This window comes from Paenibacillus sp. FA6 (assembly GCF_051550225.1).
Lineage (GTDB): Bacteria > Bacillota > Bacilli > Paenibacillales > Paenibacillaceae > Paenibacillus_AQ.
The window spans coordinates 2,537,541-2,595,211 of record NZ_CP188820.1 but is presented as its reverse complement, the minus strand read 5'-3'; the positions used below and the strand labels follow the sequence as shown (position 1 = coordinate 2,595,211).

General features: G+C 41.1%; 63 protein-coding genes, 1 pseudogene, 1 riboswitch and 1 other annotated feature (2 of these 66 cut by a window edge). Of the genes and pseudogenes, 58 read left to right on the top strand and 6 right to left on the bottom strand.

Annotation, left to right across the window (positions count from 1 at the left end; genetic code table 11):
* The 17 genes and pseudogenes from ACP8HI_RS12215 to ACP8HI_RS12135 form a co-directional block, all read left to right on the top strand.
* Positions 1-331: the 3' end of an endonuclease Q family protein gene (locus ACP8HI_RS12215; protein ID WP_438351337.1), read on the top strand. It extends 881 nt beyond the left edge of the window; only the last 331 of its 1,212 coding nucleotides appear in the window; its start codon lies beyond the left edge, outside the window; the stop codon is at positions 329-331.
* Positions 332-405: 74 nt separating this feature from the next.
* Positions 406-1,056: a stage II sporulation protein M gene (spoIIM, locus tag ACP8HI_RS12210; protein WP_438351336.1), complete on the top strand. Its 651-nt coding sequence runs from the start codon at positions 406-408 to the stop codon at positions 1,054-1,056.
* 82 nt (positions 1,057-1,138) lie between these two features.
* Positions 1,139-1,603, top strand: a complete 465-nt coding sequence (fur, locus tag ACP8HI_RS12205; RefSeq protein ID WP_438351335.1) for a ferric iron uptake transcriptional regulator — start codon at positions 1,139-1,141, stop codon at positions 1,601-1,603.
* A gap of 153 nt (positions 1,604-1,756) precedes the next feature.
* Positions 1,757-1,993, top strand: a complete 237-nt coding sequence (locus tag ACP8HI_RS12200; RefSeq protein WP_438351334.1) for a DUF4227 family protein — start codon at positions 1,757-1,759, stop codon at positions 1,991-1,993.
* A gap of 119 nt (positions 1,994-2,112) precedes the next feature.
* A complete protein-coding gene (xerD, locus tag ACP8HI_RS12195) occupies positions 2,113-3,009 on the top strand; it encodes a site-specific tyrosine recombinase XerD (protein WP_438351333.1) in 897 nt (298 codons plus the stop codon).
* 56 nt (positions 3,010-3,065) lie between these two features.
* Positions 3,066-4,250: pseudogene (gene deoB, locus ACP8HI_RS12190) on the top strand (phosphopentomutase); the annotation flags it as partial.
* Positions 4,251-4,274: 24 nt separating this feature from the next.
* Positions 4,275-5,099 carry a purine-nucleoside phosphorylase gene (locus ACP8HI_RS12185; RefSeq protein ID WP_438351798.1) on the top strand — a complete coding sequence of 275 codons (825 nt, stop codon included), beginning with the start codon at positions 4,275-4,277 and terminating at the stop codon, positions 5,097-5,099.
* A gap of 2 nt (positions 5,100-5,101) precedes the next feature.
* The gene (locus tag ACP8HI_RS12180; protein WP_438351797.1) at positions 5,102-5,440 is read left to right on the top strand and encodes a hypothetical protein; all 339 of its coding nucleotides are present in this window, start codon (positions 5,102-5,104) and stop codon (positions 5,438-5,440) included.
* A gap of 294 nt (positions 5,441-5,734) precedes the next feature.
* Positions 5,735-6,916 carry a D-alanyl-D-alanine carboxypeptidase family protein gene (locus tag ACP8HI_RS12175; protein ID WP_438351332.1) on the top strand — a complete coding sequence of 394 codons (1,182 nt, stop codon included), beginning with the start codon at positions 5,735-5,737 and terminating at the stop codon, positions 6,914-6,916.
* Positions 6,917-7,008: 92 nt separating this feature from the next.
* Positions 7,009-7,362 carry an anti-sigma F factor antagonist gene (spoIIAA, locus tag ACP8HI_RS12170; protein ID WP_438351331.1) on the top strand — a complete coding sequence of 118 codons (354 nt, stop codon included), beginning with the start codon at positions 7,009-7,011 and terminating at the stop codon, positions 7,360-7,362.
* Positions 7,359-7,820, top strand: coding sequence for an anti-sigma F factor (gene spoIIAB / locus ACP8HI_RS12165; protein WP_438351330.1), 462 nt, complete (start codon positions 7,359-7,361; stop codon positions 7,818-7,820). Before spoIIAA ends, spoIIAB begins: the two co-directional genes overlap by 4 nt.
* An 11-nt stretch (positions 7,821-7,831) precedes the next feature.
* A complete protein-coding gene (gene sigF, locus ACP8HI_RS12160; RefSeq protein WP_438351329.1) occupies positions 7,832-8,587 on the top strand; it encodes an RNA polymerase sporulation sigma factor SigF in 756 nt (251 codons plus the stop codon).
* A 113-nt stretch (positions 8,588-8,700) separates the two neighbouring features.
* A complete protein-coding gene (locus tag ACP8HI_RS12155) occupies positions 8,701-9,348 on the top strand; it encodes a stage V sporulation protein AA (protein ID WP_438351328.1) in 648 nt (215 codons plus the stop codon).
* Positions 9,345-9,767: a stage V sporulation protein AB gene (locus ACP8HI_RS12150; RefSeq protein WP_438351327.1), complete on the top strand. Its 423-nt coding sequence runs from the start codon at positions 9,345-9,347 to the stop codon at positions 9,765-9,767. The genes ACP8HI_RS12155 and ACP8HI_RS12150 overlap by 4 nt, the downstream gene beginning before the upstream one ends.
* A 24-nt stretch (positions 9,768-9,791) precedes the next feature.
* Positions 9,792-11,378, top strand: coding sequence for a spore germination protein (locus tag ACP8HI_RS12145; protein ID WP_438351326.1), 1,587 nt, complete (start codon positions 9,792-9,794; stop codon positions 11,376-11,378).
* 133 nt (positions 11,379-11,511) lie between these two features.
* Positions 11,512-12,828, top strand: coding sequence for a diaminopimelate decarboxylase (lysA, locus tag ACP8HI_RS12140; RefSeq protein ID WP_438351325.1), 1,317 nt, complete (start codon positions 11,512-11,514; stop codon positions 12,826-12,828).
* Positions 12,829-13,071: 243 nt separating this feature from the next.
* Complete coding sequence (locus tag ACP8HI_RS12135; RefSeq protein WP_438351324.1) at positions 13,072-13,509, top strand: peptidylprolyl isomerase; 438 nt, start codon at positions 13,072-13,074, stop codon at positions 13,507-13,509.
* A 592-nt stretch (positions 13,510-14,101) separates the two neighbouring features.
* Here ACP8HI_RS12135 and ACP8HI_RS12130 read toward each other — a convergent pair.
* The 3 genes from ACP8HI_RS12130 to ACP8HI_RS12120 form a co-directional block, all read right to left on the bottom strand.
* Positions 14,102-15,400, bottom strand: a complete 1,299-nt coding sequence (locus ACP8HI_RS12130) for an ABC transporter substrate-binding protein (protein WP_438351323.1) — start codon at positions 15,398-15,400, stop codon at positions 14,102-14,104.
* Positions 15,401-15,511: 111 nt separating this feature from the next.
* Positions 15,512-16,348, bottom strand: a complete 837-nt coding sequence (locus tag ACP8HI_RS12125; RefSeq protein WP_438351322.1) for a carbohydrate ABC transporter permease — start codon at positions 16,346-16,348, stop codon at positions 15,512-15,514.
* Positions 16,348-17,229, bottom strand: a complete 882-nt coding sequence (locus ACP8HI_RS12120; protein WP_438351321.1) for a carbohydrate ABC transporter permease — start codon at positions 17,227-17,229, stop codon at positions 16,348-16,350. Before ACP8HI_RS12120 ends, ACP8HI_RS12125 begins: the two co-directional genes overlap by 1 nt.
* A 126-nt stretch (positions 17,230-17,355) precedes the next feature.
* Between ACP8HI_RS12120 and ACP8HI_RS12115 the strand changes: the two genes are divergently transcribed.
* From ACP8HI_RS12115 to ACP8HI_RS12020, 20 genes are all read left to right on the top strand, one after another.
* A complete protein-coding gene (locus ACP8HI_RS12115; RefSeq protein ID WP_438351320.1) occupies positions 17,356-19,170 on the top strand; it encodes a cache domain-containing sensor histidine kinase in 1,815 nt (604 codons plus the stop codon).
* Positions 19,171-20,778: a response regulator transcription factor gene (locus ACP8HI_RS12110; protein WP_438351319.1), complete on the top strand. Its 1,608-nt coding sequence runs from the start codon at positions 19,171-19,173 to the stop codon at positions 20,776-20,778.
* 162 nt (positions 20,779-20,940) lie between these two features.
* A riboswitch (FMN riboswitch) is annotated at positions 20,941-21,113 on the top strand.
* Between the two features lie 277 nt (positions 21,114-21,390).
* Positions 21,391-22,491: a bifunctional diaminohydroxyphosphoribosylaminopyrimidine deaminase/5-amino-6-(5-phosphoribosylamino)uracil reductase RibD gene (gene ribD, locus ACP8HI_RS12105; RefSeq protein WP_438351318.1), complete on the top strand. Its 1,101-nt coding sequence runs from the start codon at positions 21,391-21,393 to the stop codon at positions 22,489-22,491.
* A gap of 23 nt (positions 22,492-22,514) precedes the next feature.
* Positions 22,515-23,180 (top strand): riboflavin synthase, encoded by a 666-nt coding sequence (locus tag ACP8HI_RS12100; protein WP_438351317.1) that lies wholly within the window; start codon positions 22,515-22,517, stop codon positions 23,178-23,180.
* Positions 23,181-23,198: 18 nt separating this feature from the next.
* A complete protein-coding gene (locus ACP8HI_RS12095) occupies positions 23,199-24,440 on the top strand; it encodes a bifunctional 3,4-dihydroxy-2-butanone-4-phosphate synthase/GTP cyclohydrolase II (protein WP_438351796.1) in 1,242 nt (413 codons plus the stop codon).
* A 68-nt stretch (positions 24,441-24,508) separates the two neighbouring features.
* Positions 24,509-24,976, top strand: coding sequence for a 6,7-dimethyl-8-ribityllumazine synthase (gene ribH, locus ACP8HI_RS12090; protein WP_438351316.1), 468 nt, complete (start codon positions 24,509-24,511; stop codon positions 24,974-24,976).
* A gap of 73 nt (positions 24,977-25,049) precedes the next feature.
* The gene (locus tag ACP8HI_RS12085) at positions 25,050-25,841 is read left to right on the top strand and encodes a segregation and condensation protein A (RefSeq protein WP_438351315.1); all 792 of its coding nucleotides are present in this window, start codon (positions 25,050-25,052) and stop codon (positions 25,839-25,841) included.
* Entirely contained in the window at positions 25,810-26,415 is a 606-nt protein-coding gene (gene scpB / locus ACP8HI_RS12080; RefSeq protein WP_438351314.1) for an SMC-Scp complex subunit ScpB, read from the top strand. Before ACP8HI_RS12085 ends, scpB begins: the two co-directional genes overlap by 32 nt.
* A gap of 385 nt (positions 26,416-26,800) precedes the next feature.
* Positions 26,801-27,481, top strand: a complete 681-nt coding sequence (locus tag ACP8HI_RS12075) for a DUF2953 domain-containing protein (RefSeq protein ID WP_438351313.1) — start codon at positions 26,801-26,803, stop codon at positions 27,479-27,481.
* A complete protein-coding gene (gene ytfJ / locus ACP8HI_RS12070) occupies positions 27,454-27,942 on the top strand; it encodes a GerW family sporulation protein (RefSeq protein WP_438351312.1) in 489 nt (162 codons plus the stop codon). The genes ACP8HI_RS12075 and ytfJ overlap by 28 nt, the downstream gene beginning before the upstream one ends.
* A gap of 195 nt (positions 27,943-28,137) precedes the next feature.
* The gene (locus tag ACP8HI_RS12065; RefSeq protein WP_438351795.1) at positions 28,138-29,271 is read left to right on the top strand and encodes a D-alanyl-D-alanine carboxypeptidase family protein; all 1,134 of its coding nucleotides are present in this window, start codon (positions 28,138-28,140) and stop codon (positions 29,269-29,271) included.
* 27 nt (positions 29,272-29,298) lie between these two features.
* A complete protein-coding gene (locus ACP8HI_RS12060; protein WP_438351311.1) occupies positions 29,299-29,934 on the top strand; it encodes a nucleoside recognition domain-containing protein in 636 nt (211 codons plus the stop codon).
* Positions 29,935-29,940: 6 nt separating this feature from the next.
* Positions 29,941-30,474, top strand: a complete 534-nt coding sequence (locus ACP8HI_RS12055) for a spore maturation protein (protein ID WP_438351310.1) — start codon at positions 29,941-29,943, stop codon at positions 30,472-30,474.
* 185 nt (positions 30,475-30,659) lie between these two features.
* Positions 30,660-30,893 (top strand): hypothetical protein, encoded by a 234-nt coding sequence (locus ACP8HI_RS12050; protein WP_438351309.1) that lies wholly within the window; start codon positions 30,660-30,662, stop codon positions 30,891-30,893.
* 20 nt (positions 30,894-30,913) lie between these two features.
* On the top strand, positions 30,914-31,654 hold the full coding sequence (locus ACP8HI_RS12045; protein ID WP_438351308.1) for a pseudouridine synthase: 741 nt from the start codon (positions 30,914-30,916) through the stop codon (positions 31,652-31,654).
* Positions 31,655-31,779: 125 nt separating this feature from the next.
* The gene (locus ACP8HI_RS12040) at positions 31,780-32,307 is read left to right on the top strand and encodes a redoxin domain-containing protein (RefSeq protein ID WP_438351307.1); all 528 of its coding nucleotides are present in this window, start codon (positions 31,780-31,782) and stop codon (positions 32,305-32,307) included.
* Positions 32,304-33,998 carry a cytochrome c biogenesis protein ResB gene (gene resB, locus ACP8HI_RS12035; protein WP_438351306.1) on the top strand — a complete coding sequence of 565 codons (1,695 nt, stop codon included), beginning with the start codon at positions 32,304-32,306 and terminating at the stop codon, positions 33,996-33,998. The genes ACP8HI_RS12040 and resB overlap by 4 nt, the downstream gene beginning before the upstream one ends.
* Complete coding sequence (gene ccsA, locus ACP8HI_RS12030; protein WP_438351305.1) at positions 33,995-35,251, top strand: cytochrome c biogenesis protein CcsA; 1,257 nt, start codon at positions 33,995-33,997, stop codon at positions 35,249-35,251. The genes resB and ccsA overlap by 4 nt, the downstream gene beginning before the upstream one ends.
* Positions 35,252-35,432: 181 nt before the next feature.
* Entirely contained in the window at positions 35,433-36,149 is a 717-nt protein-coding gene (locus tag ACP8HI_RS12025; RefSeq protein WP_438351794.1) for a response regulator transcription factor, read from the top strand.
* Between the two features lies 1 nt (position 36,150).
* Positions 36,151-37,584, top strand: a complete 1,434-nt coding sequence (locus tag ACP8HI_RS12020; RefSeq protein ID WP_438351304.1) for an ATP-binding protein — start codon at positions 36,151-36,153, stop codon at positions 37,582-37,584.
* A gap of 445 nt (positions 37,585-38,029) precedes the next feature.
* Here the strand turns inward: ACP8HI_RS12020 and serA are convergent, their stop codons facing one another.
* Positions 38,030-39,622: a phosphoglycerate dehydrogenase gene (gene serA, locus ACP8HI_RS12015; protein WP_438351303.1), complete on the bottom strand. Its 1,593-nt coding sequence runs from the start codon at positions 39,620-39,622 to the stop codon at positions 38,030-38,032.
* Between the two features lie 160 nt (positions 39,623-39,782).
* Positions 39,783-40,012, bottom strand: a binding site (T-box leader).
* Between the two features lie 185 nt (positions 40,013-40,197).
* Positions 40,198-41,112, bottom strand: coding sequence for a hypothetical protein (locus tag ACP8HI_RS12010; RefSeq protein ID WP_438351302.1), 915 nt, complete (start codon positions 41,110-41,112; stop codon positions 40,198-40,200).
* 56 nt (positions 41,113-41,168) lie between these two features.
* On the opposite strand from ACP8HI_RS12010, the gene ACP8HI_RS12005 reads away from it, so the two are divergent.
* Genes ACP8HI_RS12005 through ACP8HI_RS11995 form a run of 3 tightly spaced genes read left to right on the top strand, consistent with a single transcriptional unit; the run spans position 41,169 to position 42,912 of the window.
* Positions 41,169-41,768 (top strand): CPBP family intramembrane glutamic endopeptidase, encoded by a 600-nt coding sequence (locus ACP8HI_RS12005; RefSeq protein WP_438351301.1) that lies wholly within the window; start codon positions 41,169-41,171, stop codon positions 41,766-41,768.
* Complete coding sequence (locus ACP8HI_RS12000; protein ID WP_438351300.1) at positions 41,765-42,094, top strand: hypothetical protein; 330 nt, start codon at positions 41,765-41,767, stop codon at positions 42,092-42,094. Before ACP8HI_RS12005 ends, ACP8HI_RS12000 begins: the two co-directional genes overlap by 4 nt.
* On the top strand, positions 42,073-42,912 hold the full coding sequence (locus ACP8HI_RS11995; RefSeq protein ID WP_438351299.1) for a metallophosphoesterase: 840 nt from the start codon (positions 42,073-42,075) through the stop codon (positions 42,910-42,912). Before ACP8HI_RS12000 ends, ACP8HI_RS11995 begins: the two co-directional genes overlap by 22 nt.
* Positions 42,913-43,124: 212 nt before the next feature.
* Here the strand turns inward: ACP8HI_RS11995 and ACP8HI_RS11990 are convergent, their stop codons facing one another.
* Entirely contained in the window at positions 43,125-43,997 is an 873-nt protein-coding gene (locus tag ACP8HI_RS11990) for a polysaccharide deacetylase family protein (RefSeq protein ID WP_438351298.1), read from the bottom strand.
* A gap of 92 nt (positions 43,998-44,089) precedes the next feature.
* On the opposite strand from ACP8HI_RS11990, the gene ACP8HI_RS11985 reads away from it, so the two are divergent.
* The 18 genes from ACP8HI_RS11985 to ACP8HI_RS11900 form a co-directional block, all read left to right on the top strand.
* Positions 44,090-44,449 (top strand): hypothetical protein, encoded by a 360-nt coding sequence (locus ACP8HI_RS11985; RefSeq protein ID WP_438351297.1) that lies wholly within the window; start codon positions 44,090-44,092, stop codon positions 44,447-44,449.
* Between the two features lie 196 nt (positions 44,450-44,645).
* Complete coding sequence (locus ACP8HI_RS11980) at positions 44,646-45,260, top strand: genetic competence negative regulator (protein ID WP_438351296.1); 615 nt, start codon at positions 44,646-44,648, stop codon at positions 45,258-45,260.
* Positions 45,261-45,297: 37 nt separating this feature from the next.
* The gene (gene prsW, locus ACP8HI_RS11975) at positions 45,298-45,993 is read left to right on the top strand and encodes a glutamic-type intramembrane protease PrsW (protein WP_438351295.1); all 696 of its coding nucleotides are present in this window, start codon (positions 45,298-45,300) and stop codon (positions 45,991-45,993) included.
* Between the two features lie 350 nt (positions 45,994-46,343).
* Positions 46,344-47,693 carry a germination protein YpeB gene (ypeB, locus tag ACP8HI_RS11970; RefSeq protein ID WP_438351294.1) on the top strand — a complete coding sequence of 450 codons (1,350 nt, stop codon included), beginning with the start codon at positions 46,344-46,346 and terminating at the stop codon, positions 47,691-47,693.
* Positions 47,694-47,813: 120 nt separating this feature from the next.
* Positions 47,814-48,467: a flagellar brake protein gene (locus tag ACP8HI_RS11965; RefSeq protein ID WP_438351293.1), complete on the top strand. Its 654-nt coding sequence runs from the start codon at positions 47,814-47,816 to the stop codon at positions 48,465-48,467.
* 62 nt (positions 48,468-48,529) lie between these two features.
* Positions 48,530-48,748 carry a hypothetical protein gene (locus tag ACP8HI_RS11960; protein WP_438351292.1) on the top strand — a complete coding sequence of 73 codons (219 nt, stop codon included), beginning with the start codon at positions 48,530-48,532 and terminating at the stop codon, positions 48,746-48,748.
* Positions 48,749-48,906: 158 nt separating this feature from the next.
* Entirely contained in the window at positions 48,907-49,614 is a 708-nt protein-coding gene (gene cmk / locus ACP8HI_RS11955) for a (d)CMP kinase (RefSeq protein WP_438351291.1), read from the top strand.
* Entirely contained in the window at positions 49,611-50,204 is a 594-nt protein-coding gene (locus tag ACP8HI_RS11950; protein ID WP_438351290.1) for a lysophospholipid acyltransferase family protein, read from the top strand. Before cmk ends, ACP8HI_RS11950 begins: the two co-directional genes overlap by 4 nt.
* A 112-nt stretch (positions 50,205-50,316) precedes the next feature.
* Positions 50,317-51,573 carry a 30S ribosomal protein S1 gene (rpsA, locus tag ACP8HI_RS11945; RefSeq protein WP_438351289.1) on the top strand — a complete coding sequence of 419 codons (1,257 nt, stop codon included), beginning with the start codon at positions 50,317-50,319 and terminating at the stop codon, positions 51,571-51,573.
* 212 nt (positions 51,574-51,785) lie between these two features.
* The gene (gene der, locus ACP8HI_RS11940; RefSeq protein ID WP_438351288.1) at positions 51,786-53,108 is read left to right on the top strand and encodes a ribosome biogenesis GTPase Der; all 1,323 of its coding nucleotides are present in this window, start codon (positions 51,786-51,788) and stop codon (positions 53,106-53,108) included.
* Positions 53,109-53,119: 11 nt separating this feature from the next.
* Positions 53,120-53,746, top strand: coding sequence for a glycerol-3-phosphate 1-O-acyltransferase PlsY (gene plsY, locus ACP8HI_RS11935; protein WP_438351287.1), 627 nt, complete (start codon positions 53,120-53,122; stop codon positions 53,744-53,746).
* A complete protein-coding gene (locus ACP8HI_RS11930; protein WP_438351286.1) occupies positions 53,739-54,779 on the top strand; it encodes an NAD(P)H-dependent glycerol-3-phosphate dehydrogenase in 1,041 nt (346 codons plus the stop codon). Before plsY ends, ACP8HI_RS11930 begins: the two co-directional genes overlap by 8 nt.
* 67 nt (positions 54,780-54,846) lie before the next feature.
* Positions 54,847-55,122, top strand: a complete 276-nt coding sequence (locus ACP8HI_RS11925; protein WP_438351285.1) for a stage VI sporulation protein F — start codon at positions 54,847-54,849, stop codon at positions 55,120-55,122.
* A gap of 155 nt (positions 55,123-55,277) precedes the next feature.
* On the top strand, positions 55,278-55,457 hold the full coding sequence (locus ACP8HI_RS11920; RefSeq protein WP_438351284.1) for a DUF2768 family protein: 180 nt from the start codon (positions 55,278-55,280) through the stop codon (positions 55,455-55,457).
* 228 nt (positions 55,458-55,685) lie between these two features.
* On the top strand, positions 55,686-55,988 hold the full coding sequence (locus ACP8HI_RS11915; protein WP_438351283.1) for a 2Fe-2S iron-sulfur cluster-binding protein: 303 nt from the start codon (positions 55,686-55,688) through the stop codon (positions 55,986-55,988).
* A gap of 55 nt (positions 55,989-56,043) precedes the next feature.
* Positions 56,044-56,658 carry a hypothetical protein gene (locus tag ACP8HI_RS11910; RefSeq protein ID WP_438351282.1) on the top strand — a complete coding sequence of 205 codons (615 nt, stop codon included), beginning with the start codon at positions 56,044-56,046 and terminating at the stop codon, positions 56,656-56,658.
* Positions 56,659-56,681: 23 nt separating this feature from the next.
* Positions 56,682-57,038, top strand: a complete 357-nt coding sequence (locus ACP8HI_RS11905) for a 2Fe-2S iron-sulfur cluster-binding protein (RefSeq protein ID WP_438351281.1) — start codon at positions 56,682-56,684, stop codon at positions 57,036-57,038.
* A 40-nt stretch (positions 57,039-57,078) separates the two neighbouring features.
* A protein-coding gene (locus ACP8HI_RS11900; protein WP_438351280.1) for a hypothetical protein crosses the window boundary here: on the top strand, positions 57,079-57,671 show its 5' portion. 151 nt of this gene lie beyond the right edge of the window; 593 of the gene's 744 nt are visible here — the first part of the coding sequence; the start codon lies at positions 57,079-57,081; its stop codon lies off the right edge, out of view.

Genomic DNA, 57,671 nt, shown 5'->3' with positions numbered 1-57,671 from the left:
CACGCATTGTGGGAGTAGCAAGGTTGTACAGGGTGTTCTAGATCGAATAAATAGCATTGCTGATCGGGGAGAACCTTTTATACCAGAACATCGCCCATCCTATCATTATCAAGTTCCGCTGGAGTTCATTCCTGGACTAGGTAAAGCGAAAATGAACTCGCTACTTACTGCTTTTGGAACGGAAATGAACATCCTTCATCAAGCGCAGGAAGAAAGTATAGCAACTGTCGTAGGATCCGAAATGGCGCAACAAATCGTCAAAGCTCGTAATGGAAGTCTTAACCTCACGTCAGGTGGTGGTGGAATTTACGGTAAAGTAATTCGTCCCTAATTCTGGACAAGTCATAGTTTGGAGGAGTCTCTCATAACTTAGATGTATGTGAGATGAAGGGAGACTCTTGTCATATGCAATCTTTTCGAAATTCTTTAAGAGAGCAAACAACGCTTTTTATATTTGTAGCGGTGTTATTTCTCGTTGGAGTTGTGTTTGGTGCATTGATGGTTAACGCACTTTCTTTAGAGCAACAGCAGGATCTGGCAACATACCTAGGTGATTATTTTGTAACGCTTGATCAAGGTAGTGGCGGATCTGAACAGGCTGCTTTTTGGAATATAGCTATATTGAATTTGAAATGGGTAGGTCTGATCTGGATTTGTGGGCTTTCCGTTATCGGTCTGCCAGGTATATTGATACTTGATTTTCTAAAAGGAGTACTGATCGGGTTTACAGTAGGTTATCTAGTGGGACAATTTTCGTGGAAAGGGCTTCTATTTGCCATGGTGTCGGTTGCTCCGCATAATCTACTAGTCATTCCGGTCTTGGTATTATGTAGTGTCGCTGCGATTACTTTCTCTTTGCATATTATTAAAAATAGGATGTTGATGCATCGTCAAGGTAATTTCACACGTCCATTCGTTAACTATGTCATGCTGACAATGGTCATGGGACTACTTATGCTTGGTATATCTTCGTTTGAAACTTGGGTTACTCCGGTGATGATGAGATGGGTAACACCAATGCTAGTTGATCCTGCAACACTCTCTTTTGTATATTAGAAATGCGTTTGACTTTATTTATAAACTCCCCCTATAATGAAGGAAGTGATTAAATTAGGCAGTATTTCCTAGGGGGGAGAGTATGCAAGCTCGTATCGATAAAATCAAACAACAATTACAATCCCAGGGCTATAAGCTGACACCCCAGCGGGAAGCCACCGTCAGAATATTGCTAGAGAATGAAGAAGACCACCTTAGTGCGGAAGATGTTTTTATGTTAGTGAAGGAAATAGCTCCTGAGATTGGCTTGGCGACTGTGTATCGCACTCTTGAACTTCTGAGTGAATTACATGTCGTTGAGAAGATTAACTTCGGTGACGGAGTTGCTCGGTATGACTTACGCACAGATACTGCGAAGCATCATCATCATCATCTTATATGTGTCCAATGTGGACGTATGGATGAGATTCGTGAAGACTGGCTTGGTCCTTTGGAGGAGCGTTTGGAAGAGGAATATAACTTCACGGTGTCTGATCATCGACTGGATTTCCATGGTATTTGTCATCGTTGCAACGAGAAGAATGGTAATCATAACAAAGATAATTAATTTACGTACTTGTAACTATATGAATAGTTAGATCGAGCTCTCGCCAACATAAGTTTGTTTGGGGGGCTTTTTGCTGTATACTTAATTCTCTATTCACTCATCATATTATTGGATATTGTATCATATGTTCATAGAAATGATGGGGGGATTCCTATGGTTATTTCATTACGCAAATGCCTTACCTTTATTCGATTTGCTATTATCTTCTTAGCGCTGACTTATTTATTATTCCGGATGTTAAGTGCTTTTGGAGATCTGATAAGTCCAGTAGATCCTTATAGAATTCCCCAAGGATATGCCGTTAAAGCATTTCAGTTGGAAACTAGGGAAAGTGATGTAGCAATGAGTATGGGTGAGCGTCTTCGCATCTTTTATTGGTATGGTGAATAATAGGAATGATGCAGGAGAATAAAGCACGCTGGCGAATAGGCTTGTTGATATACTTCGTGATCAAAATTTAACTTTTTGAACAACCTCTATAACGCATTCACAAAGGAGCGCAATGGCCCATGAAACAGCATATGGCACCCTTTATTCGATTTATGGATGAAGAGAAGGGGCTCACTCGGAATACGTTGGAAAGCTATGAGCGAGATTTGACTCAGTTTCTGGAATTTGTAGATGGAAGAGAGATTAGCTCTCTCAAACAAATTAATAGAAGTCACATCCTTTTATATTTAAGGGATCTGAAACAAAAAGGTCGTGCTGCAGCTACTGTAACACGTAAGACGGTTTCAATCCGCTCCTTTTTTCAATATTTACTGAGAGAATCTATGGTCGATCAAGACCCTTCTCTACAAATGGAAACACCCAAGCTTGTGAAGAAAGCACCTCATGTACTTACAGTTGAAGAGGTAGATCTATTGTTATCAGCGCCAGCATCTTCTGGACCTCAAGGGATCAGAGACAAGGCGATGCTTGAGCTTTTGTATGCGACAGGAATGAAGGTTTCTGAAATTGTTTCCCTGGACTTACAGAACATACACACGGATCTTCGATACTTACATTGTATTGGTGCATCTGGTAAAGAAAGAATTCTGCCCATGAATAGAGTGTCTGCGCATTATTTGGACAACTATATAAAGGAAAGCCGAGACAAGCTTCTGAAGGGTAATAAGGAAGAACAGGCCTTATTCCTTAATACTTTGGGAAGTCGTTTGACGCGTCAAGGATTCTGGAAAATACTCAAGAAATATGCTAATGAAACAAAGATAAACATGGATATTACTCCACATACATTGCGCCATTCTTTTGCTACGCATTTATTGGATAACGGGGCAGACATAAGATCTGTTCAGGAAATGCTAGGGCATGCTGACCTCTCTACAACGCAAGTATATAGTTCAATGCTCAAGAAAAATATGAAGGAACAATATGATGATCACCACCCGCGGTCGTCTATGTAGCGATCTTTGGCAAGGAGAACAAGAATGATTCACCAAATATGAAGGAGTGAAATACAGTGGCTAGTTCTAATCATGGTTTTAAAAGAATTTGTTTCATCGTATTGGATAGTGTGGGTATTGGTGAAGCACCAGATGCCGCTAAATTCGGAGACGAAGGTTCTCATACGCTCGGACATATTTTGGAGAGAGTAAAGGATCTAAAGCTTCCTCATTTACAACAGATGGGGCTTGGGAATATTACGTCGATTCCACCTCTGAGTCCCGTAGAGAAACCAACAGCATTTTATGGAAAGATGCAAGAAGTATCTATCGGGAAAGACACGATGACAGGTCATTGGGAGCTCATGGGTCTTAAGATTGAGACCCCATTCAATACCTATCCAGAAGGATTCCCAGAAGAATTGATTAAGAAATTTGAGAAAGAAACAGGACGTAAGGTGATTGGTAATAAGCCAGCCTCAGGTACAGATATCCTGGTGGAGTATGGTGAGGAGCAGATGAAAACAGGTGCTTGGATTGTTTACACATCTGGGGATAGTGTTTTTCAGATTGCAGCACATGAAGATGTTATACCGCTGGAAGAGCTATATAAAGGTTGTGAAATTGCCCGCAGGCTGACTATGGCACCTGAGTTCTCTGTAGGTAGGGTTATAGCGCGTCCTTACGTAGGTGAGACTGGAAGCTTCACACGTACATCTAATCGTCATGACTATGCTGTGAGGCCTCCTGAGGCGACGGTGTTGGACGCTGTGCAAGCGATGGGGAAGGATGTCATTTCAGTAGGGAAGATTCATGATATTTTCACAGGGGAAGGGATAACGGAATCCTATCCAACGAAGAGCAATGAACATGGTATTCAAGTGACGATGGAACAGTTATCTAAAGATTTCAATGGATTCCTGTTTGTTAACCTTGTTGATTTCGATTCACTATATGGTCATCGTCGCGATCCAGAAGGATACGGTAGAGCACTTGAGGTATTCGATCAATCACTTCCAGAACTTATTTCAAAGTTAAATGATGATGATCTATTGATTATATCTGCAGATCACGGGAATGACCCGATCCATAATGGGACAGACCATACGCGGGAATACGTCCCTTTATTAGTGTATAGTCCTTCACTGATCAGAACATCGAGCTTGGGAATTCGCGGAACATTCTCAGATGTAGGGGCAACGATTGCTGATAATTTCGGGGCACAAGCACCTAAGTATGGTACAAGCTTTTTACAAGAGTTATTAGAACCTAAGGAGGTCAAAACAATGGAACAATTAAATAGCCAAATGATTCAAGATGCGGCGGCTTACATTTCCAGCAAGAGCAGTATTCTACCTGAGGTTGGACTTATTCTAGGTTCAGGGCTTGGTGTATTAGCAGAACTAATTGAAGAGGGTGTTTCGATCCCTTACGAGGACATTCCACACTTCCCTGTATCCACTGTGGAGGGGCATGAGGGAGAACTGCTGTTGGGAACGATTAAGGGACGTCCGGTTGTGATGATGAAGGGCCGGTTTCATATGTATGAAGGATATGGACCAGAGGTCACTGCTTTTCCTGTACGCGTGATGAAAGAGTTGGGTGTGAAGAGCCTGCTTGTAACGAATGCAGCTGGGGGAGTGAATAAAGAATTTGAACCAGGAGATCTTATGCTCATTACCGATCATTTGAATCTGACGGGTACTAATCCATTAATTGGACGCAATGATGCGGCACTAGGTGTACGATTCCCTGATATGTCTGAAGCTTATAGTCAACGTCTGCGTAAAATAGCAAAGAATACAGCGAAATCAAGAGGATCTAAATTGAAGAAAGGCGTTTATGCCGGACTTCTAGGTCCTTCCTATGAGACTCCAGCTGAAATTGTGATGTTGCGTACGCTGGGAGCTGATGCGGTGGGAATGTCTACGGTATCTGAAGTCATCGTTGCACGGCATGCAGGAATAGAAGTGTTAGGAATAACTTGCATTACTAATATGGCGTCAGGTATTCTGGATCAACCTTTATCCCATAATGAAGTGATGGAGACCGCGGAACGTGTGCGTGAGAAGTTCTTAGGATTGGTAGTAGATCTTATTCCACAAATGTAGTGATGTTAGGGTCAGATGAAGTGAAAGCAGTGCAAGCTGGGTACGTCTCGGCCATTCAAGCGGAGTCGATCGGTATTGCAGCGATGCTACTTGGAGCGGGTCGTGAGACAAAGGATTCCATCATCGATTTAGCGGTAGGGATCCGATTATCCAAGAAAATTGGTGATGCTGTACAACTTGGTGAGACGCTAGCCGTTCTCCATGTCAATATGGATGATGCCACCAAATTACAGGAAATAGAGAATAAGGTGTTGGAATCTTACCAGATCTCTGAGAAGGAAGTTCCAGTTCCCCCACTAATATATGCTATTGTCACTCGTGATGGTGTACAACGTTTTTGATAATACATGAACTCCCAGACCAAGGACGCCGAAAGGCGTCTTTTTTAAATATAAGAAAGTATAAGTTTCACTTGATACTCTATACCTTATATTTCCGCTGAAACGGCTATACCGTCTTTGAAAAAAAGACGGTATAGCCGTTTCTACTTGTGTCCAGAGAAATAATTTCTATCAAAATAAATGGTTTATGGAATATATTTCATCCAACCTGACGACACTAAAAGAAAGGTACATTTTCACAATGACCCGTTTATCTTAATTACCATTCGCCAATTACAAGTAAGGAGGGGACTAATGTTGAAAAAGATGCTACGAATTGCTGTAACGTTGTTATGCCTCATTGCTCTAAGTAGTCCAGTAAAGGGATTCGCCGCTGAGGAGAAGAAACCGGCTACTCAAGACCTTGCACCCAATGCGTTGTCAGCAGTATTGATGGACGCGGATACAGGTACGATCATTTATGAAAAGAATAGTCATGCTAAACTTCCACCAGCGAGTATAACCAAGGTTATGACGTTGTTGTTAATCATGGAAGCGATTGATGAAGGGAAGCTTAAGCTTACGGATAAAGTGAGAACGAGCGAATATGCTGCTTCGATGGGAGGTTCACAGATATTTCTTGAGCCAGGAGAGGAGATGTCCGTGGATGAGATGCTGAAGGGCATATCTATGGCATCTGGTAATGATGCTTCCGTAGCTATGGCTGAGAAAATTGCTGGAACGGAAGAAGCTTTTGTAGAAATGATGAATGCACGAGTGACGGAGCTTGGGCTAAAGGATACCCATTTCGTCAATTGTAATGGGCTTCCGGCACTGAACCACTATTCATCATCCCATGATATTGCGGTCATAAGTCGTGAGTTGCTAAAGTATCCGGAGATTACAAAATATACAGGAGTTTACCAGGATCATTTACGTAAAGATTCGGATAAACCATTTTGGTTAGTCAATACGAATAAATTAGTAAGATTCTATGCTGGGGCAGATGGTTTGAAGACAGGGTATACGTCAGAAGCTAAATTTTGCTTATCTGCTACGGCCGTTCGGGATGGATTAAGGGCTATATCTGTAGTCATGGGGGAACCGAATACAAAGACTCGTAATAGTGAAGTATCTTCGATGTTCGATTATATGTTCTCGCAATATACGAAGCATTCCCTATATAAGCAGGGAGATGTGATAGGTACTGTTGAGATTAATAAGGGGAAGAGTAAAGAACTCCAACTGATCGCGGGACAACCCTATAGTGTTCTTATGAAAAAAGTGGGCAAAGAGAAAGACATAAGACATGAATTGCAAATAGAACCAGAATTAAAAGCTCCGATTGAAGAAGGCCAGGTGCTAGGAAATCTGGTGGTGTATCAAGGAAATCAGGTCATTAAGAAATTCGAATTAAAGTCGCCTTCTGCGATTGACAAGGCGGGTTGGTGGACGATGTTCAAACGTACAACAGCTAAATTATTTTTTGTAGATTGATAGCAGTTTTCTTCTAGTTTTGTCGAGATGCAGGAATTTGATTTTCATTTCTAGAACTCTTTGTTCATGATAGGGAGGAGAGTGAGTAGAATATGAATCTTCAAATGGAAATGGAACATCATCGTCAAGTACTTATCGTCCGGTTCTCTGGAGAGCTTGACCATCATACGGCAGATCATGTTCGGATGAAACTGGATGAAGCTATTCATACTAGGCAGACCGAACATATTGTTCTAAGTCTAAAGGATTTGCAGTTCATGGATAGCTCGGGAATAGGTGTTATTCTTGGAAGGTACAAGCTAATCAAGAGCAAAGGTGGAAAAATGGCTGTGTGTGATGTGAATCCGCCGGTTTTTCGTCTGCTGGAGATGTCGGGCATGTTCAAGATAATGAATATCTATGAAAGCGAGAGCGATGCGCTTTCGGGTTTGGAGGTCGTGTCATGAGTGAAGAACAAGCCCAGGCGCATAATTTCATGACTCTACAGTTTGCCGCGAAATCAGAGAATGAATCATTTGCCCGAGTTACTGTTGCTGCTTTTGTATCGCAATTGGATCCGACGATGAATGAGTTAAGTGACCTAAAGACTGTCATATCCGAAGCGGTAACCAATAGTATTATCCACGGATATAATTCTGATTCCACAGGAATGGTCACCATTACGGCTGAGATCAATGGAGATACGGTCACAATGACTGTGGAAGATCGCGGACATGGGATAGAAGATCTGGATCTTGCGAAGCAGCCTTTATATACTTCTAAGCCAGAATTAGAAAGATCAGGCATGGGATTTACCATTATGGAAAATTTCATGGACGAATTTGAAGTGTCTAGCGAATTGGGATCGGGTACGTCGATTAGGATGAAGAAGAGGATTGAATCCAAGAAAGCTTTATATAATTAGGGGTTGGACGAATGGATGCTGAAGTGAAGAAAGTCTCGCAAACCTACTTGGAAGATTCGGAAGTCAAACGTCTTATTGCACTTAGTCAAACGGGGGATACCGTTGCTCGAGATACACTAGTTAACTGTAATATTCGTCTTGTCTGGTCCGTCGTTCAAAGGTTTATGAACAGAGGATATGATCCAGAGGATTTATTTCAAATTGGTTGTATTGGACTGTTGAAATCTGTTGATAAATTTGATTTAAGTTATGATGTCAAATTTTCAACCTATGCGGTTCCTATGATCATAGGAGAAATCCAGCGTTTCTTACGAGATGACGGTACAATCAAAGTTAGTCGCTCGTTGAAAGAAATGGCCAATAAGGTACGTAAGAAGAAGGATGAGCTTTCGAAGGTATTGAACCGTCTGCCGACAATTAAGGAAGTGGCAGAGCATCTTGGAGTCACCCCGGAAGAGGTGGTATTCGCTCAGGAGGCTAATAAGCCGCCGACCTCCATACATGAGACAGTCTACGAGAATGATGGAGATCCTATTACGTTAATGGATCAGATCGCAGACGAGTCTCAAGATAAATGGTTTGAGAAGCTAGCTCTGAATGAAGCGATAGAGGGATTATCCGAACGTGAACGTCTCATTGTCTATCTCCGATATTATCGGGATCAGACCCAATCTGAAGTCGCAAGCAGGCTTGGAATTTCTCAAGTGCAAGTATCACGTTTGGAGAAAAAGATTCTTCAGCTTATTCGAGAGCAGATTGCGCAATAGAATGATGAATGAAAGAGGTAACCTGAGACATAAGTGCTCAGGTTCTTTTTTGACTAAAAAATACTATTCATTCACATACTAACGATAATTTAACTGTAGAGGAGTGATTTGTTATGGAGAATTATTCCACCCCCACGGTTTATCTCCAGCTCAAAAAACGTGTCCTAATCCCTCGGGGGAAGGTAGTGACACTTGGTGAAGTGGCTCAAATTCTGAGTGAACCGGAATGGGAAGAGAAACTGTTCAATCTTGAACTAGCTCAACCTCGACACATAGATGGAAACTTACTTGTGATGGATTTAATGAAGATTATTCCTCGAATTCAGAATGTCATACCTAATGTGTATATCGAATCCATTGGTATGCAGCAAGTTATCATTGAAATTGTTCAAAAACCAAAGAAACCATCTAGATCCTTATTCGTACTTGTTTGGTTATTGTTATTCTTTGGGTCAGCACTAACCATTATGAATTTTCATGCAGATGTCAATATGATGGAGGTACACATTAGGGTTGTAGAGATGATCACTGGGAAACGAAATGAGCATCCGTATCTTTTTCAAAGTGCTTATTCTTTAGGAATTGGATTTGGAATGGTTGTGTTCTTTAATCATCTTTTTAAGAAAAAGTGGAATGAGGAGCCGACACCGCTTGAAGTTGAAATGTATCTTTATCAAGAGAATATCGATCAATTCGTAGTGGCTGAAGAGTACAAGAGAGAAGGGGCTAATCAACGGAAGCAGGATGAGAGTTCATCATGAGTATTCTGATAGGCTTTGTGGAAATATTACTAGGAGTTGCGGGAGGAATCGCTGTTGGTAGTGGGGTTATTGCATTTATTCTAGTTCTCGATATCGTTCCTCGACTCGCGCAATTAACTTTCACTTATCATAAAGTTCACTGGTATGAAGGAGCCTTGATTGCAGGATCTCTTGTCGGGACAATAAGTGACTTTTGGCAGTGGAAAGGAGCATTTAATCCCGTAGTTGCGTTAATCATAGGAGCATTCTTTGGAATATTTGTTGGACTTTTAGCAGCGGCACTGACAGAAGTACTGAATGTACTTCCCATTCTAGCGAAACGCCTTCATATGAAAAACTACTTAGTGGGTTTATTGATGGCTATGGTTGCTGGTAAAGTGGCGGGTTCGCTTTTTGATTGGTTCGTATTTCGAAATTAGCTAACATCAGGGGAGTGAGACCGCATGTCAGAAGAAAAAACGAACCGTAACGTAGATGAACAGAAGAGCGATTCAAGAGAACAGAAACGTCAGGATAAGCGAGACGAAGAAATGTCAGATACCATTGAGGAATCTATTATTTATTGGCAGGATCATGATGAATTCTCGGGTGATCTGAACCAAGTTGAAAAGGTGTTAAATGAGGTCATGGGGCTCGGATCCTCATTTGATGTTGATTTTCGTAAAATGAACTTTGGTGGAATTGAAACAGGAATATTATTTATAAGTGGATTTACAGATAGTGATATCATGACGGAGATCCTTACGAGATTGACTTATATTGAACAAGGAGAAGTTTGCTCAGACGCCATGAAGTCTTTCTTTGATAAATACATACCTCATATCCAAGTGGAGAAAGTGAAGTTATTAAGTCAGGTCATTAATAAGGTACTTACAGGTATGAGTGCCTTCTTCATGGAAGGTGATAGTACGGTGCTCTTGGTAGACACACGTACTTATCCCTCTCGTAACCCGGATGAATCGTCCATAGAACGGGTGGTTAGAGGTTCAAGAGATGGATTCACAGAGACATTGCTCACGAATGTGTCATTGGTCCGACGTCGTATTAGAGACCCTGGATTGATATATGAAGTAGTTCAGGTTGGTCGGAGGACAAGAACGGATGTATGCATTGCTTATATTGATGATATTGTAGATAAGGTGCAAACTGATACCATTCGGGAGAAGATCAAAGCAGTCAACCTTGATGGCTTACCCCTTGGTGATAAACAACTTGAGGAAGCTATTATTAATAAAGGATGGCATCCATATCCGTTAGTAAGGTACTCAGAGCGCCCTGATGTGGTTGCGTCACATTTACTTGAAGGTAGGATTGTTGTGTTCGTAGACACCTCGCCAAGCGTTATGATTATGCCTACAACCTTCTTTGATCTATGTCAGCATGCAGAAGAGAATCGTCAGACGCCTTTTATTGGTACATATTTGCGTTGGGTTAGATTTCTAGGAATATTGTTCTCCATGTTTCTACTTCCACTCTGGATGCTACTTGTTCTGAATCCAGAATTGAAGCCGCCTGCATTGGAGTTTATTGGTCCACAGGAGACGGGGAAGTTACCTCTAATTGCTCAGTTTCTTATGGTGGAATTTGGTGTGGATTTACTTCGTCTTGCTGCTGTTCATACGCCAACTTCAATCGCATCAGCGATGGGCTTAATTGCCGCTATTCTTGTAGGGGATATTGCTGTGAAGACAGGTCTATTTGTCAATGAAGTCGTGCTTTATATGGCCATTGCTGCGATTGGGATGTTCGCTACACCAAGTTATGAGTTGGGTCTCGCCAATCGGATTGTTCGATTAGTGCTGCTTGTTGCTGTATCCATCTTTCACGTTCCGGGGTTTGTGATCGGCACGACGCTGCTTGTTCTCTTGTTGACGCTTCATAGATCGTATAACTCTTCCTATTTATGGCCATTTATACCCTTTAATGCAAAGGCAATGGCTGAGATTCTGTTCCGTATGCCAGTGTTATCGAATAAGAAACGACCTTCTTTCAATAAACCACGAGATAATACACGAATGCCACTAAAGTAAGGTGGGAAGCAGTCAGGATAGAAAAATATAAATGTCCTTCACATAAATCCATTTACTCTTATTTCAGGATTCTGATATACTTATGTAAATAGAAATGGAATATCTATTCCATCGAAAGTGGAGGACTGTAGAGATGTTTTTACATGGTACAAGTACAATAAATGCAAGTGGACACTTAGAAATCGGTGGTTGCGATGTTGTTGATCTTAAATCGCAATTCGGCACACCACTCTATATCATGGATGAACAATTGATCCGTGATCGTTGTAAAGAATACGTTGAAGCATTTAAGTCATCAGGGCTAAATTTTCAAGTGGCTTATGCTAGTAAGGCATTTTGCGTGATGGCAATGTGCGCGGTCGTAGAACAAGAAGGCATGTCTTTGGATGTCGTATCTGAGGGCGAATTATATACGGCATTGCAAGCAGGTTTTCCAGCGGAGCGCATTCATTTCCATGGGAATAACAAAACACCGGATGAGATCGACATGGCGATCGAAGCGGGAATTGGTTGTTTCGTAGTAGATAATTTAGTTGAATTACACTTGTTGCAGGCCATTTCGGCTGAGAAGGGCAAGCAAGTTCATGTTCTCTTGCGAGTTACCCCAGGGGTCGAAGCACATACACATGAATATATTTCGACTGGACAAACAGATTCCAAATTTGGATTCGATATCGGAAATGGTTCTGCCTTCGAAGGTGTCAAGGTGGCTTCCGATTTATCTAACATAGAGCTACTTGGTGTGCATTCGCATATAGGATCTCAAATCTTCGAGGTCGAAGGCTTCCAGATGGCTGTTCAGAAAGTAGCTGAATTTGCGAAAGAGGTTTATCAGCAACTTGGAGTACGTTTTAAAGTCGTAAATCTGGGTGGCGGATTTGGAATCCGTTATGTCGCTGGAGATACACCGCTACAAGTTTCCCAATATGTGAAAGCTATCACGGATGCGGTTAAAGAGCATTTTGCAGACATTTCAAGTGTACTTCCTGAGATCTGGGTAGAGCCGGGACGCAGCATTGTAGGGGATGCAGGGACGACGCTGTATACCGTAGGGACACAAAAGAATATTCCGGGTGTGCGTAAGTATGTAGCTGTTGATGGTGGAATGACGGACAACCCACGTCCTGCACTGTACCAATCTGAATATGAGGCGATTCTTGCTAACCGTGCAAATGAGGAAGAAGTAGAGACGGTCTCGATTGCTGGTAAATGTTGCGAGAGTGGGGACATGTTAATCTGGGATGTTAAGCTTCCAGAAGTACAAAGTGGGGATCTGTTAGCTGTATCGTGTACAGGTGCTTATAACTATTCCATGGCAAGTAATTATAATCGAATTCGTCGGCCAAGTGTAGTGTTTGTAAAAGATGGACAGAGCGATATCGTAGTGAAACGTGAAAGTTTCCAAGATATCATTGGGAATGACCTTATTCCGGAAAGAATTCGTAAGTAAGCGATGTTGAAATAAGCCGTTAGGTTAGGTTGCTACCCACTGTGGTGAATAGCTTTAGACGAAGGGTCAATCCATACGTATTTACGTAGGAATGATTCCTTTGTTTTCTTTTCTCTGTTTCTTTGCTTTCAGGTAACCATTCATAGTAAACTATAGGGTGTCTATAATTATTTTATAAACGATGTATTGACTAGTCTAGAGTGAAACTTGATTCACAAAATATGTTAAGGGGATGGAATAATAATGAAAAAAGGAACAATTGAATTAGAAAACGGTGGAGTGGTAGAAATTGAGTTTTTACCAGAAGAAGCACCAGCTACAGTAGAAAACTTTGAAAAATTGGCTAATAGCGGATACTATAACGGTTTAAGTTTTCACCGTGTGATCCCTAACTTTGTCGCTCAAGGCGGTTGCCCAACAGGAACTGGTACTGGTGGACCAGGCTACACGATCAAATGTGAGGCGACTAACAACACAACTAAACATGCCAAAGGCGTATTATCCATGGCTCACGCAGGTAAAGATACTGGTGGTAGCCAATTCTTTATCGTGTATGCACCTCAACCGCATTTGGATGGCGTTCATACCGTATTTGGTAAGGTAACAAGTGGTATCGAACACGTAGATAACATCAAAGCTAATGACAAAATGAAGGAAGTAAAAGTTTGGGACGAAGCATAAAATTTTAAAGTTCCAAAGTTCAAAAAGGCTAATCTCTTAGGGGATTAGCCTTTTTTTTGAACTCTGCGAAAGTATATACATAAAGAGGCGAAGTTCCACTCATGAAAGGGACTTGACCCATGATGAGAGGCAGAAGTGAGTGGAATAGCCTCCATGCAGCTATTGGATGAGGATGAGACGGAAGGTGAGCAATACTGCTGACAAGACTAATGATGGAGTTGAAGATGAGTGTTAGCGATGTAAATTGTGCTAATAGCGGGGATGATTTTGACGATGAAGTTACATCTAACGGATTGAAGACTAGATAACCACAAATCTGGAAGCAGCAGAACTCTCAGAGTAGAACAAGAGAAGCGGATGTAGTCCATAGCCAGTCCCTTCCCACGCATGCTAGTAACTTTTTCATCATCCTTAAACACTATCTTTCGGCAGTTCATTTCTTCTAATCCACTACAGGAACTCCCTCACAAAGGAAGCTGAAGAGTGTCTTTCTTACGTATTAGCACATTTATTGTACATAAAAAAGACTGCTTCTCGTCTCATCTCATCGATGATGTACAGAAGCAGTCTTCTTCAAGTTATGATTTATTTATTATTTCTTTAGCTTATCCCATGCTGCTTGCATGCTCGTTTCCCATTCTTGAACGTCAGCTTGTCCGGCAACAAACTTTTGGATGACACTACCGAATTCTTGAGCCACGCCGTCAGGGAATTTCGAAGATTGAAGACCGATAATTTTGTCGGCATCAATGTATTTGTATAGATCTGTTCCGATAGCGCCCATTTCTTCTGGAGTTGCTTTGATTGTGGACAATGCCGGGATAAATTTGAATTTGTTCACGATATATTCTTTACCCATGTCAGAAGTTACGAACCAGTTCAGGAACGTTTTAGCTTCTTCTTTGGATTCAGAATCTTTGTTGATAACAAGGTTCGCTGGAACACCGATCGTCAGTTTGTCGCTTTCCGCTGCATCATCGCTAAGTGGCATTGGTAGTACGCCGATGTTCATATCAGGATTGATACCATCGATCATCGTTTGTGCCCAGTTACCTTCTTGCATCATAGCTGCTTCGCCATTAGCGAACATTGTAACTTGTGTATTGTAGTCTGTCGTTAGTGGATTCTTGTTGCCGTAATCTACAGTCAGCTTCATTAATTTAGCGAAGTTATCGAACTTCTCATTACCTACGATGGAAGCAGAACCGTCATTTAAGCCATTAATGAATGCATCAGTATCTGGTTGTTGAGCAAAAGCAACACTGATACCTTGGTTACCCATTAGCCACCATTCTTGATATGCGTTAGCAAAAGGAGTGATTCCCGCAGCTTGAAGTGTCTTTGCAACAGCCTCTAGCTCAGTATAAGTTTTTGGAGTTTCAGTAATACCTGCTTGAGCAAACAGATCCTTGTTATAGACGTATCCGTAGCCTTCAAGGTTCATTGGCATTCCGTATACTTTGCCGTCTTTTGTCATAGGTTCAGCAGCCAAAGGAATCAGATCATTAACCCATGGTTGGTCGCTCAGATCTTCGAGCTTGTCAAGCCACATCTCCATCTCATTGTAACCACCGTTGGAGAAGATGTCAGGAGCGTCGCCTGAAGCGAATTTCGTCTTCAGCGATGCGCCATAGTCTGCGCCACCGCCGACGGTCTGGATATCAAGCTTGATATTCGGATATTCTTTTTCGAACTCCACTTTAAGTTCATTCAGACCTTCAACAATCTCGGTTTTAAACTGAAAAATTGTTACCGTTTTCACTTTATCGGGTTTTGTAGTACTGACATTACTTTCATTCTTGGAGTTATTATTACCCCCACATGCTGCGAGAACTAGTGACATTACCATCAGAACCGATATTAATAATGTTGCGGACTTTTTGATCTTCATTTCTTGTTTCCCCCTTAAATAATTGTATAATGATGTAACTTTATATTGGAACGGCCACCCGGTTCATCAGAACCGGGTAAGCCGAAGTGCCTAACATTGGAAACACTAAGGTTAACCTTTAACTGAACCAGCTGCAATTCCTTCTACAATATAACGCTGTAGCAATAGGAAGAAGATAATAACTGGTGTAATACCAAGCACGAGTGCTGGAAGTGCGATATCCCATTGCTTCGTATATTGTCCGAAGAATGCGTAAGTAGCTAATGGGATGGTACGCATATCAGGTTTTTGTAGAATCAGTGACGGTAGCAGGTAATCATTCCATACCCATAGGCAATTTAGTATGATGACTGTCATCAACATCGGTTTGAGCATTGGCAATACGATGCGGAAGAACACGGTGATTTTTGTACAGCCATCTACCGTTGCCGCTTCTTCAATCTCCAGCGGGATCGATTTAACAAAGCCGTGGAATAGAAATATCGACATTGGAGCACCAAGACCCAAATAAGTAAGAATTAGTCCTGATCTACTATTGTTGACACCAAGTACGTTGATGACTTTCAGTAGCGGAATCATGATCGATTGGAATGGAATAACCATGGCAGCTACGAACAGGAAGAACAATGCTTTATTAAAAGTTGTATCTGATCTAACCATCTGGTAGGCGCCCATTGCAGCAAATAATGCCATAAGTGTTACACTTACTACCGTAATGCCAAATGAATTGGCAAAGGCTTCTGGAAAGCGGGTTAATTCCCATGCTTTGGTGTAGTTCTCCCATTGGAATACGGCCGGCCAGCTGGCCGAGTTCGTCATAATATCTCCGAAAGGCTTCACAGAGTTGGCAAACAGAAAGTAGAATGGTACGAGAAACAACAGACCGACAAGGACCATCACTGCTTCAGTGATGAATAAGCGTCCGCTATATTTTTTTTGCGTACCCATTAGGCTTCTACCTCCTTACTCTTCGTGATGCGGACCTGAATCATGGTGATGACTGCCACTACGACAAAGAATAGTAGTGATTTCGCCGTACCGAGTCCGTATCGATTATTCTGGAACGCTTCAACATAGACATTCATCGCTACCGATTCTGTTGATTTGAAAGGTCCACCTTTGGTTAGTGATAAGTTAAGATCGAACATTTTAAACGCCCACGATATGGCAAGGAAGAGACAAATCGTTATAGCAGGCATGATCAACGGAATGATAATACTGCGCATCATTTGCCATGCGTTGGCTCCGTCAAGCTCAGCCGCCTCGATGACCTCAGAAGGGACATTAGTTAGGGACGAGATGTAAACGACCATCAGATATCCTGCAGACTGCCATACGAATACAATGGTGATCCCCCAGAATCCGGTTGACGCATCACCCAGCCACGGAAGGTTAAAGAATGACCATCCTGTCGCATCGCCTAAAGTTGAGAAACCTTTGATGAAAATAAACTGCCAGATAAAACCAAGCAATAGACCACCGATGACATTCGGCATGAAGAAGATCGTACGCAACACATTGCGTAGCTTCAAGCCCTTGGTCAGGAAGTAAGCTAGGAAGAAACCGACGACGTTAGTTAAAATCACACCCACAATGGTGAAGCGAGCGGTAAACCCGAAGGATTTCCAGAAATCAGGATCATTCGTAAAGATTTGTTTGAAGTTCTCAAAGCCTACCCATTCAACTGTATTTGCTACCCCGTTCCAATCTGTGAACGAGTAGTACATGCCAAGCAGAAATGGAATAATCATAATTAAAGTAAAAAATATGAGAACCGGACCTACAAATATCAATTGTGGTCCCCACTTGGACAGCTTGTTGTTGTTCATCCTGCACACCTCTTTCTTTCTACTGGAGAACTGTTATATTTTTATTATGCGGCTTATGGAGAGGGTTAAACACCTACGCAGGTGAACTCAAAGGTGTAATTTATTGATCGGAAGAGGTGTATCACGATGAAATGGAATAGAATACGTACGAAACTGATTGTATTTATGTTAATTGCTGTTACGATCCCTATAGTGACTACAATGCTTATTACCTATTCGTATACGACGAAATCGCTCATTTCACGGTCCATAGATGAGAATGCTAATCTACTGTATCAAGGGCAAAGGAATCTTAGTGCTCTGCTGCAGGACTTGAACCGGACTTCGACCACTGTGTACTCTAATACGGAGTTCTTCAGACTATTGCAGAGTGGTTATGAAGACGCTCAGAGTAGTTCCCGTATGTATGCGGGATTATCTTATATCTCTACGTCCATTCCGGATATTTATCAGGTCTACTTATATGAGAGCAAAAGTCGAAAAGCAACGCTTGTTACCTTGAATACTCCAAAAAGAAATATGGATGTGGATGCTTTTTCAGGAGCTGTCATCGAGGGATCCCAAAGTACTTTCGTACAAAAGACACATATGAGCCACACTTATGGTCTTGGGAAAATTCAGGCTAACTATCCGTCTGAGCCCGTATTTACGCTACATCGTAGAATCGAGGAGATCCCCTCAATTGAAGCAATCGGTTATTTATCCATAGATGTGAAGTTGTCTGCATTAACCGATATTATAGAGCAGCTATACCACAAGGAACGCGAAAATATATATATTATTGATGCTAATGGAAGTATCGTTTATAGCGATAATACAGAACAACTGGGATCGCCCATGACGGAGGAGTGGTATACGAATCATATTGCAGGTACGGAGGAGAGCACAGGGAATTTCAAAAGTGACAATGCCATATTTATTTATCAGAATTTGAAAAAAGCTGGGGCGGATTGGACTTTGGTGAAACAGATCCCTGTGCCATATCTCATCCGTGAAGCTAATAAAGCGGTAGCTATCAATCTTCTACTTTTGGGAATTTCCCTTGTCATTATTGTAGCTGCTTCCATTGTGATTTCTATCAAAATAACGGCTCCGATTAAACAGCTCAGTCGTTATATTAAAGAGGTACAGACTGGTAAAATGAATATTGATATCCAACAGGTTAGTAACGATGAAATTGGCCAGGTGATGACCCAATTTGGCAGTATGATGAACACGATCAACAACTTGATCTTAAGGGAGTACAAGTTGGAGTTATCCAACAAAACCAATCAACTAAGGGCGCTTCAAGCACAGATTAATCCCCATTTTTTAAATAATACATTACAAATTATCGGTACACTTGCTCTTGAATTGAACGTTCCACGCATTTATGCACTGCTATCTTCCCTAGGGAAAATGATGCATTACAGTATGCATAATGATGATAAAACAGTGATGTTGAAGGATGAGTTGGAGCATGTCAAAGCTTATGTTGAGCTTCAAAAGGAGCGGTTTGAAAACAAATTCAGTTTCCGTTACGATGTAGAGGACTCTTTACTACGGACACCAATGCCGAAAATGATATTACAGCCCATTGTGGAGAATTATTTCAAGCACGGTATGGACCGTACACGATCGGACGGTTTATTATTGCTTACAGCTAAAGGACTGGCAGACGGACAGGTACAAATAGACATTGAAAACAATGGGGCCTCAATATCTGCATCCCGTCTTGAAACGTTGAAGTGGCAGCTTCAAAGCTCCGGAAGTATTTATACGGTTGTTCAGGGTGATGCGGTAAGAGAAGCTTCTGATTCTTCGGGAATTGGATTAGTAAATGTACTGACACGACTGCGGATGGTATGCGGTCCTGATGCAGTTATCATTGTGGATAATATCAAGCCCGTTGGAATTCGCATTAGTTTGAGATTACAGTCTGAATCGGAGCGTGAAGTATAAGTGAGGGCATTAATTGTAGATGATGAAGCTCGGGTTAGAAAAGCAGTACGCCTGCTCGTAGATTGGGAGCGTCATGGTATTGATGAAATTGAAGAAGCTGAGAGTGGCACGGAAGCGATCGAACGTATCCGTATAATGAGGCCCGCTATCGTTATTATGGATATGATGATGGAGGCGGGAAATGGTCTAGAGCTAATGGCGTGGGTAAGCGAATTTGCCGTGAGTGTCAAGTTCATTGTTGTCAGTGGGCATGATGATTTTGATTTCGTTAGGCATACCGTTCGCCACGGCGGAATTGATTATATCCTTAAGCCGATAGATCCGGAAGCGATCAATGCGGCGGTTTCCAAAGCAGTCACGAGCTGGAATCAGGAGGAGCAGGGGCGTAATACCCAGCAGCAGCAAAATATACAGCTGAATGAGTTCAAACCAATTTACGGTGAGCGCCTGCTCTCTTCCTTGATTGATGAGCCTATAACTGCTGAGGCATCACTCCGTAGATTGCGTCTGGAGGGAGTCGTGCCGGAAAGTGTAGTTTCAGGGCGTCTCATGCTGCTACAAATGGATACAGGAGATGGTCCTTTATTTAAGCGATTCGGCAATGATAGCGATCTCCTACACTATGCTATCGTGAACATCTGTAATGAATTTATGAAGAATGGGAAGCGGGGTGTCGCCTTTCGTTATTGGGGTGCTCCGGCTGAGATTGCCATCATTTTATGGGAGAATTCCGAGGCCGCCACTGAGCTTATCGTAGACATCAATCAAGGGATTTACTATACTTTGCAGCGCCGAGTACATTGGGGGGTAGGCAATGCAGGCCTGCTACCACAGAGCCTTCCCATTCAATACGAAGAGGCGGATGCAGCGCTACGCCACCGCAATCTATTGAAGCCTGAGGATTATGTGCACAGTAATAATACAGACATTACTCCCTCTAAAGGCTCGTTTTCGAATATGAGCGATGATTGGAAGACGTCTGTGATGAGTGGGCAACCCGTGCAGTTGCAAGCGACCTCCAAACGCTGGATCGAAGAGTTAAGCCGCAGCGGTATCGTTACCCCGGAAATGTTATCCTTATGGAAAGCTGATGCGCTACTGTTTCGTTCTCAACTGCTCCGTGAGAATGTCGGTGATGATGCAGAGAATGCTATTACTGCGTTCGAGAGCTCCGATGTGCTACATCCTGCGCCCTTCACGAACGGTTACTCCTTCTCCCTGTTTGCCTGGCGCGATTGGTCGTACGACTTCATGCTACGCCTGTCTCAAGAGTTGCTTTCTTGGCAAGGTAGCGAGTTTAAGACGATGAGCCAGATCGTTAAGTACATCGAGAAACACTACATGTCCGACCTATCCTTACAGGAGGTTGCGCGACACTTCTCAGTTAGCCGTGAATACATTTCACGTAAATTCAAGCAGGAGCAGGGCATCAACTTCTCAGACTATATCGCTAAGTATCGGATTGATAAGGCCAAGCTACTATTAGAGAATCCGCATTTCAAAATCTCACAAATCTCAGAAATGGTCGGCTTCCGGGACGTCAAATATTTCAGCAAAGTATTCAAGAAGCAGGAAGGAATGACACCGCAAGGGTATCGAGGGAAGTGAAGATACAGTATTACAACAGCGTGATGAAAGGTTTGAAACGGGATCAAGAATGTCATTTCACTTTGCGGTTCAATTGTAACTTGCTATAATAAATATAGTGATACTCTTGTATTTTTATTTTGTTGATGGTAAAATTCGTACATAAATACAATTTCATATTGATTTATCCTTCGGGGTTGGGTGAAATTCCCTACCGGCGGTGTTGCCTTATTATAATTCATACCAATGAATATGATATGGCTTAGTCCGTGACCCATACGCTGATGTACGTAGCATATGGTTGACCTAGTGTGAATCTAGGACCGACAGTATAGTCTGGATGGGAGAAGGAGAGCAACTTGCGCAATTCACTTAAGTGATCGCGTACGGTAACATAATAAATAAGGCACCGATGTACGTGACTGATTTCACAATATATACACAATGATGTTATTTGTCATGTGTGGATTATTTGTTGAATGATTCCGTTGCTTTATTTTTGTGTACTCTACATTACTCTCATAACCAAGCCCTGTATCGGATGAATGGATATCATCTGTTGCGGGGTATTTTTGATTTTTTGCAATTCATCTATGTCAGCATGGTGTATAGAAGGATGGGGTGAAGTATACAGTGGAAATTATGAATGATGAGTTCTACATGTCGCTCGCACTAGATATGGCAGAACGAGCTCAAGGACAGACTCGTATTAATCCTGTCGTAGGTTGCGTCGTCGTAAAGGACGGGGTCCTGGCTGGTTTAGGAACGCATTTGGAGCTGGGAACCCCACATGCAGAGGTCCATGCATTGAATATGGCTGGCGAGAAGGCATTAGGGAGTACCGTCTATGTTACCCTGGAACCTTGTAGCCATTATGGAGCAACACCGCCCTGTAGTGAGCGTTTGATTCGAGATGGTGTCCGACGCGTCGTGGTAGCTACTCAAGACCCAAATGCACAGGTGGCTGGCAAAGGGATCGCTATGCTGCGTGAGCAAGGGATTGAGGTTGAAGTCGGATTACTTCAAGATCGAGCATTGAAACTAAATGAGAAATTCATTAAATATATTACAACAAGGATTCCATTCGTTACCTTGAAGACTGCTAGCACGTTGGACGGTAGGATTGCCTCCAAAACAGGAGATAGCAAATGGATTTCCAACGAAGCTTCGCGTGAACAGGTACATACACTCCGTCATCGTCATCAAGGCATCATGGTTGGGGTAGAGACGGTTATAATGGACAATCCACATTTGACAACACGCCTGGCAACGGGAGGGTTGAATCCGATACGTATTATTGTAGATTCACAGTTACGCACGCCATTGGAATCTAATATTGTAAACGATGGATTAGCACAAAGTATCATATTAACTACAGAGCAGATGGATGTTGTGAAGGCAGAACGTCTTAAGCAAGCGGGTGTTATTGTACTTGTTTGTGGTGAAGGTCCGCGAGTAGATCTATCTATAGCCATGGCGGAACTTGGTGCAATGCAGATAGCTTCAATTCTTCTTGAAGGAGGAGGAACCTTGAATGGTGCCATGCTAGAGGCTAAATTAGTTGATCGAATTATACTTTATTTAGCGCCCAAAATTGTAGGAGGCTTGAACTCCCCTAGTAGTTTCTCTTTTGAGGGAAGCGAATCGATGAAGGATGCTGTTAGATTAGAATCAATGGAAGTGGAGCAACTGGGAGATAATCTGTGTATTAGTGGCATACCCGTGTGGTCCTAATCTGTTGGAAAGGAGGTTATATCATGTTTACGGGGTTAGTTGAGGAGATAGGTACGCTTCGAGGAATTACGCGAAGTGGAGAAGCAATGGTACTGCATATTACGGCTTCCATCATTATGGACGATTTGAAGATCGGAGATAGTGTATCTGTGAATGGGGTATGTCTTACAGCAACATCTATTGATAGTCAATCATTTGCCGTAGATGTTATGCCTGAAACATATCGTAATAGTAACCTGAAAGATCTCCAGATGGGAAGCAAGGTGAATTTAGAGCGTGCGATGATAGCTAATGGACGCTTTGGTGGACATATCGTTCAGGGGCATGTTGATGGTATTGGGACAATTCATCATGTGACCAAGAATCAGAATGCAGTTGTGTATGAGATTACACCAGCAAGTTCAAATATTCTTAAATTTATTATCCCTAAGGGTTCGATAACGCTTGATGGCATTAGTCTCACGGTTATCCATACGAGTGGAAATACATTTCAGGTATCGATCATTCCGCACACGTTGGCTCAGACCGTTCTGCATCATAAGCGTGCTGGTGATACTGTGAATATTGAATGTGATGTGCTTGGTAAATACGTGGATCATTTGCTTCATTATAAATCTTCAGGACAGCAAGATGAGAGTGAACACGCAGGAATAAACATGGAATCCTTAGCTCGAAATGGATTTGTGTAATTTTAGGAGGAAATGATGATGGAGAATGATATTATTTTTGATCCAATTGAAGAAGCCATATATGATCTGATGCGTGGAAAGGTCATTATCGTCGTAGATGATGAAGACCGTGAGAATGAAGGGGATTTCATTGCCCTCGCTGAAAAGGCAACCCCGGAAGTAATCAATTTCATGATTAGTCAGGGCCGTGGATTGGTATGCTTGCCTATCACTCAAGAACGTGCCGATGAATTGGATTTGAGACCGATGGTTGAACACAATACGGATAACCATGGTACTGCTTTTACGGTATCTATTGACCATAAAGATACTACAACGGGAATATCTGCTAATGAGCGTTCATTAACGGTGAAGGCAATCATGGACCCCAATGCAACTAGAGAAGATTTCCGCAGACCGGGACATATGTTCCCATTGATCGCTAAAAAGGGTGGTATTCTTCGTCGTGCAGGCCATACGGAGGCAGCAGTAGATTTGGCTCGTATGTGTGGCTCATATCCCGCAGCTGTCATCTGCGAGATTATTAAGGAAGATGGTACGATGGCAAGACTGCCAGATCTGGTTACGATCGCTCGTGAACAGGACTTGAAGCTTATTAATATCAAGGAATTGATTCATTATCGTAATGATAAGGAAAGATTAGTTAATCGTGAAGTTTCGGTGCGCATGCCAACGGATTTCGGTGAATTCCAGGCGATTGCATATACCAACGAAGTGGATGACAAAGAGCATCTTGCATTGGTTAAGGGTGAGATTGACCCGAATAAGCCCGTACTTGTGCGTGTTCATTCCGAATGCTTGACGGGAGATGTATTTCACTCTCATCGTTGCGACTGTGGACCACAGTTTGCGGCAGCACTTCGCCAAATAGAAGCAGAAGGTAGTGGTGTTCTGCTCTATATGCGTCAGGAAGGTCGAGGTATTGGTCTGCTTAACAAATTGAAAGCTTATAAACTGCAAGAGGAAGGTTTGGACACAGTTGATGCTAATCTGAAGTTAGGTTTCCCAGCTGATCTAAGAGATTATGGCATTGGTGCACAGATTCTGAAGGATCTAGGTGTACGTCAGATCAGGCTCCTTACTAATAATCCTCGTAAAATAAAAGGATTAGAAGGGTACGGGCTCGAAGTCGTGGAGCGGGTTCCTATTCAAATGGAAGAGAATGAAGATAACACACATTATTTGCATACGAAGCAAGCAAAAATGGGTCATCTAATGAAATTCGATGATATTGAGCAAGATGAAGATTTAAAACTATAATTGAGAGTTCACAAAGTCGACTTTGTGAACAACCTATATAATATAATTTGAGGGGAAGATGAGTTATTATGGCACATTATTTCGAAGGTAATTTAGTATCCGAGGGATTGAAATATGGTATAGTTGTAGGTCGTTTCAATGAATTCATAACAAGTAAGCTGCTTAATGGAGCTCTTGATGCATTGAAGAGACATGGAGTACAAGATAATGAGATTGATGTTGCATGGGTACCGGGTGTGTTCGAGATTCCACTTATTGCTCAAAAAATGGCGGATAGCGGAAAATACGATGCTGTCATTACATTAGGTACAGTAATTCGTGGATCAACATCGCATTATGACATTGTATGTAATGAGGTAGCAAAAGGCGTAGCAGCTATTAACTTGAAGAGTGGTATTCCAACGATATTCGGAGTCGTTACTACTGAGAATATTGAACAGGCCATTGAACGTGCGGGAACGAAAGCGGGTAACAAAGGATATGACTCAGCGATCTCTGCTATTGAAATGGCAAACTTGACGAAACTGTTTAAATAGTGCTTATTTAATATAGTACCCTTTAAATAAAGGGTACTATATTTTTGATTATGGTTGGCGGGAGGAATATATCATGTCTGTATTATATAAGCTGGAAACATTTGAAGGTCCGCTGGATTTGCTTCTACATTTGATTGATAAAGCGGAAATCAACATCCAGGATATCCCCGTCACAGAGATTACAGAGCAGTATATGAGTTATTTGCTGAGTATGCAGGAACTTGAGCTGGAAGTTACGAGTGAGTTTCTTGTGATGGCAGCAACGTTACTATCTATTAAGAGTAAATTATTGCTTCCTAAACCACCTATCATAGAACTTGATGATTTCGATTTCTATGAGGATGATGATTATGATCCGCGTGAGGAATTGATACAGAAGCTCATAGAGTATCGTAAATACAAAGGGATAGCCGAACATCTCCATGAACGCGAGTCGGATAGAAGCCTTATGTTTTCAAAAGAACCAGAGGATTTGGCTACATGGATGCCCACCGAATCTGTGAATCCAGTTCTGGGGTTACATACTGCAGATTTAGTAGCTGCTTTTCAGAAGGCTTTGCGTAAGGTAGTTAAGCGTAACTCTTATTCTCGTATCCATAGAGATGAGATTACGGTCAAAGACCGCATACGCGCTGTTGTCGAAGCGCTACAACGTGGGGGGAAAGGTAGTAAACTACTATTCTCCAAACTACTACATGAGGATATGGTTCGTCATGAAATTGTTGTGACGTTTCTAGCTATTCTAGAACTTATGAAGATGAAGCAAATATTGTGTTATCAGGAGAGACTGTTCGATGACATTGTCATGGAATGGAGAGGGGAAGAAGAATTACATGGAATACCCGAAATTGAAATCGATTATTGAGGGGCTTCTTTTTCTAGCAGGAGATGAAGGCCTTAGTGTAAAGCAAATTGCTGAAATTGTAGAACAACGTAATGAGTTAGTGAAAGATGCATTGGAAGAAATGAAGGATGACTTCGTACGACAACAGCGGGGATTGCAAGTGATTCAGATTGCCGGTAACTATCAGTTGGCTACACACCAAGAGCACGCCGAATATTTCGAGAAATTAGCTTATTCTCCCTCTCGTGTGTCACTTTCACAGGCAGCGCTTGAGACACTTGCGATTGTGGCTTATCGTCAACCGATTACGCGTGTGGAGATCGAAGAAATTCGTGGAGTCAAGACTGAACGTGCTATTCATACGCTTGTCAATAAGGATCTGATTGAAGAGAAAGGGCGAGCTGAAGCTGTTGGGCGTCCGATTCTTTATGGTACAACGAAATCATTTCTACATTACTTTGGATTGGCTGGCATCCAGGAATTGCCTGAGCCCTCTCTTTTTGAGAATAAGGACAATCTTGAAGAAGAGACGCAAATGCTCTTTGATCGCTTAGATGGGCGTCAATTGACACTAGATGATGTTAAAAATTCATAGAACATAAAAGTGGCTGTGCCAAAAGCAAATTAATCAACTGTGATGAAACCTAAAGTTCCCAAATGGAGACCATTGTACAGAAAAATAGCAGGTCAAGGTGCCTAACCTGATCTGCTATTTGGCATTCACTTCGATCTTGGTACCGTCCACAAAATAGTCATCCTTCTCGGAATAGAACAAGAGAAGGGAATGAGCATGGAGCGAAAAGTTTACGTTCCGCCTTTAAAGTCGTGTTCCATCCTCTAGGAATAATTCAAGGAACACGATTTTAATAGCCCATGCACATTCCCTTCCCACCCACGCTAGTAACTTCCGGAATGATTCCTATGAATAATTGCCATACTAAGAACTAAGATCAATTTCGCAGATACATGGGGGTTAATACGTGTGGATCGTTACGATAATTGTCATTGTAATCTTACTACTCATCGCTGTTATTCTTTTCTCCAAGATTAAAGTAGATGTGTGGGTGAGGAAGAAAGGGAAAGATGATGAAGTAGTATTCAAAATTAGGATGTTATATGGCTTAATCCGTCTTCATTATGAATTGCCGATGTTGAAGATTGAGAATTTGGAGAAAGGCATCAAGGTAGAAGTAGATAAGAGCAAGAACATCGGTCAAGAAAAAGAGGCACACAACGAAACCCAAGTTAATAAACGAAAAGTAGATCATTGGTTGAACGTCTTTCATCAAATTCTAGAAGCGACAGAGTCACTTAAAGCATGGTTGGAAAAGACATTGTCTCGATTGTCTATCTCTAAGCTTGAATGGTCAACGCATTTCTGTGCTGGAGATGCTGCATATACAGCGGTCGCATCGGGAATGGTATGGAGTACTAAGGCATTCATTGTGGGTTGGTTGTCACATCATGTGCAACTTAAGAAATCTCCACGTTTATTTGTTGTACCTACATTTGATGATCATCCGCATTTTACCAGTGAAATGTCTTGTATAGTACAAATCTCTTGCGGATACGCTATATATGCAGGCTTGGTACTTATCGTACGCGTGCTGAAGGTGAAAGGAGGAGTTAAAAGATGGAAGAGCATCCTATCAAAGGCTTAATGCAAACGGCAATGGAAAATCTTAAAAGTATGGTGGATGTAAACACCATTGTTGGGGACCCTGTACAGACCCCTGATGGTAGTGTAATTCTACCCATAAGTAGAGTGGGTTTTGGTTTTGCTGCTGGGGGTAGTGATTTTCATGTGGAGGGTAGTACGAAAAGTTCGGGAACTCCGACTAATGATCATCAAGATTCAAAAAAGCTACCCTTTGGTGGAGGTACGGGTGGAGGAGTATCCATTCGTCCGATCGCATTTCTAGTCGTAGGTAAAGACGGTGTGTATATTCTACCCCTCGATACTCAGACTCATATTCAAGAGAAGTTGATCGATATGGTTCCATATGTAATGGAGAAGATTCAATCTATATGCCAGAAGAGTGGCACGAAGAATAACAACAATGTTGGTTCATCTGCAACGACTGTACCTGTTCGAGACACATCAGATCACACTGTTCTTTAAAATCCTTCGACCCTCTTCCAGATCATAACGGAAGGGGGTATTTGTTTGCCTTTAATAAGTAAAGAGGGACATACCTATTTAATGAAAAGCATATACTTGTACAAGATTCCCTAGAACTAGGCCGGAGGAATGTATAACATGAACAATAAGCTCAAATATATGGTAGTAGTATGGACAATCCTTTCAGTAGTATTAATGGGTATTGAAAATGTGAATGCTTCACCAATGCAGAAGGAACTCCCCGCATTATCAACTCATGCGCAGGCTGCAGCATTAATCGATGTCACTTCAGGGCGGATACTCTACTCTAAGCAGGGCGATGATGAGCTTCGAATTGCTAGCTTAACCAAGATCATGACAGCTATTGTGGCGATTGAACAGGGGCAGTTTAATAAACCGGTTCAGGTTAGTAAGAATGCCTACGGCAAAGAAGGCTCATCCATATATCTGAAGCTTGGAGAGCAAATGACGCTTGAGAATATGCTCTATGGACTGATGCTCCGTTCAGGGAATGATGCAGCAACAGCGATTGCAGAACATGTTGGTGGGTCAGAAGAGGGATTTGTATATCTGATGAACGCCAAAGCGATTGAATTAGGACTTAAGCATACACATTTCATGAATCCTCATGGATTGGATGCGGAGGGGCATTATTCTTCTGCCAATGATTTAGCGAAATTAACCGTGTATGCGATGCATAATCCGACTTTCAAGGAAATTGTCAAGACTCCTGTAAAAAAAGCTCCTAATCCAACGGAATCCTGGGACTACAAGTGGGATAACAAAAATAAGATGCTTCGGTTCTACGAGGGCGCAGATGGTGTGAAAACTGGCTATACCAAAAAGGCCCTTCGCTGTCTGGTTAGTTCTGCTACGAGAAATGGACAACAGTTGGTTACAGTAACTATAAATGATGGTGATGACTGGAACGACCATCGGAAGATGCTTGATTATGGATTCACAAACTATCCGCTCGTAGAGATGTTTAAACGGGGGCAGAAGGTTGAAGGGCATGAACTTGTCGTTAGTCAATCGTTCTCATATCCAACTGCAGTAGGAGAACAAAGCTCAATGACGAATCGACTTGTTTTAACAGAGCACAGAAATTCAGGTGCGGATCTTTCTTTTGGACTGAGAGGCAGGATTGAGATAGTAAATAATGGAGCGATTATAGGAAGAGTACCAGTGTATTCCTTGGGAAGCCAACTTCCAGAAAAGGTTGAACCCACGAAGGATGTCATGCTACAAAATCCTGTGAATCGCAGACAGTCGAATACCTGGTTGTATTCCTTGGAGAAGGTGTTTAAGAAATTATTGTTTGTTCATTAGTATGGTATGAAGTGGGAGGTAATTGGGATGATTAATACAATCTGGCTTGCACTTATTCTGATTGGATTTGGATTTGCGGCTGTGTCTGGCAATATTGAGGTGGTTACAACAGCAGCTTTTGACGGCGCTAAGACGGGAGTCAGCGTCTGTTTTGGACTAATAAGTGTCTTGGTATTCTGGATGGGCATGATGCGAATTGCCGAAGACTCGGGGCTTCTGAACAAAATCGCAAAGTTACTAAGTCCAATCGTAAGCTTCTTGTTTCCAGATGTACCACGAGATCATCCCGCACTGGGTTATATTCTTTCTAATATGAGTGCTAATCTGCTAGGACTTGGGAATGCGGCTACCCCAATGGGGATTAAAGCTATGCAAGAGCTTCAATCACTTAATCCGGACAAAGATGTAGCAAGCCCCGCGATGTGTACGTTACTAGCTCTAAACACGGCAAGTATTACACTCATACCGACTACACTCATCGCGATTCGAATGAATTATAATTCAGTGAGTCCAACGGACATCGTGGGAACTACCTTGGTAGCAACTGCTATTGCTACTGTAGCTGCAGTTGTCGCGGATAGATGGTGTAGGAGATGGTACCTTCATAAAGATCGTACACCTCCATTGAAGGGCATTCATTCAAAGCCGGATGTGAAAGGATGATGGTCAGTGCTCTCATTCATTAATCTTATATCTGCTTGGGCGATACCTTTAATTATCGCCTTTATTCCTTTATTTGCTTTTACACGAAAAGTACCTGTCTATGAATCTTTCATTGATGGAGCGAAAGATGGATTCACGACGGCTATTCAAATTATTCCTCATCTTGTTGGAATGATGGTAGCGATCAGTGTATTCCGAGCATCAGGTGCACTAGATTTCTTTGTAGGTTGGACAGGCTCGTTTCTGCATGCTCTAGGTGTTCCGAGTGAGATTATCCCCCTAGGAATTCTGCGACCGCTAACAGGCACCGGCTCGCTTGCATTCGCAACGGACTTAATTAGAATCCATGGACCAGACTCTATGATTGGGCGTATGGCTTCAACGATACAAGGAAGTACGGATACAACATTATATGTTCTGACTGTATATATGGGAGCCGTTGGTATTCGTAATGGGCGTTATGCACTTAAAGTTGGATTGTTCTCTGATGCCGTAGGCTTTATTGCTGCAATAGCGGTTTGCCTAGTTTTTTTTGGATAGCGAATAGCCCAACCCAATTCACATCAATCTTCATACTCTATATCAGTTCACACTGTCTAGTAGAATGAGGTGAGTAAATGCCATATGAAGGTTTCATGATCCATGATTCATCATGTTCCCGAATCAATGGAGAGGGGTGCGATTTCTGGATTAGAAAGGATGCTTCCGTCATAGCTACCCCTTTGGTGACTGATTCAGAATACATTCATATTTGCTTGGAAGGACATTTCAATCTGGCCTATGAGTTGATGTCGGCGAATGCGAAACATCAACTTTTTGCGGTCAGTAAACTCATTATGGAGCTCTCCAGTTTATATCGCATTTCCCCTTTATATCTTCAACCACATTCCCAAGTCTGCCCAGGTTCACATTTTCCATGGAATCAACTTGTGATTTTTCCTGCTGATATGTATCATTAGCATGAGGTGAATTATCGAAAATGGAAAGATTACAGAAAATATTAGCACAAGCAGGGATCGCATCAAGACGTAAATGCGAAGATTTAATCGTGGCAGGTAAAGTGGAAGTTAACGGAGAGGTCGTAACTACACTTGGAACAAAGGCAGATCCCGACCAAGATATCATTACGGTAAGTGGAAGACCTATTCACAATGAGAAAAAAGTCTACATCGTAATGAACAAACCAAAAGGAGTCATTACTAGTGCTTCTGACCCTGAAGGTCGAAAGATTGTCTCTGATTATTTAAGAGATGTTAAAGAAAGAGTATATCCTGTGGGAAGATTAGATTATGACACAGAAGGTTTGATTATACTAACAAATGACGGAGAATTTGCTAATCTGCTAACACATCCCAAACACCATGTGCCAAAGACTTATATGGCAACAGTGAAAGGGGTGCCACATGGCGCGGATTTGGACAAGCTGAAGGCAGGGATCATGCTCGAGGATGGAATGACTGCTCCAGCAGAAGTTGAATACAAGGATATCGATACTGCTAAGAAAGAGGCAACGATTTCCATTACGATATATGAAGGTCGTAATCGTCAAGTTCGGAGAATGTTTGAAGCGATATCGCATCCCGTTATTAAGTTGAAGAGAATTGCTTTTGGTGATCTACTACTACAAAACCTGAAACGGGGATTATTCCGCCATTTAACGAAAAAAGAAATTGAAGAATTAATAAAATTGGCCAAATCCCCCAAATTACCGAAAAAGTAATGATAAAGGTCACATAAATTTCAAAAACTACCGCCACATTTATGACAAAGTTCGTTATAATTATTCATAGGATGTTCACATGAAGTGAATTCATTATGACCAATGTCATAGAGGAGGTTTTGAAATTGGGTAAATCGAGAAAAAAAGTCCAGGTTGTTATTTTGCTTCTGATCTTCATTCTCGGAGGATATGCCATAATCTCTAACGTATATGGATCAGGAGGAAAACCTGAGGTCGGTAATAGTACCCCCTCTTTTAATTTATTAGGATTGGATGGTAAGGTTCATAACCTTGATGAATATAAAGGGAATGCTATGGTCATTAATTTCTGGGGAACATGGTGTAAGCCATGTGTTAAGGAAATGCCTGCACTTCAATCACAATCTGAGAAGTGGAAGGATAAGAATGTCGTTGTGATCGGTATTAATGCGGGTGAGGATCTCATGTCTGTTGAGAATTTTGTGAAACAGGCCAATATTAGCTTCCCAATCTTGCTGGATCCCAATAGAGAAGCTGTTAGAAGCTATGGAATCTCCCCGTTACCCACAACGTTATTCGTATCATCGGATGGGATTATAAGGAATATCCATTCCGGAGAACTCGATCTAGGTACTTTAGATTATGAAATCGAACAGTTGGTGAATACTCGATGATTAAAGATTTACTATCATTTCAGAATACGAAGTGTGAATGTGGTCATCAGAACCCCGTGGGCACGGTTCTATGTGAAGCCTGTGGTATGCCCTTAAGTAAGGAAGATCAAGAGTCTGAAGAGTTATTAGAGATGAGATATGATGGGATGGCCCGTCGCTCTCAACGTAGTAGGCCCAATTTTATTGATCGCATTTGGAATTTCTTTAGCTCGGTAAAGATTGCTGTATATATGATTATTCTTACTTTGCTTGGTTCGATGCTAGGAACTATCTTTCCACAAGAGAGTACGTTCTTAAATATAGATCCAGCGAAGTATTACCCTGCGACATATGGAACGGCTGGAACCATTTATTATAAGTTAGGCTTATCACATACGTATGAGTCTTGGTGGTTTGTCTTACTGCTTGTCATGATTGGTGCTTCGCTCATCATTTGTAGTCTAGATCGTGTGTTGCCCTTATACAAGGCACTTTCGAAACGAAAGATTCGCAAGCATATGCAGTTTATGACTCGTCAGCAAGTAGTGTATCAGACAGAATTAGAGGATGATGACGGAGAAGAATGGATTAATAGGATCGTGGTACCTCTTAAGAAAAAAGGATATCGTGTACATACCGATGGAAGTGCTTTACTCGCAGAGAAACAGCGCTTTAGTCGATGGGGACCCTATGTTATTCATATTGGATTAATTATTTTCTTACTGGCGATACTTGCTCGTGGACTTCCTGGCTTAAATATGGATCAGCATTTATCTTTTCCTGAAGGAGAGAGTGTACCCATTCCAGGCACATCTTACTATTTAGAGAATGATAAATTTACTGTAGAGTATTACACAGAAGATGACTTGCCTGATGAATTTAAGGGGAAAGGGAAAATACTCCCTAAGTTATTTGAAACTCAAGCGATTCTTTATGAATGTACCGCGGATTGCAATGACCCCTCTAAGGAACCTCTGCTTGTCGAAGTGGACCGTCATCCGATTAAGGTGAATGATCCTTTGAATTATAAGGGGCTCATGGCGTATCAATTCGATTTTGACATGACACCGATTTTAAGATCCGTTACACCATCCTTGGTCGAGACTAAGACAGATGAGGTATTAGGTCAGTTTAAATTAGATATTCGTAATCCGGAGCGGAGTTATCAAGTAGGGGAGTACAATCTTAAACTAGTAGAGAGATATATGGATTTCGGGATGAATGAACGTGGAGAGCCGATATCGATATCTCCAACTGCAAATGCCCCAGCATTCCTATTTGTGATTAAGGGTCCTAGTTTACCAGAAGAAGGTATTAACTATTTTTATTTTCCTAAACAGGTGGATAAGCAACGATTCCAGCAAGATATCATTAATCAGAAACTAGCTGGAGAATATAATATGCTCGAATTGGACGTGCAAGGCATGAGTAACGTCGACTTCTCCATGTCGACAACGTATTTAAATATTCGGATAGATAAAGTGATGCCATTTATTTGGATAAGTGCTGCAATCATTATGCTTGGACTAATTCTCGGGTTCTACTGGCAACATCGTCGGATATGGATCCGTATCGATGAAAGGGCGTTAACCCTAGCGGGGCACACGAACAAGAATTGGTTCGGTATCCGGAGGGAAATTGAAGCACTCTTACGAACAATGAATATTGAAGTGGATGAGAAGTCCCTAGATAATGGAGGAAACCGAGCATGAATCTTTTAGATGTCAGCAGTATATTTTTCACTATTGCGTTCTTGGTATATTCTGTAGCATTCATAATGTACGGAATAGCTATTATGGGACGTAATTGGAGAAATCGTGATCCGATATTGCACACGAAGAAATGGGGGAAAGTCTCATTTTGGGCGTCCTCTTTGGGATTAGCAGCTCATTTGACTTATTTCTTCATCCGCTGGGCTGGTTCAGGGCACATCCCTGTCAGTAATATGTTTGAGTTCATGTCTACTCTAGCTATGATGATTATGATCGCTTACACTATTATATATCTCATATATAGAAAAACGGTTTTGGGACTTTTCTCTGTTCCTATTGCGATACTTATTATGGCGTACGCCGCTGTATTTCCACAGGAAGTTCAACCGCTAATTCCATCGCTTCAACACTGGTGGTTAGCAGTTCATGTAACGATGGCTGCATTGGGAGAATCATTCTTTGCGATTGGTTTCGCGGCTGGATTTATGTATTTGCTTCGAACAGTTGACTTCAGTAGTCATGACAAGAAAGAACGGCGCCAACAGCGTGGTGTAGAATTTACGTTCTTTTCTATCATTATCCTTATTGGCTTTATTATTGCTACTTTTGCTTTCCGGGCAGGTGGATATGAATCCGTATTTACACAAGAACATGCTATTAGTAGTAAAGATGCTACGACGACGATTTCCCGTGTGGAGTATAAGTTACCTCCCATTGTATCGCCGCATGATAGTTCGGTAGAGAGTTATCAATCCTTCCTTGGGATGGATGCCCCTTTATTTGAGGCACCATCGTGGATGAATGGAATTAATGCCGGTAGAAAGCTGAACACGGTTATTTGGGCAGTATTGGCGGGTATCGTACTATATGCATTGATTCGTCTTATTCTTCGCAAATCGATTGGACGTGCTGTACATCCTTTACTCAAAGGGCTTGATGCAGATGATCTTGATGAGATCACATACCGTTCAATCGCCATCGGGTTTCCAATCTTTACTCTGGGGGCGCTCATCTTTGCAATGATGTGGGCCCAAATTGCATGGGGACGTTTCTGGGGCTGGGATCCGAAAGAAGTGTGGGCGCTCATCACATGGTTGTTCTATAGTGCCTATTTACATTTAAGATTGTCACGTGGATGGCAAGGACGTAAGTCTGCTTGGCTTGCTGTTCTAGGCTTTATTATCGTTATGTTTACTCTAGTGGGAGTTAATCTAGTTATCGCTGGTTTACACTCCTATGCAGGCACGGACTGAGTCATTCTGCACAGATTTAATGGTCATTTCGGAATCCGTTTCACATTTGATGTTGAATGTTGAAACGGATTTTCGTTATAATTGTCTTTTAAGAGAGAATCATGGGTAAGTAGTCTAAGTATCCGTGAAATGTGGTTTCACCAAGAGGTTCCTAAGTAGGAAAATTAAGGGGTTGTTGATGATGTCAGATGAATTAATTCGGATCTTGGTAGTAGATGATGAAGAAAGAATTCGGCGATTGCTTAAAATGTATTTGGAAAAAGAGGGATATGAAATTGACGAAGCTGAAGATGGAGAGATAGCTCTTCAAAAAGCGATGTTAACAGATTACGGTCTGATTATTCTAGATCTAATGCTTCCGGGTATAGATGGAGTTGAAGTCTGCACTCGTTTAAGACAAGTGAAGTCAACTCCTGTCTTAATGCTGACAGCAAAGGGAGAGGAAATAAACCGTGTACAAGGTTTTGAAGTTGGAGCAGATGATTATGTCGTTAAGCCATTTAGTCCGCGTGAGGTTATTTACCGTGTGAAGGCTATTTTACGACGCTCCTCTACCACTGCTTATCTAACGAAAGATGGTTTATCAAATAATGATATCGTATTTCCACATTTGGTCATTGAGCATGATGCTCACCGCGTTACTGCTGGTGGGGAAGAAGTCAGTCTCACTCCTAAGGAATATGAGTTGTTGCATTATTTAGCGACATCTCCTGATAAAGTATTCTCTAGAGAAGAGCTGTTAAAAGATGTCTGGAATTATGAATTCTTTGGGGATCTACGTACAGTGGATACTCATGTCAAACGATTAAGAGAGAAGTTAAATAAAGTATCACCAGAGTCAGCGACTATGATTACAACAGTGTGGGGCGTTGGTTACAAGTTAGAGGTCGCGAAATAAATTGAATTTATGGAGATCTCTTGTCGGTAAACTGTGGATTACTATTATATGCTTAGTCGCTTGTGTGCTTATTACTCTGGGTTTATTCTTGTTGCCATATATTGACACAAACTTTGCTAACTCTGGTGATATTAAACGTTTATTCACCTATACATCTCTTGTTGGTTTTTCTATGACGACTTTTTTCGGGTTATTCCTCCTTACTAGAATTACTCAACCGATGCAGAAGTTAATTCGGGCTGCCGATGCCATTCGCAAAGGGGAATATGGAACACGAGTATCCGTTGAAGCAAGTGATGAAATTGGAGAGTTAGCCAATACATTTAATCATATGGCCGCAGAGCTTGAAGATAACATTCGTAGCCTCAATCAAGAGAAGGAACATTTATCTAGTGTTCTAAGGAGTATGAGTGATGGGGTGATTACCTTTGATAATTCGGGTAAAGTCATTTTGACCAATCCACCAGGTCATCGTATTTCTGAACTTTGGCGAAGTATTGACTGGGATTACGAGTCTGCGGATAATCAACGGGAACGGACCTTAGAAGTACCACAACCATTAGATGAATTATTTAATATGACGCTTAGTGGAAGCGGAGATTGTAGTACATTAGTGCATGTTAAGAAGGACGTATGGTCCGTGATTATGACTCCATTGTATTCGGATAATGATATTCGCGGAGCAGTAGCTGTGATGCGTGATGTGACGGAAGAGGTTCGCTTAGAGAAAATGCGTACTGATTTTGTAGCAAATGTATCTCATGAAATCAGAACTCCGTTATCGATGATGCAAGGTTATAGTGAAGCATTATTGGATGGAATGGCAACCTCTCCTGAAGAAAGCCGAGAATTGATCCAAGTGATCCATGATGAGTCGCTTCGGATGGGTAGAATTGTCAAAGACTTGCTAGTTCTAGCTCGTATGGAAGCTGGGCATGCCGATATAGCGATGAGCATTGTGGACGTTGATGAACTGCTTGAACGTATTTATCGTAAATTCTTGGTTCGTTCAAAAGATTATAATTTGAATCTCTATTATGAGAAACTTTCAGATGATTTGGACATACAAACGGGGGATGAAGATAAGTTAGAACAGGTCATGACGAATTTACTTGATAACGCATTCCGTCATACACCTACTAGTAAAAGTGTATACATTGTAGCTGAACGTGTTCAAGGTGAACATACCTCATATTTGCAAATACAAGTTAAAGATGAAGGTGTTGGGATTCCGAAGGAAGACATACCCTTTATTTTTGAACGATTTTATAAAGCAGATAAGGCGCGTGTTCGTGGGGAATCTGCGGGTACCGGGCTTGGACTTTCTATCGTCATGAGTATCGTTGAGGCCCATCATGGCAGTATCAAAGTTACAAGTGAGTTGGGGGAAGGTACTAATTTTATCGTAAGGATTCCTGTCGAATATCGGAAATAATGAAATATGTTTGGAGGACACCTCTTTTTTGAGGTGTTTTTTTGTAGAAGAAGAAAGATTAATCTTGTTCTTCGTGGAACAAATGGACCATGTAAGGGGATCGAGCTCTCACATGGTCTATTTACTGTCCTCGCACGTTGCATAAGGAATCCAATGTGTTTGACTCAAATGCTAGCCTGTGGACGGTGGGGCCGTCTCAAATGATCTATTGAAAAAGTCCACACGCGTTAGTATAGGAGATCGCTATGATGAAGGATTGTCCTTACGATCGCGGAATCAGAAGGAGTCATTCGTCCTAGTTACTTGTTCAGATGATTGTCATATCCGTCATCGTAGCGGTTTCCTACACGAATGTTCATCAAACACTTAAAAATAAAGAAGAGCATAAAAAAAGACAACGTTTCATTTAGAATGAAACGTTGCCTTTTATCTGTTCAGAATAAACTTAATCCAGAACAATTTCAAGAGCGGTATTGATCTCTTGTAGAGCCACAAGTTGGATTAAGACATCTTTGGATACAGCCTTATCTACAGTAATGATCATAAGGGCAGCACCACCAACAAGTGTACGACCCACTTGCATGGAGGCAATATTGACATTGTTCTGACCAAGGAGGGTACCTACGTGTCCAACAATGCCTGGTTTATCGTTGTGTGAGATTAAGATTTGATTTCCTCCAGGAGCAATGTCAACTGGGTATTGATCGAGCAATACAATGCGTTCTCCATAACCTTGAAGTAGCGTACCAGCAACAAGACGATCTTGATTGTTTTGCGTTTTTAGAGTGACCGAAATAAGGTTAGTGAATCCTTTCGTTTTCGGTGCTTTGGATACGACAATATTCACATCACGTGATTTGGCAAGGTGAGTACAGTTAACAATGTTCACTTCGTTACCTAAGTGGTGTGAAAGAACACCTTTCACAATATATCGTGTTAATGGTAATGTATCCACATCAGAGAGATCACCTGCATAGTCGATATGAATTTCACTAATGGCCTCATTCGCAATTTGTGCCGCGAAGCTCCCTAGTTTCTCACCAAGAGAGAAGTATGGCTGAAGCTTTTTCATAACACTAGCTGCAACTGGTGGAATATTAACCGCATTCTTAAATGGTTCGTTACGTAGGATATGCAGAATTTCTTCAGATACATCAATGGCGACATTCTCTTGAGCTTCAATGGTGGATGCACCTAAGTGAGGTGTAACAATAATTTTAGGATGGCTCAAGAAAGGATGATCACTTTGTGGTGGCTCATGCTCGAATACGTCGAAGGCCGCGCCTGCAACAATTCCTTGATCAATAGCTTCAACTAAGGCCATTTCATCAATGACACCACCGCGTGCACAGTTGATGATTCGCATTCCTTTTTTCATGACTTCGAATTGTGGGCGTGAAATCATATTACGAGTTTCTGGCGTCAATGGTGTGTGGACGGTCATGAAATCTGCATTCAAGATGATGTCATTCACAGAAGCTAATTGCACTCCCATTTTCTCAGCACGGTCTGCAGTCAAGAATGGATCAAATGCGAGAATATCCATACCGAATGCTTTAGCGCGCTTGGCCACTTCGCTTCCGATTCGACCCATACCAAGTACACCTAATGTTTTACCACTAAGTTCTACGCCAATGAAAGATTTACGATCCCATGTGCCAGCAATTGTTTTGGCATAAGCCTGTGGTATATGACGAGCTAGCGCCATCATCATAGCAAAGGTATGCTCACAAGTCGTGATCGTATTTCCATCGGGTGCATTAATAACAACGACCCCTCGTTTTGTAGCGGCATCTAGATCGATATTATCTACACCAACTCCTGCACGTCCCACAGCTTTTAAATTCGTGCCTGCTGTAAGAATTCGTTCAGTTACAGTAGTCTGGCTCCGAACTAATAGCGCATCATATTCACCGATGATAGCAACTAATTCATCTTCACTTAGACCAACTTTCTTTACAACGGTAACATCACTTGAATCCATTAATTTCTGAATCCCTAGGTCACTGATTGGATCCGATACGAGTACTTTAAACATGGTTTCTTTCCTCCTTAATATTCTAAAGCAGTAATATAATTTAGGTTTATGTCTAATTATGACATATAACCGCAATACCATGTGTTAGTGAAGCAACGCGTTGCTTCGTTAAAGGTTTGGAAGTAACAAAAAAACCCCCAATCCGCATACTACTTGCGTAGTAAGGGACGAAAGTTGTTCGTGGTACCACCCTAATTCACTGCCAATATCTCAGCAGCCTCATATGGTCATCTAAGAGACCATAACTGATAACGGAGTTAATCCGATTGCACCTACTTATCTTCAATGCAATTTCTCAGGAATGCTAAGACAGGCTCTTGCCATCGGTTTTCACCAAACACCGACTCTCTGAAGACGTTAAACATGTCTTTTTTCCATCATCGATTTCTTGAACTTAATTTTTCATAATGTATCATGGCGTCATAAGTGTTGTCAATAGCATGATCTGTCAATTGTCTGTTAATCGTCTGTTTACTAATTAATAAGGAGGAGTGAACTTGAATTCCCCCTTATTATTCGTTATGCTTCTTCATACTGGGCTTGTCGAGTCATCCATGTTAAAGCTGACAGCATTATTAGTCATAAAAGAAAGATAATTGAGGAAGTAGTTCTTGGCTGTAATACTTTACCTTCCATTTCTTGAAATCATTCTCTTTTACAGCGTCAGTATTATTCAGTAAATTAATAATCGATTCTACGGAAGTAAGCTTCATAGAATCGGCATTACCTGATTGGATCATATGATCTATTCTGGCGGTCATATCTTGTGGATCGTATGCTACATACAATGACTTATTCAATAATATGGAAGATACAGCTGCGTTCTTTACAATTAACGGATAGCTTTCCCATAGGGAAAAGGAAGGGTTTTGGGTGAAATCATACTCTTTAGAAAGCGTTGAATCTACCTTGATACTCCACTTGATCATGGAATTATAGTATCTTTTTTGACCGAGAAGGCCATAATTCACGCCATTCTTATATAAAGTATCTTGTTTCAACTGCTTCATTAATACTTCGCCATTATGTATACTTGAAGATAAGGAAGTGCTATCTGCAGCATTTCCGAACAGACGAATACTCTTAAGAAAATCCGTTTGTGCTTCCTGAAGCAATGGTGAAGAGGAATACATCGTTGTCTTGATTATGGCGCTGTACTTCTCATCAGCAAGAGTGCGAAGTTGCTTCAGAATTTCATTGATTTTTGTTGCATCTTCGGTGCGACTAATTTTGTCAATCTGCAGGACCCATTCAGATTTGAATTCTCGATAGGGTAGAAATACGGTATGATAGAATGTAACTAAATCCTGTTGCTGATATGAATCACTGAATTCAGGTGAAGAGGGTGCGAGTTTTTGCTGTTCATATTTGGATTCTATTTTGTTAGCTCCCAACTTGACGCCCGACAAGAAAGCCGCAGATATCAAAATAAGTACAAAAATGAATGTTAAGCTACAATACAATTCAATTCGTGAGGAACCTTTTTTCATAATTAAATTCTCCTTTTGATAAAAGATAAGACAAAATATAGGACAGGCAGGACGAAATGAAAAAAATCAAATTTAAAATACCAAAGATAAAAATCAAACAAGTATCCCCGGATCAATTGACCGATCGGTTGTTACTGATCAATCTTTACATAACGCAAGCCCTTACTTTATTTATCGGCATCATGTGGTTATTTTTTCAGAAGAGAAGTGTAATTGAGCTCTTTTCTTTGCAACAAAATGACAACTTTATGGCATGGGGGTTTGGATTAGCTGGTTGTATGCTCGTTATCGACTTCTTTCTATCCAGAATTATGCCTGAATCCGCGATGGATGATGGCGGTATTAATGAGATGCTGTTCGGTAAACGTCCGGTATGGCATATTATTTGCATAGCTGCAATAGTAGCTATTTGTGAAGAATTATTATTTCGTGGGGCGATCCAGTATGCAATCGGACCTTATTGGACCAGTATTATATTTGCGGCGATTCATATTCGTTATTTGAAGCATTGGCTTCCTACAGGATGGGTATTTCTCAGTAGTTACGGCTTAGGATTTATTTATATTCAGACCGGCACATTGTGGGCTCCAATACTATGCCATTTCTTAATAGATCTGATATCAGGCTTACTGATTCGATTCCGGAGGGAAGAATGAGTACTAGATTAAGTAGGGTGGAAACACAGAAGAAGCGTCGACTTGAGGGGAAAATGGAGAAGAAGCAGTGGAAGAAAGTATGGCTTCCGTTGGCTTTGCGTAAAGATGAAGTAAGACGAGATTCAGTGTATAACTTATCAACGGATGAGCCTACGCTAACTGAGGATGATAATATTCCTTCCCGGTTGGAAACTTATAACTCGAATAATGCTAAAATCAGCAGAATCTTTCTGAATACACTTATTTTTCTGTTCGTGATGCTAACCGTAGGTTTATTGTGGTGGGGATTAGAAGATGCACCACCATGGAAAGAGATTTGGAGATGACAGCTTTCATCTGGGCATCAGGTTGTGTTGCTGTGATAGGGTTATTTCTTGTTTGTTATATGTATAATGAAGCAGTCCGTAACCACATTATTCCAATTGAAATTGGTATGAGCAGACTCCCAAGCTCATTTGATGGGAGTGTCATTCTCTTTATTACGGATATTCATCGCAGGAATTTACCAAGGGATCTATTGATGGCTTTAAAAGGTCAGGTTGATTGGATACTTCTTGGCGGGGATATGATGGAGAAGAATGTCCCTCTCTCACGTGTGGAAAGAAATATGCGACTATTATCGAGTGTTGCTCCTGTGTACGCGGTACATGGTAACCACGATTACAAAGCAGATGTCTTATCTCTGGATAGTATTCTTATACAGTGTGGAGTGGAATTGTTAATAAATAAAAATGTTAGATTAGAAAAGAATGGATCTCATATATGGTTAACGGGAGTCGATTATCCTCATATTCGTAAAAGGTCATATTCAACTCTGCCGAAGCTACCTTCAACTGAAGCGAATACTTGTCGCCTTGTACTAGTACATGATCCTGCATGGATTAATCGTTATTCCACAAAACCAGCTGATCTGACATTAGCCGGGCACACTCACGGGGGGCAGATAGATCTTCCTTTTTTTGGTCCTGTTCATTTAGATAAACATTATCGAGATCTTCCCAGTGGCACCTTTCAATGGGAACAACCGAATGCGCTTATAAAAACAGCAACAATATTTATCAGTCGCGGGTTTGGATATCGACACCTTCCTTTGAGATTTCGTTGTCCTGCTGAGATTAATCTGATTACGTTACGGTCCAAGTAGAAACGGCTTCGCCGTCCTTTTTCAAGAAGCTTGTGCTTCCGATGCTAGCGATACTTCGTATCGCTTTAAGATGCCCGTTTCAGTGGAAATATAAGGATTAGAGTATCAAGTGAAGCTCATACTTCCTTATATTTTAAATAAAAGGGGACATCCTGTAAGTTCAGTACTGAACTTACAGGATGTCCCCTTTGCATATTTCAATCATCAAGGATTTAACGCATTTGCAATTCAATGCTTCGAGGATCTACAAAAGAGTATCCTCTTCCTTCAAGTTCTGTTAACAAAGCTTCCAAAGCTTGGACAGTCCATGGCAGTTCATGCATAAGAATGTTACTTCCGGAGTGAAGTTGGTCGGTAACGTTCTTAATGATGGCTTCTGTATGATTTGAATCAGAAGATTTCATCTCCCAATCTAATGAACCATTGGACCAATTCATATATAACATCCCATTGTCTTTTGCAACTTTCTTAGCGACATCTCCTCCTGCACCATGTGGAGCACGAAAGAATACAGGCGTTTCTTGAGTGATATCTGACACCGCTTTTTGAACATCTTCAATTTGTTTTTTCACTTCTGCTTCGGGTTTGCTCTTCAAGACAATATGATCCCAGCTATGATTACCAATGATTTGCCCACGGTCATGAATAAGTTTCAGCAGATCTGGATTTTCTTGGACTCTATATCCATTCACGAAAAAGATAGCTTTCGCTTGATGCGTGTCTAGTGTGTCAATCAGGCTATTGATCATACCAGCATCTTTAGGACCATCATCGAAAGTGAGCAAAACAACTTTTTTTGGTGTTCCTTCATCGTTAGGAATAATGTCATAATTTTTGTTCATATGATATGTCAATTCAATGATTGGTTCTTGTACCGTTGCTGAGGTACTGGGTTCCTTTTCGATGAGTGTCGGTACTTTCTCTCCTGTAATAAGATTTGAATTAGGTGTAACTTTACTTGTCTCTTGTACTTGGGACGCTTGACCTTGATTTGTATCAGAATTCGATGATCCTTCGTTCGAGTTACCACAAGCACTAAGTAGAAAGGTACAAATAAGAAAAAGCGTAGTTATTGGTTTCGTCATGATGCCATCTCACTTTCCTGTAATTAACCGTATGAGTCTTTAACTTTATGCAAATACTAGCGTTGATTCTATCATATAAGGAGGTTATACATGTGAAAATTTCGTCACTTTTAACGGGTATTGTCATTGGTGCTGCAGCAACCAATATGATGTCCAAGAATGCTCAGAATGGCTCTATAAGTCACATGGCAGACAAGGCAAAAGGAAAAATGATGGATTTCACAATGATGGGCATGAATCTAGGTAGTGATCGTGAAAGTGAAGGACCCACGGGGGGCCTCACCCACAATTCAACGTATGAGACAACCGCCACATCTGGATTACAGACACAGACCGATTCGAAGGAATCCAATATGAAGATGCTTAAAGATTTCATTAAAGAAAATCCAGAGGTCAAATACGAAGTGGATATGATTCTTAAAGAGACAAACACAGTTATATCAGGTTTATAAGGAAAAGTGAACTGAATTTAGAATCATTTAATGGGCAAGATATGTCCAGGTTAAATGGTTCTTTTTTTTTATTTTTTATAACGTGCATTTATGAAAAGAAAATGATACGATACTTACATAAGAACTATTTTCAGCACAATTAAAATGAGACATCATATTTTGTTATATCTCATTGCTTGCAAAGGAGGATCCTGTCATGAAAATAGAACGTTTAAGTCCAGATAAGATACGGATTTTCCTAACGTTTGATGATCTTAGCGAGCGTGGCATCCAAAAGGAAGACATGTGGCAAGAAATACCGAAGGTCCATGAACTGTTTACTGACATGATGGATCAAGCATATAATGAAGTCGGTTTCGATGCTACAGGGCCTTTAGCTGTCGAAGTGTTCGCCTTGCCTGCTCAAGGCATGGTTGTCATCGTGACTCGAGGGAAATACGATCATCATCAATATACTAATCACTCTGAAGATGAAATTCTAGAAGATGTATATGAGATGGAAGTGACACTCGAAGAAAGTGATACTATTGTATATGCTTTTAACGATTTTGAAGTACTGATTGAAGCGGCTCATGTTCTTCGAGGAAATATTACAGAGGCTGGAAAGCTGTATAACTATAATGGTAAATGGGTGTTGTATTTAGAGCCTGGAGATTTGGACGAGGATAAACATCCATCATTGATTGCTGTCTTGGCCGAGTTCGGTGAGTCTATTTCAACCACGGAAGCGGTTCTTGAGGAATATGGTAAGATTATTATCCCAGAAGATGCGGTTCAAGTGATTTGTCACCATTTCGCTCGTCAGGAATAACATCATATCATTTATAGTTTGAGATGGAGGAGTAAGGGTGCTATTGTTTTCAGTTATTGCGTCTGCAGTGGCGCCGGGTATTGCTTTGCTTACATTTTTCTATCTGAAAGATAAATATGATGCCGAACCAATTCATTTGATTATACGTATATTCCTGCTGGGGTTGCTCATTGTGATCCCGGTTATGATTGTGCAGAGGGGATTGACATGGGGATTGGGTGAGCATCCTCTTGTTCAATCATTCATCATCTCTTCGGGTGTTGAGGAGTTATTGAAATGGATTGTTCTGTACTTTATTATTTATAACCATGTAGAGTTTGACGAGCCTTATGATGGCATTGTATATGCTGTAACGATTTCTCTTGGTTTTGCAACTGTAGAGAACATCATGTATGCCTGGTATAGCCAAGCTTCCATAGGGACGATGTTTATAAGAGCATTGCTGCCCGTTTCGGGTCATGCCTTATTTGGAGTCATTATGGGCTATTACTTCGGGTTAGCTCGCTTTCGTAAAGAAGGGAATCCCAGGCGTTATCTTGTCTACTCGCTCTTGATACCTTGGCTCTTTCACGGAACGTACGATCTTATATTAACAACTATAACGGATTATTGGGTATGGCTTATCGTTCCTCTTATGGCGATTTTATGGTATGGAGGCATGAATAAGGTAATACGAGCGAATAATAGTTCACCTTTTCGTTTCCAAAAGAGGGAAGAAGAGGTTAATACATGAGTATGTTGGACACACTTGATCTGATGAAATGACGTTGACGTCATTTAAAAGAGGAGGTGTCTTTTTTTTGCGTGTAAAAGTAAAAATTGTATGCCAAGAATGTGGTGAGTGCTTTATTCTAAGCGGCCGAAAAGTACAGGGCAAAATTGAAACGGGCTTTAAACAGTGTGTTTGCGATAACCAACAGCACTTTGAATTGGAAGAGCAACCGTATTGAAATGGTGGATTATCAGGCCCTTTTAGCACTTGGTTTGACATTTGATTACGAAAGACTTCGTAATCATGCATAAGACTTCTTTCTTCTTGTCACACTATAGGCAAGGATTAGAAGAAAGGAGACTTGAAAACATATGTATAAGCGATTAAGCGCTGTATTATTTCCAGTCATGACGGTAATGTTGATTGGTGCAATGGTTTGGGGTTATCAAGAGAATCAAGAGAAGAATGCTATTCTCATCAAAGCAGAGAATCAATACCAACGAGCGTTTCATGATTTGTCTTTTCATATGGATAGACTACATGGAGAATTAGGGAATACGTTAGCTGTTAATTCGGCCTCGCGATCGATGCACCGTAAAGGTCTAGTCAATGTGTGGCGGATGACAAGTCAAGCTCAGAGTGAAATTAACCAGTTACCGCTAACCTTGTTACCATTCAACAAAACGGAAGAGTTTTTATCTAAAATATCTAAATTCTCATATCAGACTTCGATACGTGATTTAGATAAGGAGCCGTTAAGCGACCAAGAATTTAATACCTTAAAGGTGTTATATAAGGATTCGGGTCAAATATCAAAAGATTTACAAGCGGTACAAGACAAAGTGATCAAGAATAGACTACGCTGGATGGATGTTGAAACAGCTATAGCCAATGAGGAGAAAGTCGAAGATAACAGCATTATCGATGGTTTTAAAACGGTTGATAAAGTTGTCGGAGAATACCCTGAGATGGATTGGGGTCCTTCTGTAGCATCGCTTAACGATAAACGTACGGTAAAAAAATTAGATGGGATACCGATGACGGAGGCAGATATTCGTCGTAAAGCAATTAAATTTGCGGATGTACCTTCTGATTCAGAAGTTCAAATTACTGAGAATGGGAAGGGGACGGAATGGTCTTCCTTTACGGCTAAAGTGAAAAATAAGTCTAAAAAAGACGGTTCCATTTCTATGGATTTCACAAGTAAAGGCGGTTTGTTAATTTCTTATTCCAATGACCGAAAGGTAGGGAATAAACAAGTGAACATGGAGCAATCCATGGAGAAAGCGAGTGCTTACCTATCCAACAAAGGCTATCGAGACATGACGGCCATTATGTTTGATGAGTATGGAAACATGGGGACATTCACTTATGTTCAGAAGCAGGATGGAGTTCTCATTTATCCGGAGAAAATAACGGTTCGTGTAGGTCTTGATAATGGAGAAGTAACGGGCTTTCAAGCTAGTGACTTCGTTGTTGAGCATCAGGATGCTCGAGCCATCCCTAAAGCGAAGTTAACGTTGGAAGAGGCAAGAAAGATGTTGAATCTCGAGTTTGAAGAGACTTACAATCGGAAGTCCCTTATTAAAGATGAGTTTTCTAAGGAAGTTTTATGCTATGAGTTTGGTGGGAAAGTGTACGGTACTAGTTATCGAGTCTTTATTAATGCCGAAGATGGCTCAGAAGAGAGTATAGAAGAGATTAAAACACCTATTAAATAAGGCTGAAAAAACATTGCAATGACATTCGAATGAACTCCGTATTCGAATGTCATTTTTCTGTGCAATAATCCATGCTATAATTAAGTACAGACGATAATCAAATGATGGTGGTGAGCAGATTTGTATTTAAAAATAAGTGAAGTTTTATATATGAACATAAATTCGTCAGATGAGAAAAAGGTCGGAATAGTTTATAAGTCTAGAATTACGGATATTGAAGAAGAGTCCTTTCTGATTGAGATACCGATGCAAGAAGATAATGGCCAATTAAAAAGATTGTATCTCGGTGATGAGTTGTCAGTATATTTTTTGACAGAGGATGGGGTCAAACATTATTTCAATACATATGTCCTTGGTTTTAAGGAAGATATTATTCGTATGGTTAGAGTACGAAAACCGAAACCGGAGGAAATATCTAAAATTCAACGACGGACCTACTTTCGAGTGAATGCAAATCTTGAAATTGCTGTTCAAAAGGAAGATACTACGCGTTTTATAACTCAAACAGAAGATTTAAGCGGAGGTGGATTATCGTTCTTTGCAGAATCTAAACACCATCTTAAAGAAGGTGAAAGGTTATCCTGTTGGGTTCTAATTCATTATAAAAATGGTTTGGTTGAGCATATTCCCTTAAAGGCTGAAATTGTTCGGATTAAAAATAGTGAACATAATCGCAACATTGTTATGCTAAGATTTACGGAGATATTTAATACAGAACGTCAAAAACTAATTCGCTATTGCTTCGAACGGCAAATGGATTTCCGGGATCGGTAATGGTACGCATGTAACCCATATATGGTGGGTATACTAACGTAAAAATTCCGGGAGATCAGACGATGAAGGATGATCAAGAACAAATTCAACACTATGTAAATCTTTTTGATGACTTGTTTCTAGCAAGCAGTAAAGTGATCAAATATATATTATGGACACTAATCTGTCTGATGGTCTGTTTTCAGATTACTTTGCACTTTCCTTCTTTGCGTACATACGTATCCTCAGTGTACAAGCTGGATGGAGTCCCAATGACGGAACGAGATGTAAATGATTGGTGAATAAATCACTTAATAGAGGTTGTTCAAAAGGTATCTTTTGAACTCGAACTTATAGTTTTTTTGCAACAATGATCTATATGTGATATAATTTATTCGTTGCAGGCACTGCCTGCTTTTTTCTTGAGTTTATGAGTTAAAGTTATGGGAGGAATACTCCATTGATTAGGCAGGCGACAGTAATGAACGACAGAATTAATATTGCAATTGATGGCCCTGCGGGTGCAGGGAAGAGTACAGTTGCACGCTTAGTGGCAAATCAATTGACATACATTTATGTCGACACAGGTTCCATGTACAGGGCTGTCACGTGGTTTATGACAAGGCTTGGAATAGGACCGGAATTACCAGATAAGGTGCTTGAATATGCACGTAATATGGTCATTGAATTAAGACCCGATACAGATGGGCAGAAGGTATGGGTTGATGGTGAAGATGTTACACCTTACATTCGTACATCAGAAGTGAACGGTCTGGTATCACAATATGCTCAGATTGAGGGGCTACGTTCTCATTTGGTATTTCTTCAGCGGCAAATGGCTTTGAACAAGGGTGTCGTGATGGATGGTCGTGATATCGGAACTACTGTGCTTCCAGACGCTAAGGTGAAAATCTTCTTAACTGCTAGCGTTAAAGAACGCGCTCTTCGTCGCTTTAATGAAATGAATGATGCAGATCGAACTTCACTTGAACAACTTGAGCAGGATATTGCCAAGCGAGATACATTGGATGAACAGAGAGAGATCTCTCCTCTACGATGTGCCGATGATGCAATACTCATGGATACAACGGAGATGGATATTCGTCAAGTAGTGAACAAGATAGTTTCTATATGCAGAAGTCAGAAGGATGGAGAGAGAATAACATGATCTATGTCTTTTGCAGAGGATTATTACGATTGATCTTCGCTTTTCTATATCGTTTAGAAGCGGTTGGGAGGGAGAATGTACCTTCTGAAGGTGGAGTACTGCTCTGTGCAAATCATATCAGTATGATGGATCCTATTACGGTTGGAATTAAGTTGGAACGACAGGTTAAATACATGGCCAAGGCAGAATTGTTTAACATTCCTGTGTTTGGACCTTTGCTTCTTCAATTAGGAGCTTTTCCTGTCAAACGTGGTGGAGTCAGTAAAGAAGCAATTCGTATGTCCATCAAGATCTTGAAACAAGGTGAAATGATGGGGATTTTTCCAGAAGGTACTCGTAATTCTACATCAGGAATTGCCAAAAAGGGTGCTGCAAGCTTTGCGATTCGTAGTCAAGCAACAGTTATCCCTGTCGCAATCTTTGGTGAGTACAAGCTTTTCCGTAAAATGAAGGTTGTATACGGTGCTCCTGTAGATTTATCTGAATTTATGGAAGAAAGTTCTTCTGGCGATCAGCTTGAAGCCGCAACGGAAGTCATCATGTCTCGTATTTATGAAATGCAGAAGACAGGTAAGCCAAGTATCCAATAGATTTCAATGCATGAAGTGTGAAGTTTTATGGAAAGATACTACAATATAATTGTTTTGAACACTGCTTAGCAGGTTTAAATAAATGGGATTTTGAACTGAGGAGGGCATTGATATGTCGGAGGAAATCAAGAACGAAGAAGTGGTAGTAGAGGAAGTTGTAGAAGTAGAAGTATCAAACCAAGAGGAATTGGACCAAGGGGTATCCGTGAAAAAAGGGGATACAGTGAGAGGAACGATCGTCAAACTAGAAGATAACCAAGCTTATGTAAGCATTGGATATAAATATGACGGTGTAATTCCGGTTCGTGAGTTGTCATCTGTACAGGTAGACAACGCATCTGATGCCGTAGAAATTGGTCAAGAAGTTGAATGTAGAGTTGTCAGCATTGATGACGAAAAAGAAAGAATGCTTCTATCCAAGCGTGCGATTGATAGCGAAAATGGATGGGAAGAATTAGAGAAATATTTTGCGAGTCAAGAAATCATTGAAGTTGTTGTTTCTGACGTTGTTAAGGGTGGTTTAGTAGTGGATGTAGGCGCTCGTGGATTTATTCCTGCTTCCATGGTAGAACGCCATTTCGTTGAAGACTTCAGCGATTATAAAGGTCGTACATTGCGTGTGAAAGTGAAAGAACTTGATCGTGAGAACAATAAAGTGATCTTGTCACAGAAAGATGTTCTTGATGCTGAGTTCGAAGGCAATAAGCTGAAAATCATGGCTGACTTGAAGGAAGGCCAATTGATTGAAGGTACTGTTCAACGTCTTACTCAATTCGGTGCATTTGTTGATATTGGTGGCGTAGATGGACTTGTTCACGTATCTGAGATTGCATGGAGTCGTGTTGAGAAACCTTCTGATGTTATTTCTGAAGGCGAGAAAGTTACAGTTAAAGTTCTAAAAGTGGATTCCGAAAAAGGGAAGATCAGCCTAAGTATTAAAGCTGCTCAACCAGGACCTTGGGAAAATGCAGCAAGTCAGTTCAATGCTGGAGATATTGTGACTGGTGAAGTGAAACGTCTAGTTGCATTCGGAGCATTTGTGGAGCTTACTCCAGGTGTGGAAGGTTTGGTGCATATTTCCCAAATTTCACATAATCACATTGCTACACCACAAGAAGTATTGGAAGAGGGGCAACAAGTTCAAGTGAAAATTCTTGAATTGAACCCAAATGAGAAGCGCGTTAGCCTAAGTATTAAAGAAACACAAGACGCTCCTGCTCAAGAAGCAAGAACGGAAAGACCAAGATCACCTAGAACTTCCAGAGAACCAAAAGTGGAATTCAACAATCCCAATGTATCTCTTTCAAATGAAGGTCTTAGCTTTACACTTGGCGATTTATTCGGGGATAAGCTCGATAAATTTAAGTGATCAGGATCTGAACCTTTTTGAAATCGGCGAACCCTCCGCGGGTTCGCCGATATTTTTTTATGATTGCATATGACGGATTGTCAAACCAAGCACCTTAGGTCTTGACAATCCGTCATATGCAATATATTGGTATCGGTTTCTCTTTGGGTTAGCCAAGACTGGTGTTTTTTGCTATGATAATAATCGTAAGAATTGTATAGGAGGAGTTAATAATGGCAAGACCGGTAGTTGCAATCGTGGGCAGGCCTAATGTAGGTAAATCAACGATATTTAACAGGTTAATTGGAGATCGTCTGGCAATTGTAGAAGACAAGCCAGGGATTACACGTGATAGGATATATGGTGTATCGGATTGGAATGGTAAGGGGTTCAGTGTTATTGACACTGGAGGAATTGATTTAGACGGTGATGATCAGATGTTGAAATCGATCCGTATGCAAGCTGAGCTTGCAATAGAGGAAGCAGATGTCATTGTGTTTATGTGCGATGCTAAGACAGGTATTACTTTGGCGGATGAGGAAGTTGCTCAAATGCTATTTAGATCTAGAAAACCTATCGTTTTAGCTATTAATAAAGTGGACAATATCAAGAAGGTAGAAGACACCTATGAATTCTATAGTCTTGGATTCGGTGATCCTATTGGAATATCAGGAAGTCATGGGACAGGTATTGGTGATTTACTCGATGCTATAGTCAATAATTTGCCTGAGCTTGTGGAAGAAGAATATGGTGACGATGTTATTAAAGTAGCGTTAATAGGACGCCCTAACGTTGGAAAATCATCATTAGTTAACGCTATTCTAGGCGAAGAACGGGTTATCGTGAGCGACGTCCCAGGTACGACTAGGGACGCTATTGATACACCGTTTGAGCGTGACGGACAACGCTATGTGATTATTGATACGGCTGGTATGCGTAAACGTGGAAAAGTGTATGAGAATACTGAAAAGTATAGTGTGATGAGAGCCATGAAAGCCATTGAAAGAGCGGACGTGGTACTTGTAGTTTTGAATATTGAAGAGGGTATAATCGAACAAGATAAGCATATTGCTGGTTATGCATACGAGGCGGGTAAGGCTTCTATCTTTGTCGTGAATAAATGGGATGTTGTTGAAAAAGATGATAAAACGATGAAGACATTTGAGACGAAGATCAGAGATCATTTCTTATTTATGACTTATGCTCCGATCGTATTTCTCTCAGCCAAAACGAAACAGCGCCTTCAGAAATTACTACCCGTCGTTCAACATGTTGCACAACAGCACTCACTACGTGTACAGACACATATATTGAATGACGTTGTATCAGATGCAGTGGCGTCAAATGCACCACCGACAGATAAAGGGCGCAGACTACGTATTAATTATGCGACACAAGTAGCCACCAAGCCACCAACATTTGTTGTTTTTGCAAATGATCCTGATTTGATGCATTTCTCATATGAACGTTATTTAGAAAATAAGATTCGTGCAGCATTTGATTTTGAAGGGACGCCGATACGAATATTCACCCGGCGTAAGTCCGATGAAAGCTAGGTGACGAGGGTTTGTTAATGCAAATAAGTTCACTCATTTTAAGTTATCTACTGGGATCTATTAGTTTTAGTGTGCTGTTGGCTAAGATACTAAAGGGAATTGATATTCGTCAATACGGTAGTGGAAATGCAGGGGCAACGAATACTTTGCGTATATTGGGAAAAGGACCGGCTATATTTGTTCTTTTCCTTGATGTACTCAAAGGAATCACCGCAGTCTGGATCGGGAAATGGTTAGGTGGGGACGAAGCATGGATCCCTGCCTTATGTGGTATTGCTGCTATTATTGGGCATAACTGGCCGCTCTATTTCAATTTTCGCGGTGGTAAGGGCGTTGCTACAACGATAGGTGTCATGGCGACATTAAGTTTCTTGCCTGCTCTCATTGCAGGAAGTATTGCCATTATATCGATTGTATTAACTAGATATGTTTCCCTTGGATCATTAATTTTTGTAGCACTTACACCCGTCTGTCTGCTCATTATGGGTGGATACCCTGGACCAACGTTCTGGTGTAGTATCATTATTGCAATATTTGTTTTCTGGCGTCATAGAAGTAATATTGTGAAAATTGTACAGCACCGTGAGAATAAAATTGGATCAGGGGGATCTAGCAAAGGGGGGGAACGCGTTGTCTAACAAAGTAACTGTTCTTGTGGCAGGGAGTTGGGGAACTGCGCTTGCTAGCGTTCTAGCTACGAATCATTTGGATGTTGTTCTATGGAGTCACAACCCAGAGCAAGTCAACGAAATTAATGAGTTTCATACGAATAGTAGGTATTTACCAGGTATTACATTAGCCACTAACATAACGGCTACATTCAGTATGAAGGATGCTGTCGAGAACTCGAGTGCTGTCGTGCTGGTCGCTCCATCCTCAGCGATGAGAGAAGTATCTGCAGAGCTGAAGAAGTATTGGAAGAAGGACATGTTAGTTGTTCATGCTACCAAAGGATTCGAGACAGAAAGTCTGAAAAGGATGTCATCTGTTATCTCTGAAGAACTATCTTGTGCTGAGGGAGATATTGTTGTGTTATCTGGTCCGAGTCATGCTGAGGAAGTTATTAAGCGATGCCCAACTACAGTCGTAGTGGCTTCCCTTAACAAAGCAGCAGCTGAAGCTGCGCAGGATTTGTTTATGAACTCTTATTTCCGTGTCTATACGAATCGCGATATGATTGGTGTGGAGCTTGCAGGTGCACTTAAGAATATTATCGCTCTTGGTGCTGGAATGTCAGATGGGTTAGGATTTGGTGATAATGCGAAGGCGGCGTTAATGACCAGAGGTCTTGCTGAAATTTCACGGATTGGTGTGGAATTAGGAGCGAATCCCCTCACATTCTCCGGGCTTGCTGGAATTGGTGACCTTGTCGTAACGGCTACTAGTCAACATAGCCGTAATTGGCGAGCAGGATCATTAATTGGTAAAGGTAACAACCTCGATGAAGTGTTAGAATCGATGGGGATGGTCGTCGAGGGAATTCGTACAACACAAGCTGCTCATAAGCTTTCGATTAAGCATGGTGTACAAATGCCTATTACGGATCAGCTTTATCAAGTGCTATTCAAAGAGTTGGATGCGAGAATAGCGGTAGAAGCACTGATGGGTCGTGACCCGAAGACGGAAATGGAGAGTATGCGGCAGGAGACTTGGGAACAGTGGCATACATAAGTGTTAGTCACCTTTTAGGGCCTATCCTCATATAATACTATGAAGATTGCCAGAGGAGGGATTACATTTGAGTAATAATATACCCAAAGATGCGCTGAATGCGATCAATAAAAAAAGTGGTAAACACATTTCTGAGAATGAAGTTAAGAAGCTTGCTAGCACTGTTAAACCAACGACAATGCAAAATGAGGTACAGCTACGTCAACTAATCAAACAGGTCTCTGCGATGGCGAATATACCTGTAAGTGAAAGTACAATAAAGGATATTGTCAGTGCAGTTAAGAAAAGCGGCATGAGTCCTCAAAGTATGGAATCTTTGATGAAAATGATGATCAAGAAATAGGGTTTTTCTTACGTATTAATAAAGTTTTAACATGGGGACAAAACACTATGAAGTCTTTTCGAATCATAGTATTTTGCCCTATTTTTACGAAATGAGACAAGATTCATGTTATAATAGCTTAAATAAAATAGTCGACAGAATGGAGATTCTACTCTATGGACGCAATGACAAAAATGTGGGTATCCCTCATTGCAATATTAATTATGGGCTGTTCTGTATTTTTAATTACATATGCTCGTAGTAAAACTAAAGGGATCATAAGAATATTATTATCCGTGATCGCCTTTTTACTTATGATCGTTGGATTTCTAGGTGGGTTAGTTTCCCTAACTTAAATATGTGTTACCGTTGTTATATAAAAGTGTGAGTTCAAAAAGTCAGCTTTTCAGCACCGAGAAGATTGGATGAAGCAAGGGAGTGAGGAGCGGAGCGTAGGCAATACCTACGTGAGCACCGGAAGGACCGGTTGAATTCAATATTCGATGTCGAATATGCATCTTGATATGCTTCGTGATCAAAAGATAACTTTTTGAACATCCTCTAAAAGGATTGGTGAGGTTTGAATGGAATCATCATTAACGCTCGTCGGAAGAACAATAACTAAAAGTGTGGAACCAAATCCCGGAGAGACTATTCTCCAGCATGCGATTCAACATAAAATTGACTGGCAACATCTATGCACTCGTGGAACTTGTGCCCGGTGTCGTTGTTTCATCGAAGAGGGTTCTGAACACTTGGAGGAGCCGACCCAAGCAGAACATCGACGTCTCGATCCAGAAGAGTTCGAAGAAGGCTATCGATTGGGGTGCCAAGCTGTTGTGAAGAGTACAGGCAAGATCTCGGCTCGCAATAAAACTTATTTTTAATTAACTTACAGGGTAGTCTTTAGAAAAATGCGTGTTCAAAAAGGAAGTGACATCCATGCATCATTTTACATACGAATTGCAGCAAGCATTAAAGCTGGCTGCAAGATGCTTGAATACAACCAATCGAAAATGGTTACTGGGGGGCAGCTGCAGCTTGATCTTGCAGGGGGTAGAAATTCTTTGTCCACCAAGGGATATTGATTTGTATGCAGATTCTGATTCGGTAAGAACGCTTCATAAAGCCATTGTACAATGGTCGGTGGATGAACAAGCTTTGAATAGAGTTGGTCTATATTCGTCTATTCTGAGTCATTATGAGTTAAATGAAGTGCAGATCGAGCTGGTTGGTGATTTCAGGGTTTCTTCGAATACCTTTGAGTATAAGGTTGAGGTAGAAGACATGCTCCAGTCTGATGCATCTGAGATTGAACTTGAGGGTGTTCAAATGAGTCTGACGCCTCTAAGTCACGAGCTCATATTTAATCTGCTTAGAGAGCGCGCAGATAGGTATGAAGCGATAGCTACAGCGATGAGAGGGGAAAGAGCAAGACATTTACCACTTTTAGAGAAATTAATAAGAACCCATCATTTGGATGATAACCATATCAAGCAGATCGCAGTATTGTTGGAGGCTCCAAGTGTGCTCTCTTATATGTCTAAACTGTCGTAATTGAGTATAGAAAGGTGATCGCTATGGATCCTATAGTAACGTTTCAACCCATGGGAAAAGTCATTAAAGTGAGACAAGGGACAAGTGTTCTGAACGCTGCTGGTAAAGGTGGCGTACATATTTCTACACGTTGTGGAGGTAAAGCGGGTTGTTTGATGTGTAAGATAGTAGTGAGTCAACAAAATATGCTGGCTCTCTCACCTATAGGAGATGTCGAACGTCGTAAATTAGGAACATTGTATAGTAAAGGAATTCGTCTATCCTGTCAGGCAACAATCCAGCGTGATGTCGAGGTAAACATTCCAGAGGATCCTCTAAAAGCTGCTGTACGTAAACAACTTGAAGCCGCAAGGAATAAAGAGCCCGATGAGTTATGGTAATCTAGATGTTTTGAACTTATACTGCAAAGGACGATGATGTATGATTAAGCTCAATATAAATTATAAACAAAATTCATATTTCAAAATAATGTTCGCTGTCATGGTGCTGATGTTAGTTACTACGGGGTGTCTATCCCCTTTCGAGAAGACTGAAAGTAATCCTTCATACCATGAGAGTGTGAAACGGATACAATCAGCCGTGGATGATTATCAGAAAGAACTAGAACTGTTGCCCATTATCAATGCCGATCAAGATACTCCGCGCTACGAGAAATTTAGAGTGGACTTGGAAAAGTTGAAAAGCTCGGGCTTTATAGATGAAATACCGAGTACAGCATTTGAAAAAGGTGGAAATGGATATTTTCTTATTATAAATGAGGAATCCGAACCAACGGTTAAGGTAATGGATCTGGCAACTGTTCAGAAAGTGAATGATGTTCAGCAAGCTGTGGATAAGTATAAACGGGGGCATAATAATGAACTGCCTATGGGAGAAGAACTATACCCTAATGTGTATACTGTAGATTTATCAAAGGCTAGTGTTCCATCAATTAAGATTGCAAGTGTGTATTCTAACGAGGAAATGACGTTTATGATGGATACAAATGGTCTGGTGTATGTCGATTATGCTTT

Coding starts and splice junctions, on each gene's coding strand:
- der (WP_438351288.1), top strand. CDS start 51,786: ATGGCAAGACCGGTAGTTGCAATCGTGGGCAGGCCTAATGTAGGTAAA.
- lysA (WP_438351325.1), top strand. CDS start 11,512: ATGTTTTTACATGGTACAAGTACAATAAATGCAAGTGGACACTTAGAA.
- ACP8HI_RS12175 (WP_438351332.1), top strand. CDS start 5,735: ATGTTGAAAAAGATGCTACGAATTGCTGTAACGTTGTTATGCCTCATT.
- spoIIM (WP_438351336.1), top strand. CDS start 406: ATGCAATCTTTTCGAAATTCTTTAAGAGAGCAAACAACGCTTTTTATA.
- fur (WP_438351335.1), top strand. CDS start 1,139: ATGCAAGCTCGTATCGATAAAATCAAACAACAATTACAATCCCAGGGC.
- serA (WP_438351303.1), bottom strand. CDS start 39,622: ATGTTTAAAGTACTCGTATCGGATCCAATCAGTGACCTAGGGATTCAG.
- ACP8HI_RS11915 (WP_438351283.1), top strand. CDS start 55,686: ATGGAATCATCATTAACGCTCGTCGGAAGAACAATAACTAAAAGTGTG.
- ACP8HI_RS11950 (WP_438351290.1), top strand. CDS start 49,611: ATGATCTATGTCTTTTGCAGAGGATTATTACGATTGATCTTCGCTTTT.
- ACP8HI_RS11910 (WP_438351282.1), top strand. CDS start 56,044: ATGCATCATTTTACATACGAATTGCAGCAAGCATTAAAGCTGGCTGCA.
- ACP8HI_RS12120 (WP_438351321.1), bottom strand. CDS start 17,229: ATGAACAACAACAAGCTGTCCAAGTGGGGACCACAATTGATATTTGTA.
- ACP8HI_RS12005 (WP_438351301.1), top strand. CDS start 41,169: ATGAAAAAAATCAAATTTAAAATACCAAAGATAAAAATCAAACAAGTA.
- ACP8HI_RS12045 (WP_438351308.1), top strand. CDS start 30,914: ATGGAAAGATTACAGAAAATATTAGCACAAGCAGGGATCGCATCAAGA.
- spoIIAB (WP_438351330.1), top strand. CDS start 7,359: ATGAGTGAAGAACAAGCCCAGGCGCATAATTTCATGACTCTACAGTTT.
- resB (WP_438351306.1), top strand. CDS start 32,304: ATGATTAAAGATTTACTATCATTTCAGAATACGAAGTGTGAATGTGGT.
- ACP8HI_RS12000 (WP_438351300.1), top strand. CDS start 41,765: ATGAGTACTAGATTAAGTAGGGTGGAAACACAGAAGAAGCGTCGACTT.
- ribH (WP_438351316.1), top strand. CDS start 24,509: ATGGCACATTATTTCGAAGGTAATTTAGTATCCGAGGGATTGAAATAT.
- ACP8HI_RS12100 (WP_438351317.1), top strand. CDS start 22,515: ATGTTTACGGGGTTAGTTGAGGAGATAGGTACGCTTCGAGGAATTACG.
- ACP8HI_RS12095 (WP_438351796.1), top strand. CDS start 23,199: ATGGAGAATGATATTATTTTTGATCCAATTGAAGAAGCCATATATGAT.
- scpB (WP_438351314.1), top strand. CDS start 25,810: ATGGAATACCCGAAATTGAAATCGATTATTGAGGGGCTTCTTTTTCTA.
- ACP8HI_RS12125 (WP_438351322.1), bottom strand. CDS start 16,348: ATGGGTACGCAAAAAAAATATAGCGGACGCTTATTCATCACTGAAGCA.
- ACP8HI_RS12200 (WP_438351334.1), top strand. CDS start 1,757: ATGGTTATTTCATTACGCAAATGCCTTACCTTTATTCGATTTGCTATT.
- ACP8HI_RS12135 (WP_438351324.1), top strand. CDS start 13,072: ATGAAAAAAGGAACAATTGAATTAGAAAACGGTGGAGTGGTAGAAATT.
- ACP8HI_RS11980 (WP_438351296.1), top strand. CDS start 44,646: ATGAAAATAGAACGTTTAAGTCCAGATAAGATACGGATTTTCCTAACG.
- sigF (WP_438351329.1), top strand. CDS start 7,832: ATGGATGCTGAAGTGAAGAAAGTCTCGCAAACCTACTTGGAAGATTCG.
- ACP8HI_RS12155 (WP_438351328.1), top strand. CDS start 8,701: ATGGAGAATTATTCCACCCCCACGGTTTATCTCCAGCTCAAAAAACGT.
- ACP8HI_RS11995 (WP_438351299.1), top strand. CDS start 42,073: ATGGAAAGAGATTTGGAGATGACAGCTTTCATCTGGGCATCAGGTTGT.
- ACP8HI_RS12010 (WP_438351302.1), bottom strand. CDS start 41,112: ATGAAAAAAGGTTCCTCACGAATTGAATTGTATTGTAGCTTAACATTC.
- spoIIAA (WP_438351331.1), top strand. CDS start 7,009: ATGAATCTTCAAATGGAAATGGAACATCATCGTCAAGTACTTATCGTC.
- ACP8HI_RS11960 (WP_438351292.1), top strand. CDS start 48,530: ATGAAGGATGATCAAGAACAAATTCAACACTATGTAAATCTTTTTGAT.
- ACP8HI_RS12150 (WP_438351327.1), top strand. CDS start 9,345: ATGAGTATTCTGATAGGCTTTGTGGAAATATTACTAGGAGTTGCGGGA.
- ACP8HI_RS12130 (WP_438351323.1), bottom strand. CDS start 15,400: ATGAAGATCAAAAAGTCCGCAACATTATTAATATCGGTTCTGATGGTA.
- ACP8HI_RS12145 (WP_438351326.1), top strand. CDS start 9,792: ATGTCAGAAGAAAAAACGAACCGTAACGTAGATGAACAGAAGAGCGAT.
- ACP8HI_RS12060 (WP_438351311.1), top strand. CDS start 29,299: ATGATTAATACAATCTGGCTTGCACTTATTCTGATTGGATTTGGATTT.
- ACP8HI_RS12180 (WP_438351797.1), top strand. CDS start 5,102: ATGTTAGGGTCAGATGAAGTGAAAGCAGTGCAAGCTGGGTACGTCTCG.
- ACP8HI_RS12115 (WP_438351320.1), top strand. CDS start 17,356: ATGAAATGGAATAGAATACGTACGAAACTGATTGTATTTATGTTAATT.
- ACP8HI_RS12065 (WP_438351795.1), top strand. CDS start 28,138: ATGGGTATTGAAAATGTGAATGCTTCACCAATGCAGAAGGAACTCCCC.
- ccsA (WP_438351305.1), top strand. CDS start 33,995: ATGAATCTTTTAGATGTCAGCAGTATATTTTTCACTATTGCGTTCTTG.
- ACP8HI_RS11990 (WP_438351298.1), bottom strand. CDS start 43,997: ATGACGAAACCAATAACTACGCTTTTTCTTATTTGTACCTTTCTACTT.
- ACP8HI_RS11920 (WP_438351284.1), top strand. CDS start 55,278: ATGGACGCAATGACAAAAATGTGGGTATCCCTCATTGCAATATTAATT.
- ACP8HI_RS12025 (WP_438351794.1), top strand. CDS start 35,433: ATGTCAGATGAATTAATTCGGATCTTGGTAGTAGATGATGAAGAAAGA.
- xerD (WP_438351333.1), top strand. CDS start 2,113: ATGAAACAGCATATGGCACCCTTTATTCGATTTATGGATGAAGAGAAG.
- ACP8HI_RS12185 (WP_438351798.1), top strand. CDS start 4,275: ATGGAACAATTAAATAGCCAAATGATTCAAGATGCGGCGGCTTACATT.
- ACP8HI_RS11905 (WP_438351281.1), top strand. CDS start 56,682: ATGGATCCTATAGTAACGTTTCAACCCATGGGAAAAGTCATTAAAGTG.
- rpsA (WP_438351289.1), top strand. CDS start 50,317: ATGTCGGAGGAAATCAAGAACGAAGAAGTGGTAGTAGAGGAAGTTGTA.
- ypeB (WP_438351294.1), top strand. CDS start 46,344: ATGTATAAGCGATTAAGCGCTGTATTATTTCCAGTCATGACGGTAATG.
- ACP8HI_RS12085 (WP_438351315.1), top strand. CDS start 25,050: ATGTCTGTATTATATAAGCTGGAAACATTTGAAGGTCCGCTGGATTTG.
- ytfJ (WP_438351312.1), top strand. CDS start 27,454: ATGGAAGAGCATCCTATCAAAGGCTTAATGCAAACGGCAATGGAAAAT.